53 protein-coding genes, 1 tRNA gene and 6 pseudogenes (2 of these 60 only partly in view) are annotated in these 57,147 nt (G+C 48.6%); 34 read left to right on the forward strand and 26 right to left on the reverse strand.

Annotated elements, in window-relative coordinates; genetic code table 11:
- Together HFD95_RS04005 and copA are read right to left on the reverse strand one after the other, a co-directional pair.
- A protein-coding gene (locus HFD95_RS04005) for a TraB/GumN family protein (protein WP_064704609.1) crosses the window boundary here: on the reverse strand, positions 1-681 show its 5' portion. It extends 123 nt beyond the left edge of the window; only the first 681 of its 804 coding nucleotides appear in the window; its start codon is at positions 679-681; its stop codon lies beyond the left edge, outside the window.
- A gap of 71 nt (positions 682-752) precedes the next feature.
- Positions 753-3,266 carry a copper-exporting P-type ATPase CopA gene (gene copA, locus HFD95_RS04010; RefSeq protein ID WP_167429850.1) on the reverse strand — a complete coding sequence of 838 codons (2,514 nt, stop codon included), beginning with the start codon at positions 3,264-3,266 and terminating at the stop codon, positions 753-755.
- 97 nt (positions 3,267-3,363) lie between these two features.
- Between copA and cueR the strand changes: the two genes are divergently transcribed.
- A complete protein-coding gene (gene cueR, locus HFD95_RS04015; RefSeq protein ID WP_167429851.1) occupies positions 3,364-3,768 on the forward strand; it encodes a Cu(I)-responsive transcriptional regulator in 405 nt (134 codons plus the stop codon).
- Here the strand turns inward: cueR and HFD95_RS04020 are convergent.
- From HFD95_RS04020 to HFD95_RS04035, 4 genes are all read right to left on the reverse strand, one after another.
- Complete coding sequence (locus tag HFD95_RS04020; RefSeq protein WP_010671234.1) at positions 3,756-4,202, reverse strand: NfeD family protein; 447 nt, start codon at positions 4,200-4,202, stop codon at positions 3,756-3,758. The two genes, cueR and HFD95_RS04020, sit on opposite strands and share 13 nt — an antisense overlap.
- The gene (locus HFD95_RS04025) at positions 4,202-5,116 is read right to left on the reverse strand and encodes an SPFH domain-containing protein (protein ID WP_010259065.1); all 915 of its coding nucleotides are present in this window, start codon (positions 5,114-5,116) and stop codon (positions 4,202-4,204) included. Before HFD95_RS04025 ends, HFD95_RS04020 begins: the two co-directional genes overlap by 1 nt.
- Before the next feature lie 58 nt (positions 5,117-5,174).
- A complete protein-coding gene (locus HFD95_RS04030; RefSeq protein WP_010259064.1) occupies positions 5,175-6,032 on the reverse strand; it encodes a co-chaperone YbbN in 858 nt (285 codons plus the stop codon).
- 79 nt (positions 6,033-6,111) lie between these two features.
- Complete coding sequence (locus HFD95_RS04035; RefSeq protein ID WP_167429852.1) at positions 6,112-6,885, reverse strand: SDR family oxidoreductase; 774 nt, start codon at positions 6,883-6,885, stop codon at positions 6,112-6,114.
- A gap of 362 nt (positions 6,886-7,247) precedes the next feature.
- Between HFD95_RS04035 and HFD95_RS04040 the strand changes: the two genes are divergently transcribed.
- Together HFD95_RS04040 and HFD95_RS04045 are read left to right on the forward strand one after the other, a co-directional pair.
- Positions 7,248-7,892: a hypothetical protein gene (locus HFD95_RS04040; protein ID WP_137241171.1), complete on the forward strand. Its 645-nt coding sequence runs from the start codon at positions 7,248-7,250 to the stop codon at positions 7,890-7,892.
- Entirely contained in the window at positions 7,855-8,040 is a 186-nt protein-coding gene (locus HFD95_RS04045) for a hypothetical protein (protein ID WP_124889756.1), read from the forward strand. Before HFD95_RS04040 ends, HFD95_RS04045 begins: the two co-directional genes overlap by 38 nt.
- Before the next feature lie 325 nt (positions 8,041-8,365).
- Here the strand turns inward: HFD95_RS04045 and tesA are convergent, their stop codons facing one another.
- Positions 8,366-8,992 carry a multifunctional acyl-CoA thioesterase I/protease I/lysophospholipase L1 gene (tesA, locus tag HFD95_RS04050; RefSeq protein ID WP_181955251.1) on the reverse strand — a complete coding sequence of 209 codons (627 nt, stop codon included), beginning with the start codon at positions 8,990-8,992 and terminating at the stop codon, positions 8,366-8,368.
- Between tesA and ybbA the strand changes: the two genes are divergently transcribed.
- Both ybbA and ybbP read left to right on the forward strand, forming a co-directional pair.
- Complete coding sequence (gene ybbA / locus HFD95_RS04055; protein ID WP_010259059.1) at positions 8,960-9,646, forward strand: putative ABC transporter ATP-binding protein YbbA; 687 nt, start codon at positions 8,960-8,962, stop codon at positions 9,644-9,646. The genes tesA and ybbA overlap by 33 nt on opposite strands.
- A complete protein-coding gene (ybbP, locus tag HFD95_RS04060) occupies positions 9,643-12,060 on the forward strand; it encodes a putative ABC transporter permease subunit YbbP (protein WP_167429853.1) in 2,418 nt (805 codons plus the stop codon). The genes ybbA and ybbP overlap by 4 nt, the downstream gene beginning before the upstream one ends.
- 268 nt (positions 12,061-12,328) lie before the next feature.
- On the opposite strand, the gene purK is transcribed toward ybbP, so the two are convergent.
- The 4 genes from purK to ppiB all read right to left on the reverse strand — a co-directional run bounded on the left by purK (position 12,329) and on the right by ppiB (position 15,238).
- Positions 12,329-13,393: a 5-(carboxyamino)imidazole ribonucleotide synthase gene (gene purK, locus HFD95_RS04065; protein WP_167429854.1), complete on the reverse strand. Its 1,065-nt coding sequence runs from the start codon at positions 13,391-13,393 to the stop codon at positions 12,329-12,331.
- The gene (gene purE / locus HFD95_RS04070; RefSeq protein WP_010259054.1) at positions 13,390-13,896 is read right to left on the reverse strand and encodes a 5-(carboxyamino)imidazole ribonucleotide mutase; all 507 of its coding nucleotides are present in this window, start codon (positions 13,894-13,896) and stop codon (positions 13,390-13,392) included. The genes purK and purE overlap by 4 nt, the downstream gene beginning before the upstream one ends.
- Before the next feature lie 131 nt (positions 13,897-14,027).
- Positions 14,028-14,744, reverse strand: coding sequence for a UDP-2,3-diacylglucosamine diphosphatase (gene lpxH / locus HFD95_RS04075; RefSeq protein ID WP_045140700.1), 717 nt, complete (start codon positions 14,742-14,744; stop codon positions 14,028-14,030).
- Complete coding sequence (gene ppiB / locus HFD95_RS04080) at positions 14,744-15,238, reverse strand: peptidylprolyl isomerase B (RefSeq protein WP_010259052.1); 495 nt, start codon at positions 15,236-15,238, stop codon at positions 14,744-14,746. The genes lpxH and ppiB overlap by 1 nt, the downstream gene beginning before the upstream one ends.
- A 212-nt stretch (positions 15,239-15,450) precedes the next feature.
- On the opposite strand from ppiB, the gene cysS reads away from it, so the two are divergent.
- Together cysS and HFD95_RS04090 are read left to right on the forward strand one after the other, a co-directional pair.
- A complete protein-coding gene (gene cysS, locus HFD95_RS04085; protein ID WP_010259051.1) occupies positions 15,451-16,836 on the forward strand; it encodes a cysteine--tRNA ligase in 1,386 nt (461 codons plus the stop codon).
- A 33-nt stretch (positions 16,837-16,869) separates the two neighbouring features.
- A complete protein-coding gene (locus tag HFD95_RS04090) occupies positions 16,870-17,976 on the forward strand; it encodes an AAA family ATPase (RefSeq protein WP_167429855.1) in 1,107 nt (368 codons plus the stop codon).
- Between the two features lie 27 nt (positions 17,977-18,003).
- On the opposite strand, the gene ybcJ is transcribed toward HFD95_RS04090, so the two are convergent.
- Together ybcJ and folD are read right to left on the reverse strand one after the other, a co-directional pair.
- Entirely contained in the window at positions 18,004-18,216 is a 213-nt protein-coding gene (gene ybcJ / locus HFD95_RS04095; RefSeq protein ID WP_003849455.1) for a ribosome-associated protein YbcJ, read from the reverse strand.
- A complete protein-coding gene (gene folD / locus HFD95_RS04100; RefSeq protein ID WP_010671240.1) occupies positions 18,217-19,083 on the reverse strand; it encodes a bifunctional methylenetetrahydrofolate dehydrogenase/methenyltetrahydrofolate cyclohydrolase FolD in 867 nt (288 codons plus the stop codon).
- A 173-nt stretch (positions 19,084-19,256) separates the two neighbouring features.
- Here folD and HFD95_RS04105 point away from each other — a divergent pair, with 173 nt between their 5' ends.
- The 6 genes and pseudogenes from HFD95_RS04105 to HFD95_RS04130 all read left to right on the forward strand — a co-directional run bounded on the left by HFD95_RS04105 (position 19,257) and on the right by HFD95_RS04130 (position 25,527).
- Positions 19,257-19,760, forward strand: a complete 504-nt coding sequence (locus HFD95_RS04105; protein WP_010259047.1) for a DUF1198 family protein — start codon at positions 19,257-19,259, stop codon at positions 19,758-19,760.
- Positions 19,761-19,854: 94 nt separating this feature from the next.
- Positions 19,855-19,931, forward strand: a tRNA-Arg gene (locus HFD95_RS04110).
- A gap of 195 nt (positions 19,932-20,126) precedes the next feature.
- The gene (locus HFD95_RS04115) at positions 20,127-21,332 is read left to right on the forward strand and encodes an integrase arm-type DNA-binding domain-containing protein (RefSeq protein ID WP_167429856.1); all 1,206 of its coding nucleotides are present in this window, start codon (positions 20,127-20,129) and stop codon (positions 21,330-21,332) included.
- A 28-nt stretch (positions 21,333-21,360) separates the two neighbouring features.
- Positions 21,361-21,698 (forward strand): annotated as a pseudogene (locus HFD95_RS22030) (integrase); the annotation flags it as partial.
- A 498-nt stretch (positions 21,699-22,196) separates the two neighbouring features.
- On the forward strand, positions 22,197-24,254 hold the full coding sequence (locus tag HFD95_RS04125; protein WP_167429857.1) for a hypothetical protein: 2,058 nt from the start codon (positions 22,197-22,199) through the stop codon (positions 24,252-24,254).
- On the forward strand, positions 24,241-25,527 hold the full coding sequence (locus HFD95_RS04130; RefSeq protein ID WP_167429858.1) for a hypothetical protein: 1,287 nt from the start codon (positions 24,241-24,243) through the stop codon (positions 25,525-25,527). The genes HFD95_RS04125 and HFD95_RS04130 overlap by 14 nt, the downstream gene beginning before the upstream one ends.
- 71 nt (positions 25,528-25,598) lie before the next feature.
- Here the strand turns inward: HFD95_RS04130 and dndE (HFD95_RS04135) are convergent.
- Positions 25,599-25,930: pseudogene (gene dndE / locus HFD95_RS04135) on the reverse strand (DNA sulfur modification protein DndE).
- Positions 25,930-26,439, reverse strand: a pseudogene (locus HFD95_RS04140) (DNA sulfur modification protein DndD); the annotation flags it as partial. The pseudogenes dndE (HFD95_RS04135) and HFD95_RS04140, both read right to left, overlap by 1 nt.
- A 292-nt stretch (positions 26,440-26,731) precedes the next feature.
- Here HFD95_RS04140 and dptF point away from each other — a divergent pair.
- From dptF to HFD95_RS04160, 4 genes are read left to right on the forward strand one after another with little or no spacing between them, the layout of a single operon-like run.
- Positions 26,732-28,381 (forward strand): DNA phosphorothioation-dependent restriction protein DptF, encoded by a 1,650-nt coding sequence (gene dptF / locus HFD95_RS04145; protein WP_167429859.1) that lies wholly within the window; start codon positions 26,732-26,734, stop codon positions 28,379-28,381.
- A 4-nt stretch (positions 28,382-28,385) separates the two neighbouring features.
- Complete coding sequence (gene dptG, locus HFD95_RS04150; protein WP_167429860.1) at positions 28,386-29,711, forward strand: DNA phosphorothioation-dependent restriction protein DptG; 1,326 nt, start codon at positions 28,386-28,388, stop codon at positions 29,709-29,711.
- The gene (gene dptH, locus HFD95_RS04155) at positions 29,692-34,782 is read left to right on the forward strand and encodes a DNA phosphorothioation-dependent restriction protein DptH (protein ID WP_167429861.1); all 5,091 of its coding nucleotides are present in this window, start codon (positions 29,692-29,694) and stop codon (positions 34,780-34,782) included. The genes dptG and dptH overlap by 20 nt, the downstream gene beginning before the upstream one ends.
- Complete coding sequence (locus tag HFD95_RS04160; RefSeq protein ID WP_167429862.1) at positions 34,779-35,600, forward strand: restriction endonuclease; 822 nt, start codon at positions 34,779-34,781, stop codon at positions 35,598-35,600. Before dptH ends, HFD95_RS04160 begins: the two co-directional genes overlap by 4 nt.
- Before the next feature lie 32 nt (positions 35,601-35,632).
- Here HFD95_RS04160 and HFD95_RS04165 read toward each other — a convergent pair whose 3' ends face one another.
- The 6 genes from HFD95_RS04165 to HFD95_RS04190 form a co-directional block, all read right to left on the reverse strand.
- A complete protein-coding gene (locus HFD95_RS04165; protein ID WP_167429863.1) occupies positions 35,633-36,253 on the reverse strand; it encodes a hypothetical protein in 621 nt (206 codons plus the stop codon).
- 49 nt (positions 36,254-36,302) lie between these two features.
- Complete coding sequence (gene dndE / locus HFD95_RS04170) at positions 36,303-36,656, reverse strand: DNA sulfur modification protein DndE (protein ID WP_167429864.1); 354 nt, start codon at positions 36,654-36,656, stop codon at positions 36,303-36,305.
- Positions 36,656-38,656 (reverse strand): DNA sulfur modification protein DndD, encoded by a 2,001-nt coding sequence (gene dndD, locus HFD95_RS04175; RefSeq protein WP_167429865.1) that lies wholly within the window; start codon positions 38,654-38,656, stop codon positions 36,656-36,658. The genes dndE (HFD95_RS04170) and dndD overlap by 1 nt, the downstream gene beginning before the upstream one ends.
- Positions 38,646-40,280 carry a DNA phosphorothioation system sulfurtransferase DndC gene (gene dndC / locus HFD95_RS04180; protein ID WP_167429866.1) on the reverse strand — a complete coding sequence of 545 codons (1,635 nt, stop codon included), beginning with the start codon at positions 40,278-40,280 and terminating at the stop codon, positions 38,646-38,648. The genes dndD and dndC overlap by 11 nt, the downstream gene beginning before the upstream one ends.
- Positions 40,277-41,362, reverse strand: coding sequence for a DNA sulfur modification protein DndB (gene dndB / locus HFD95_RS04185; RefSeq protein ID WP_167429867.1), 1,086 nt, complete (start codon positions 41,360-41,362; stop codon positions 40,277-40,279). The genes dndC and dndB overlap by 4 nt, the downstream gene beginning before the upstream one ends.
- A gap of 674 nt (positions 41,363-42,036) precedes the next feature.
- Positions 42,037-42,240: a hypothetical protein gene (locus HFD95_RS04190; protein ID WP_167429868.1), complete on the reverse strand. Its 204-nt coding sequence runs from the start codon at positions 42,238-42,240 to the stop codon at positions 42,037-42,039.
- 301 nt (positions 42,241-42,541) lie between these two features.
- Here HFD95_RS04190 and HFD95_RS04195 point away from each other — a divergent pair.
- Positions 42,542-43,690: pseudogene (locus HFD95_RS04195) on the forward strand (IS3 family transposase).
- Positions 43,691-43,755: 65 nt separating this feature from the next.
- On the opposite strand, the gene HFD95_RS04200 reads toward HFD95_RS04195, so the two are convergent.
- From HFD95_RS04200 to HFD95_RS04210, 3 genes are all read right to left on the reverse strand, one after another.
- Positions 43,756-44,346, reverse strand: coding sequence for a hypothetical protein (locus HFD95_RS04200; RefSeq protein ID WP_167429869.1), 591 nt, complete (start codon positions 44,344-44,346; stop codon positions 43,756-43,758).
- Positions 44,347-44,433: 87 nt separating this feature from the next.
- Positions 44,434-44,640 (reverse strand): AlpA family transcriptional regulator, encoded by a 207-nt coding sequence (locus tag HFD95_RS04205; protein WP_167429870.1) that lies wholly within the window; start codon positions 44,638-44,640, stop codon positions 44,434-44,436.
- A gap of 99 nt (positions 44,641-44,739) precedes the next feature.
- Complete coding sequence (locus tag HFD95_RS04210; protein WP_167429871.1) at positions 44,740-45,369, reverse strand: inovirus Gp2 family protein; 630 nt, start codon at positions 45,367-45,369, stop codon at positions 44,740-44,742.
- Positions 45,370-45,791: 422 nt separating this feature from the next.
- Between HFD95_RS04210 and HFD95_RS04215 the strand changes: the two genes are divergently transcribed.
- From HFD95_RS04215 to HFD95_RS04285, 15 genes and pseudogenes are all read left to right on the forward strand, one after another.
- Complete coding sequence (locus HFD95_RS04215) at positions 45,792-46,709, forward strand: hypothetical protein (RefSeq protein WP_167429872.1); 918 nt, start codon at positions 45,792-45,794, stop codon at positions 46,707-46,709.
- A 73-nt stretch (positions 46,710-46,782) separates the two neighbouring features.
- A complete protein-coding gene (locus tag HFD95_RS04220; protein WP_167429873.1) occupies positions 46,783-47,658 on the forward strand; it encodes a GTPase family protein in 876 nt (291 codons plus the stop codon).
- A gap of 85 nt (positions 47,659-47,743) precedes the next feature.
- Entirely contained in the window at positions 47,744-48,580 is an 837-nt protein-coding gene (locus HFD95_RS04225) for a DUF932 domain-containing protein (RefSeq protein ID WP_167429874.1), read from the forward strand.
- A gap of 206 nt (positions 48,581-48,786) precedes the next feature.
- Entirely contained in the window at positions 48,787-49,503 is a 717-nt protein-coding gene (locus tag HFD95_RS04230; protein ID WP_167429875.1) for a YafY family protein, read from the forward strand.
- The gene (locus HFD95_RS04235; protein ID WP_167429876.1) at positions 49,500-50,129 is read left to right on the forward strand and encodes a hypothetical protein; all 630 of its coding nucleotides are present in this window, start codon (positions 49,500-49,502) and stop codon (positions 50,127-50,129) included. Before HFD95_RS04230 ends, HFD95_RS04235 begins: the two co-directional genes overlap by 4 nt.
- A gap of 15 nt (positions 50,130-50,144) precedes the next feature.
- Positions 50,145-50,594, forward strand: a complete 450-nt coding sequence (locus HFD95_RS04240; RefSeq protein ID WP_167429877.1) for a YfjS/YafY family lipoprotein — start codon at positions 50,145-50,147, stop codon at positions 50,592-50,594.
- A complete protein-coding gene (locus HFD95_RS04245) occupies positions 50,594-51,031 on the forward strand; it encodes an IrmA family protein (RefSeq protein ID WP_371815225.1) in 438 nt (145 codons plus the stop codon). Before HFD95_RS04240 ends, HFD95_RS04245 begins: the two co-directional genes overlap by 1 nt.
- A gap of 131 nt (positions 51,032-51,162) precedes the next feature.
- Positions 51,163-51,576: an antirestriction protein gene (locus HFD95_RS04250; protein ID WP_167429879.1), complete on the forward strand. Its 414-nt coding sequence runs from the start codon at positions 51,163-51,165 to the stop codon at positions 51,574-51,576.
- A 14-nt stretch (positions 51,577-51,590) separates the two neighbouring features.
- Positions 51,591-52,058: a DNA repair protein RadC gene (gene radC, locus HFD95_RS04255; protein WP_167429880.1), complete on the forward strand. Its 468-nt coding sequence runs from the start codon at positions 51,591-51,593 to the stop codon at positions 52,056-52,058.
- A 10-nt stretch (positions 52,059-52,068) separates the two neighbouring features.
- Positions 52,069-52,395: a type IV toxin-antitoxin system YeeU family antitoxin gene (locus HFD95_RS04260; RefSeq protein ID WP_167429881.1), complete on the forward strand. Its 327-nt coding sequence runs from the start codon at positions 52,069-52,071 to the stop codon at positions 52,393-52,395.
- A gap of 31 nt (positions 52,396-52,426) precedes the next feature.
- A complete protein-coding gene (locus HFD95_RS04265) occupies positions 52,427-52,807 on the forward strand; it encodes a TA system toxin CbtA family protein (RefSeq protein ID WP_167429882.1) in 381 nt (126 codons plus the stop codon).
- Positions 52,804-53,295, forward strand: a complete 492-nt coding sequence (locus HFD95_RS04270; protein ID WP_167429883.1) for a DUF5983 family protein — start codon at positions 52,804-52,806, stop codon at positions 53,293-53,295. The genes HFD95_RS04265 and HFD95_RS04270 overlap by 4 nt, the downstream gene beginning before the upstream one ends.
- Positions 53,296-53,387: 92 nt before the next feature.
- Entirely contained in the window at positions 53,388-54,221 is an 834-nt protein-coding gene (locus tag HFD95_RS04275; protein ID WP_167429884.1) for a DUF4942 domain-containing protein, read from the forward strand.
- A 109-nt stretch (positions 54,222-54,330) separates the two neighbouring features.
- Positions 54,331-55,578 carry a PD-(D/E)XK nuclease family protein gene (locus HFD95_RS04280; RefSeq protein ID WP_167429885.1) on the forward strand — a complete coding sequence of 416 codons (1,248 nt, stop codon included), beginning with the start codon at positions 54,331-54,333 and terminating at the stop codon, positions 55,576-55,578.
- Between the two features lie 449 nt (positions 55,579-56,027).
- Positions 56,028-56,180 (forward strand): annotated as a pseudogene (locus HFD95_RS04285) (Arm DNA-binding domain-containing protein); the annotation flags it as partial.
- Between the two features lie 11 nt (positions 56,181-56,191).
- On the opposite strand, the pseudogene HFD95_RS22035 reads toward HFD95_RS04285, so the two are convergent.
- Positions 56,192-56,389, reverse strand: a pseudogene (locus HFD95_RS22035) (hypothetical protein); the annotation flags it as partial.
- Between the two features lie 110 nt (positions 56,390-56,499).
- Between HFD95_RS22035 and HFD95_RS04295 the strand changes: the two are divergent.
- On the forward strand, positions 56,500-56,772 hold the full coding sequence (locus tag HFD95_RS04295) for a hypothetical protein (protein ID WP_158131933.1): 273 nt from the start codon (positions 56,500-56,502) through the stop codon (positions 56,770-56,772).
- Positions 56,773-56,974: 202 nt separating this feature from the next.
- Here HFD95_RS04295 and HFD95_RS04300 read toward each other — a convergent pair whose 3' ends face one another.
- Positions 56,975-57,147, reverse strand: the final stretch of a protein-coding gene (locus HFD95_RS04300; protein ID WP_010259042.1) for a DUF943 family protein. Its footprint extends 274 nt past the window's final position; only the last 173 of its 447 coding nucleotides appear in the window; the start codon falls outside the window, past its right edge; the stop codon is at positions 56,975-56,977.

Here is a 57,147-nt window from a genome sequence, read left to right on the forward strand (position 1 = left end):
ACCGATCAACGTATCATTCAGCGCCTGGCTGAAGGTGGCGGGCAGGGTGATTTCCGGCTGGCGTGGCGGCGTATCGAGCCACCAGCTCACCATCATCTGCAGCAGGCGCGCATTGGTGTGCCAGTGCAGCAGCGTATCCTGCAACAACGCCATGCCGTCATCCGGCAGCGCAGTCAGCAGGGCGATCTGCGCCTCTGCGCCTTCCAGTTCAATCACCGGTTTGTTCAGACCTTTCGCGGCCTGCAACAGCTGATAATCGATGCCGTAGTCAGGTCGCAATCCCAGTCTTTGTGCCTGCTGCGCCTGTAACATCAGCGCCACCTGCCAGGCGGGCAGATTATCAAACAGGCTCAGATTGAGGCTCATCTCCTGACAGAGTGCGGTGAGCGTTTGCATCGCGTGGCTATCCAGCCGGGTGGAGAGCGCGGGACGATCGCCGTGGTGATCAAAGGGTGAACCACCCTGAGTAATATCCGCTTCCACAATCAGTGCATCCGCCTGCTGCAACTGACGCAGCAGACGGGCGGGCAACGGCTGCATGTCGCGCGTCCCCATGTGGATGCTGCCGACCAGATGCAGCTGACGATCGCCAAGCCGTACATCCATCGCAGGCCAGCGGTAACTGGCGGGAAAAAGTTGGCTGATAAAGCCGCGCAGTGAGCGCCAGATGTTGCCTGTCATTCCCGGTCCTTTGCGATTCAAAACCCCATGCTAGCGACTTCAGCGCGTGAAAAACAGCGCTGAAACGGCGATTACTCGCGCGGTGGCCGGTAACGCAGCAGGCGGTTAGCATTGCTGACCACGGTAATGGAGGAGAGCGCCATCGCTGCACCCGCCACAATCGGGCTGAGCAGGGTACCGGTCAGTGGATAGAGCACACCCGCTGCCACCGGAATGCCGATGCTGTTATAGATAAATGCCCCAAACAGGTTCTGCCGGATATTGCGCAGCGTCGCGGAAGAGAGCGCTAACGCGTCTGCCACGCTGTTCAGGTCGGCACGCATCAACGTGATGCCCGCGGTTTCCACCGCCACATCGCTGCCGCCACCCATGGCAATGCCCACATCGGCCTGCGCCAGTGCGGGCGCGTCATTGATGCCATCACCCACCATCGCGACGCGACGGCCCTGCTGCTGTAAGTGTTCAATTGCAGCCGCTTTGCCTTCCGGCATCACGCCCGCAATTACTTCATCAATACCGACCTCGGCAGCAATGGCGCGCGCGGTATTTTCATGGTCGCCAGTCAGCATAATCAGGCGATAACCCTGCTGATGCAGTCGCTTCAGAGCTGCGCCGCTTTCCGGTCGAAGCTGATCGCGCAGCGCGATAAGCCCGGTTAGCTGGCCCTGCTCAGCCAGTAACACCGGCGTTGCACCCTGTTGCGTCAGCCGCGCAATCTCTGCTTCCGCCGCCTGGTAATCGACGCCGTTATCCTGCATCAGCGCGGCATTACCCAGTAGCAGCGTTCTGCCATCCAGACTACCGCTGACCCCTTTGCCGCGTATTGTACGAAATTGCGCTAACAGAGGCGGCTGGGTCAGTTTCGCTTCGGCGACAATCGCTTTCGCCAGCGGATGACCCGAGGCGAACTCCAGCGCAGCCGCGGTCGTTAATACTGATTCACGGGTGGCATCGCCCCAGACCTGCACGTCACTGACCTGCGGCTTGCCGGCAGTGAGTGTGCCGGTTTTATCAAACACCAGGGTGTCGACTTGGCTGGCGCGCTGCAAGGCATCGGCGTCGCGCACCAGCACCCCCAGCTCGGCGGCGCGGCCAACACCGGCAATAATCGACATCGGCGTCGCCAGGCCCAGCGCACAAGGACAGGCGATAATCAGCACGGTTGTCGCGATCACCAGCATGTAGGCAATTTGTGGCTGCGGTCCGAACAGATACCACACTGCGCCGCTGAGCAGTGCGATCAACACCACCACCGGGACAAAAACGGCGGAGATGCGATCCGCCAGGCGGCCCACATCCGGTTTGCTGCTCTGCGCCTGACGCACCAGCCGGATAATGCGCGACAGGGTGGTGTGATTACCCGTCGCCCGGGCGATAAATTCTACCGAGCCATCCTGCACCAGGGTGCCGGCAAAGATGGCTGCGCCCGGGGTCTTGCTTTGCGGCACCGCCTCGCCGGTCAGCATCGCTTCATCAAACCAGGCTTCACCGGTAGCGATTTCGCCATCGACCGGCACCCGATCGCCGGTGACCAGGCGCAGCGTCATGCCGGGCTGCACTTCGCTGACCGGAATCAGCCTGTCGCCCTGTTGATCAACCTGCCGCGCCTGGGCTGGCGTCAGATCCAGCAATCTTTCCAGCGCTTTAGAAGATCGCTGGCGCGCCCGCTGCTCCAGGGCATGCCCCAGATTGATCAGGCCCAGGATCATGACGCTGGCTTCGAAATAGAGATGGCGCGCCTGTGGCGGGAAAAAGTCGGGCCACAGCACCACGCTAAAGGAGTAAATCCAGGCGGCGCCTGTGCCGAGTGCCACCAGCGTATCCATGGTGGCGCTGCCATTGCGTAAACTGCGCCAGGCACTGCGATAAAAATGGCTGCCGGTGACGATCATGATCAGCAGAGTCACGATGCCCAGCGTCAGCCAGACGCCGTGGTTGTGGTCGGTGAGCATCATGTTGTCGCCCACCATGCCCCAGATCATCAGCGGCAGGCCAAACGCCAGGGCGACAGCAGCCTGCCAGCTGAAACGCCGCATCGCGCTGCGGGCGCTGAGCTGCTGTTTCTCACGTCGCTCCTGCTCGTCATCCACCACCTGTGCGCCGTAACCCGCGGCATCGACGGCCGCTACCAGCTGCTGCGGATCAGCGTCGCCCAGCACCAGCGCACTGCGTTCGCCGAGATTGACGCGCGCCTGGCTGACGCCTGCGACCTGCTGCAGCGCTTTTTCCACCCGACTCACGCAGCTGGCGCAGGTCATGCCCTCAATCAGCAGCATATGGGTGGGGAGGGTTGTTTCTGCCGGACGGGAAGCAGTCTCCGTTGTCAGCGCCTCCGGCGGCGGCTCTGATGCTGTCAACGGTTCAGACTTTGGGGAAGCGTCCGCGGTTTTCAGCGTCGCGTGATAACCCGCCTGCTCCACGGTGGCGATCAGCGCGGCCGCATCTGCGTGACCGGAAACCTGCGCTTCCTGTTGGGTCACGTTGGCCTGGTCAACATCATCACGTTGTTCCAGTGCCTCTTTGACACGTTTGACACAGTGGCCGCAGGACAAGCCGTCCAGTGCCAGAGAAATAGTGTGTGACATAATCAACTCCTTCTGTAATCCCATTTGACCGATTGGTCATTTTCGATTCATGCTTAAGCATAAACCTTCCATCAAGGGGAAGGTCAAGGGGACGAAAATGAACATCAGCGATGTGGCAAAAAAGACCGGACTGACCAGCAAGGCGATACGTTTTTACGAAGAGAAGAGGGTGGTGACGCCGCCGTTGCGCAGTGAAAATGGCTACCGCAGCTACAACGGACACCATCTTGAGGAGCTGAACCTGTTACGTCAGGCACGACAGGTTGGCTTCACGCTGGATGAGTGTCGTGAGCTGGTGGCGCTGTTTAACAATCCGTCGCGCCACAGTGCCGATGTAAAAGCCCGTACTCTGCAGAAAGCGGATGAAATTGCGGCGCATATTGAAGAGCTGCACGTCATGCGCGCTCGCCTGCTGGCGCTGGCAGAGGCCTGTCCCGGCGATGACGGCGCCGAATGTCCGATTATCAACAATCTGGCTGGATGCTGCGGTCAGCGTGGCTGAATACGCAGCGTAATCCCCTCAATGCCGGTTACGACCACTGCTGTGCCCGCAGGCAGATCCTGCTCCGCCTCGACCCGCCAGCTGCTATCCCCGATCCGCACATGGCCGGTGCGGTTATGCAGCGCGGTATCCAGCGTCAGCTGCAACCCGATCATCTGACTGCCGCGCTGGTTCAGGGCATTGGGTTTCTGACGCGCTTCACGGTGGCGCATCCAGCGATACCATAAAAAGACGCAGATCAGCGTCAGCACGGCAAACAGAGAGCCCTGCGCCGTCCAGCTTACCGGCACAAACCACTCAATGAGGCCGACGATGACCGCCGCCAGCCCGCTCCAGAGCAGGTAACCGCTGGTGCCCAGCATCTCAGCCGCCAGCAGTAACCCACCCAGCGTCAGCCAGAACCAGTGCGGATGCGCGATAATATCGACCAGCATCAGCGTTTCGACTCAGTGCGTGATTCCTTCAGCAGTTCACCGATGCCCGCAATCGAACCCAGCAGACTGCTCGCCTCCAGCGGCATCATCACCACTTTGCTGTTATTAGCTTCACCGATTTTTTGCAGCGCATCGGTATATTTCTGTGCCACAAAGTAGTTAATGGCCTGAATATCACCTGATGCGATCGCTTCCGAGACCATCTTAGTGGCGTTAGCTTCCGCTTCCGCCTGACGTTCGCGCGCTTCTGCCTGCAGGAACGCCGAGGTCCGTTCACCTTCTGCTTTGAGGATTTGCGACTGCTTATCCCCTTCAGCGCGCAGGATCGCCGCCTGTCGCACCCCTTCGGCTGTCAGAATATCGGCGCGTTTAGTTCGCTCCGCTTTCATCTGCGCATTCATCGCGCCAATCAGCTCCTGCGGCGGACGCACATCGCGGATCTCGATGCGGGTGATCTTGACGCCCCACGGATTGGTCGCTTCATCCACGATATGCAGCAGGCGGGTGTTGATGCTGTCGCGCTGTGACAGCATTTCGTCCAGCTCCATGCTGCCAAGCACGGTACGCATATTGGTCATGGTGAGGTTAAGAATCGCCTGCTCAAGATTGCTGACTTCATACGCGGCACGCGCCGGGTCAACGACCTGAATAAAGCAGACTGCATCGATGGTGACGTTGGCATTGTCTTTGGAGATGATCTCCTGCGAGGGAATATCGAGTACCTGTTCCATCATGTTGATCTTACGACCCACACGATCCATGAACGGCACCACCAGGCTTAATCCTGGCTGCAGGGTGCGGGTATAACGGCCAAAGCGCTCAACCGTCCATTGAAAACCTTGTGGCACGATCTTGACGGTGGCCCAGACCGCCACCAGCGCCAGAATAATCAGGGCAGGAATTACAGTTATCATACAACCTCCGCGTTGTCAGATTAACGGGCCGAGTCGCTTCGGCCCGGGGTGCTGCCGCTTAGTAGAGCAGGGAATAGAGCTGACGACGATAACGCGCGGCAAGTGCATCGCCGGTACCCAGCGCCGCCAGAATCTCCTGCAGCATTTTACGCGCCTGGCCATCAGCGGCATTAAGGTCGGATTTCAGGAAGCTGAACAGCAGTTCCAGCGCTTCTTCATTACGACCCACCTGATGGAGCTGTAACGAGAGTTTAGCAGCCAGCCCGGCGTTAGTCGGGTCAGCCTCCAGCTGGGATTGCAATTGCTGAATTTCCGGCGTATCCGCTGCCTGTTTCAGCAGATCGATCTGTGCCATCAGGCTCTGATAGCGGGTATCCTGATCCTGCAATGGCACCACTTTCAGCACCGCTTCCGCTTCATCGCTGCGGTTCAGGGTAATCAGTACGTCAGCCAGCAGGAAACCGATCTCGCTGGACTGGTTGCTCAGCTGCCACGCATCTTTTAATAACGGCAGCGCCTCCAGCGGTTTACCTTCCTGCATCAGCGCCATCGCCTGCTGCGCTTTCAGCTCTTCTTCGCGCGGCAGGACTTTTTCCAGCAGGGCGCGGATCGCTTCTTCCGGCTGTGGACCTTGGAAGCCATCAACCGGCTGACCATCCTGAAACAGATAGACGGTCGGGATTGAACGCAGACCAAACTGCGACGCCACCCTTTGCTCTTTGTCGCAATCCAGTTTTGCGAGAATAAACTGACCCGCGTACTCCTGCGCAAGGCGCTCCAGCACAGGCGTCAGATCCTGACAGTGCTGGCTGCGCTCAGACCAGAAGTAGAACAGCACCGGCAGCTGCATCGACTGCTCAAGGGTCTGCTGCAGGTTAGATTCGTTGATGTCGATGATCGAAGCTTGTGGTGACATGGATAAGTCTCTTTGCAAAAAGTGTTCTAAGAATATGGGGCCAACTGGCCCGGCTTCAAGCGCTATTGCGCATGGCTGATTAATGGCTGCGCAAAATGCGATCCAGCATCCAGCCGGGGAGTAACCGTTTCAGCAGGCTCATTATGTGTGCGACCAGTGTCACCGGATAGCGTAAACCCGGATGTTTACTCTCGAGTGCATGACGAAGTTTAGGCAGAATGGCTTCCGGTGGCAGGGTAAAACGTGCCGCGATGCCAGGGTTGCGCACCGGGTTATGCTGTTCGCCCTGCGTCACATTGTCGGTAAAACGGGTCTGAATCGGACCCGGTTCAATCAGGCTGACCCGGATTCCGCGGCTGCGCACTTCAAGCCGCAATGCATCGCTCCAGGCTTCCAGCGCATATTTACTGGCGGCATAGGCACCCCGGCCTGGCGTAGAGATCAGCCCCAGCACCGAGCTGGTATTAATAATGCGGCCATCGCCGCTGGCCTGCAACGCGGGCAACAGACGCAGTGTCAGCTGATGGACGCCGAAAAAGTTGCTGGAAAACTGCTGTTCCAGCTGCTGGCGAGAGAGGGTGTGCAGCGGGCCATAGAGGCCAAATCCGGCATTGTTAAACAGCGCCGTCAGACGGTTATCGCAGAGCCCGATCACGGTATCGGCGGCCTGATCCACACTTTGAGGATCGTCGAGATCCAGTTGCAGCCCGGTAAAGCCCAGTGTTTCCATGCGGGCGACATCCTCTGCTTTACGGCAGGCGGCGATCACCCGGTAGCCCCGCGCCAGTAAATCGTGGGCGGCAACCAGGCCAATACCGCTCGAACAACCTGTAATCAGAATGGTTTTTTGCACAAATTAATCCCCCTTCGAATCTCATGTTTTTTTAAATTAAGCTGTTATTTCTTCTGCATGTATACCTGATTGCAATGAGTCAGCATTTCACGTTTCTCTTTTATCTTCCTCCTGATTTACCAGGAGTCTGCCGTGAAAAATGAGTGATTACGATAACATCTTAATAATGATCAGACCCAGACCGGGCATAAAGTCTCTGCCATTTTGATGTTACTGGTTTTGCTTGCATCATCTGGCGAAATGACAGATCTGGCGTGGCACAGGAGGAAATTCTGGCTGGCGGGTAAACTGAAGAAATCGTCTGGAAGCACTCATGAACTTTAGTTATTATTCGTACAGATTCAGGACCGCAGGGATGATATATGGACATTAAACAGGCTGCACTGGGAATTCTCGATGGGATATCTTCCATACCAAATACAGCTTACATGGGTATGGTCAGAAGTTGGGAGGGGAGCGGACTCGCAGGGCAAAGTGCTAAACAAAGAAATCAGGCTGAGACGGAGCGTTTTTTCTATATGCTCAAAAGCCTGGGTAATGCTGAGTCACCTTTACGCAGACTAATTACTCTTGTTTTCACCTGGTTTTATCAAAAGCTTGATGATGAAGGAAAGGAGGCTGTTAACAATAAATTGGGGTACGGCGCTGGAAGCATTGCAGGACGAACAGCCGGGCAAATTACATTGGCACAGACAACAGCAAGTATGATGTTGCGTCGGTTGGCTATTGACGAGGCATACAGGCATTTCATCCGATTCAGTGCTTCAGCCTCTCTAAACGTGGTGATGTTACAGGGGATAATTGAAGAGTCAGCAAGAGCGTCAAGAAGGATGAAAAACAAATATCCGGCTACGTACGCCAGGCTATCAAAAGAGAATTTAGATATGGTTTATTTCCTCGTTGAACGACAATTAGAGCCTTACCTTGTGTTCATCGAAGGACATCCTATTAATTGTAAAGGAATACAAGATGAAATTTGTAAAAGCGTTAATGTCCCACGCAATTGAAGGAACCATTACCTTTTTGTCTGTGATTTTTGCTATGGGTTCTTTTTTCTGGTTTGAAAGCACATGGCTGAAACTTACCGGGTGTATCGGAGCATTAATAGTTGGCTATGTGATTTCATACGGAGCGGCGAAAATCAGAGGTGGCTGAACCTGAATTGCTGCTGCGATTTTGCAGCTATTAATAATTTTGCAGCTACTAATAATTGAGTTGAGTAGTTCTGGCTCAATGTTTTATTTAATGGTGAGATCGTTTTGAACTAACCTGCCACCAGAACGCCACAGACGCCCGCTGCGCCTCACAAAAGCGCGGTCATCACACTTTATAATCCTCACAGCGCGGCACATGTAAAGCCGCTGTCACCACTTTGCCGCCAATAACAAAAAAACCAATATTAAATTATTGATTTAAATGATTTATTATATGCGGCAAAGTGCTTTTGCATTTCTTTACCCTTTTTGCGCATCCCGGCGCGCTACGGCTGCTTAACTAAGGGGGCCAGGTCTTTTGCCATTAACTGGGCGATAAAAGGCTGGGCATCAGGATTAGGATGAATGCCATCCTGCTGCATCCACTCGGGTTTCAGATAAACCTGCTCCATGAAAAAGGGCACCAGAGGAATGTTATGCTGCTGTGCTAATCCGGGATAGATGCCGCTGAACGCTTCGGTGTAGCGGCGGCCATAGTTGGCAGGCAGACGAATCTGCATCAGCAGCGGCTTCGCATTGGCGGCTTTAACATCGTCGATAACTTTACTCAGATTCTGCGCGATAGCGTCGGGCGGGAAACCGCGCAAACCATCGTTACCGCCCAATTCGATTAACACCCATTGCGGCTGATGCTGTTTTAATAGTGCGGGCAGGCGCGCCAGCCCCTGTGCAGCCGTATCACCGCTGATACTGGCGTTGATCACTTTAGGTTTTTGCTGCCACTGCTTATCGAGCAGGCTGGGCCAGGCCGCAGTGGCAGACATGCGATAGCCCGCACTCAGGCTGTCGCCCAGTACCATCAGCGTATCTGAAGCAGCAAGACGCGACACCAGCAGAAGAATCAATAACAGGAAGGGATAATGCCAGCGGAAAACATTGTTGAAGTTCATCATCTTACTAAGTCCGTCGGTCAGGGAGAGCATCAGTTAACCATCCTTACCGGAGTTGAGTTGGTTGTCAAACCAGCTGAGACCATTGCGCTGATTGGCGAGTCCGGTTCCGGCAAGTCAACCCTGCTCGGAATTCTGGCCGGGCTGGACGATGGCAGCAGCGGCGAAGTCCATCTGCTGGGGCAGCCGCTGCACCAGATGAACGAAGAGCAGCGTGCGGCCCTGCGTGCCCGGCAGGTCGGCTTTGTATTCCAGTCATTTATGCTGGTGCCAACCCTGAATGCCCAGGAGAACGTGCAGCTGCCTTCGCTGCTGCGCGGCGACAGCGACCGTCAGAGCCGTGAACAGGCGAGAGAGCTTCTGACGCTGCTCGGACTGGGTGAACGTCTGCATCATCTGCCCGCCCAGCTTTCAGGCGGCGAGCAGCAGCGCGTGGCGCTGGCCCGCGCCTTCAGTGGCCGTCCTGGTCTGCTGTTTGCCGATGAACCGACCGGCAATCTCGATCGTAAAACCGGTGACCGCATTGCCGATCTGCTGTTTTCCCTTAACCGCGACTTCGCCACCACGCTGATTCTGGTGACGCATGACGAGCAACTGGCGGCGCGCTGCGATCGTCGCCTGCGGCTGCGCGACGGTAAATTGTGGGAGGAGCAATGATCTGGCGCTGGTTCTGGCGCGAGTGGCGTTCGCCCTCGCTGCTGATTGTCTGGCTTGCGCTGACGCTGGCGGTGGCCTGCGTGCTGGCGCTGGGGTCGATCAGCGATCGCATGGAAAAAGGGCTGAATCAGCAGAGCCGTGATTTTATGGCCGGCGACCGTACGCTGCGCAGCAGTGATGCAGCGCCAGAAGCCTGGCTGGCAAAAGCGGCTGAAAGCGGTCTGACGGTGAGCCGTCAGCTGACCTTTATGACCATGACATTTGCCGATCAGTCCCCGCAGCTTGCCTCAGTAAAAGCGGTGGATGATCGCTACCCGATGTTTGGCACGCTGCAGACGCAGCCGCCAGGGCTGAGGCCGCAGGCGGGTACCGCGCTGGCGGCACCGCGCCTGATGGCGCTGCTGAACCTGAAAGTGGGCGACACGCTGGAAGTGGGTGACACCCAGCTGCGCATCAGCGGGGAGGTGATCCAGGAGCCGGATGGCGGCTTTAACCCGTTTGAGATGGCGCCGCGTCTGCTGATCAATCTGGCGGATGCCGCCAAAACCGGTGCGATTCAGCCAGGCAGCCGCATCACCTGGCGCTATAAGTTCTCCGGTAATCCCGATCAGCTGGCCAGCTATGACCGCTGGATTGAACCGCAGCTGAAGGCGGACCAGCGCTGGATCAGCGTGGAGAACTCGGAAGATGCATTAGGCCGTTCGATGCAGCGCGCGCAGCAGTTCCTGCTGCTCTCGGCCTTGCTGACGCTGATGCTGGCGATTGCGGCCGTGGCGGTTGCCATGAGCCACTATTGCCGCAGCCGCTACGATCTGGTGGCGGTGCTGAAAACCCTGGGTGCGACGCACGGCGCGTTGCAGCGGCTGATCATCGGTCAGTGGCTGGCGGTACTGCTGCTGGCGGCGATTGCCGGTGGCCTGGTGGGGCAGGGCGTTGAAGCGATCCTGATGGCGATGCTGAAACCCGTGCTGCCTGCCAGCTTACCGGCGGCCAGCGTCTGGCCATGGATCTGGGCGGTGGGATCGCTGTTTGTGATTTCGCTGCTGGTGGGTCTGCGTCCCTATCGTCTGCTGCTGGCGACGCAGCCGCTGCGGGTGTTGCGGCGCGATGCGGTGGCGAACCTCTGGCCGCTGAAGATCTATATTCCGGTGATGATTGCTGTTGTGGTGACGCTGTTAGCGCTGCTGGTTGGCGGCAGTAAAATGCTCTGGGCGCTGCTGGCGGGTGTGGTGGTGCTGGCGGGATTGCTGGCACTACTCGGCTGGGGAACCCTGCTGCTGCTGCGTCGGCTGGTAGTGCGCAACCTGGCGTTACGACTGGCGATCAACCGGCTGCTGCGCCAGCCCGGCATGACGCTGAGCCAGCTTGCGGCCTTTTCGCTGTCGTTCATGCTGCTGGCGCTGCTGCTGGTAATGCGTGGCGATCTGCTGGATCGCTGGCAGCAGCAGTTACCGGCGGATAGCCCGAACTTCTTCCTGCTGAACATGACGGCAGATCAGGTGCCGCAGGTGCGTGATTTCCTGCAGTCGCATCAGATCACGCCCGGGACCTTTTACCCGATTGCGCGGGTGCGGCTCAGTGAACTCAACGGCAAACCGGCCGATCCGAAGCTGGATAATGCCCTGAACCGTGAGCTCAACCTGACGGAACTGGCCGATCGCCCGGATCATAATCCGCTGGTGGCAGGCAACTGGCCACCCAAAGCGGGTGAAGTGTCGATGGAAGTGGAGCTGGCCGATCGGCTGGGGCTGAAGCTCGGCGATACCCTGACGTTCGACGGCGATACGCAGACCTTCAGCGCGCGCATTACCAGTTTGCGTAAAGTGGACTGGGAAAGCCTGAAGCCGAACTTCTTCTTTATCTTCCCGCCGGGCGCGCTCGACAGCCAGCCGCAGACCTGGCTCACCAGCTTCCGCATGGAGGCGAATCCTGTTCTGCTGGCGCAGCTTAACCGTGCTTTTCCGGCGCTAAGTCTGCTGGATATCGGCAGCATAATGCGGCAGATCGGTCAGGTGCTGGCGCAGGTCAGCCAGGCGCTGGAGATCATGGTGGTGCTGGTGACCGCCTGCGGCGTGTTGCTGCTGCTGGCGCAGATTCAGGTCGGTATGCGCCAGCGGCGTCAGGAGCTGGTGGTCTATCGCACGCTGGGTGCCGGTAAACGCCTGCTGCGCACGACGCTGTGGTGTGAGTTTGCCCTGCTCGGCGTGGTCTCCGGCGTGGCGGCGGCGATGGGGGCAGAAGCGGCATTGTGGGGATTACAGACTAAGATTTTCGACTTCCCGTGGCAGCCTGACTGGACCCTGTGGCTGGCGCTGCCGTTGTGTGGCGCGCTGCTGTTATCGCTGTGCGGTGGCTGGCTGGGGATCCGATTACTCAAAGGGAAAGCGTTGTTCAGGAAGTTTGATGCGGCGTGAGTTAGCACCCGTAGCGCTCGACGGTAAGGTGCTGGCTCAGGGAGCATACGCCCTCCGCAAAAACGCCATCCATGGCAGGCTCAGCGCGGGCGATTACGCTGCTCATCCCTGAGGTGCGCCCGTAGCCGGGCCAACGCTTTGCGTTGTTCAAAAACGCTCCCGGCGTTTTTAGCCGGGCGGCGCGATGCTTTGCTCCAGGCGTATGCTCCCATCGCATTAAGCTTCTGAGCTGCCTGGTAAAGCCATTTCCAGACTCAGGTGCGGAGGATTACAGTTTTTCAACCGCCCAGGCGATGCCGCTGGCGTACGCTTCCGGTAGCTGCGGCACCAGCGCATTAAGGGCAGCCCTGAGCCGTTCTGTATCGCTGTCGGTCAGATTCAGATGGCCCACTTTACGACCCGGACGCACCTCTTTGTCATACCAGTGCAGATGCACCAGCGGCTGCTGCAGCCAGCTCAGATTCACGTCGGTGCCAATCAGATTGACCATCGCCGACGGCGCAAACACCACCGGCTGCGGTAATGCCAGGCCAAGAATGGCGCGCAGATGCAGCTCAAACTGGCTGATCGACGCACCGTTCTGCGTCCAGTGCCCACTGTTATGGACGCGCGGCGCCAGCTCATTGATCAGCAATCCCTCTGGCGTAATGAAACACTCCATCGCCATTACGCCGACGTAATTCAGTTCCTGCATGATCGCACTCAGCATCGCTTCGGCCTGCTGCTGCTGTGCCTGATCCGCCTGCGGCAGCGCAACGCTGGTGCGCAGAATGCCATCCTGATGCAGGTTATGCGTCAGCGGATAGAACACCACCTGGCCATCGTGACCGCGCGCCCCCACCAGTGAGACTTCACCGGAAAAGTTGATGCCCTGCTCAACGATGCATTCGCCGTAGCACGCCTCCGGCAGGGTGTGAGTCTCATCAGCACGCAGACGCCACTGACCCCGGCCGTCGTAACCGCCGGTGCGGCTTTTCACAATCGCTAACTCGCCCAGCGAGTCGAACACCGCTGGCCATTCGCTTTTATCTGCCAGCAACTGCCACGGCGCGGTGGCCAGTCCCAGCTGATCCAGCAGCTGTTTCTGCGTCAGACGATCCGCCAGACGCGGAAAGATATCGCGGTTAACAAAGGCCGGATGGCTGGCCAGCTCACGCGTCAGCGCCGTCTCCGGCCAGCGTTCGATTTCGGCGGTGATCGCGCTGTCGGCGATAGGGAGCGCGGTAGGATCGGCGTCTAAGCCCACCGGATAAACCGCGATGCCCAGGGGTTCACCCGCCTGACGCAGCATACGACCTAACTGGCCGTTGCCCAGTACGCAAACCGGCTTCATGCATCCACCCGCGGATCGGGATGGTTCAGCACCTCATCGGTCTGGCTCTGACGCCAGGTGGTCAGGCGTAACGCCAGCGCACTGTCATGCAGCGCCAGAATCTGCGCCGCCAGCAGCGCGGCATTGGCTGCGCCCGCCTTGCCAATCGCCAGCGTACCGACCGGAATACCGCGCGGCATCTGCACAATCGAATAGAGGCTATCGACGCCGCTCAGTGCTGCGCTCTGCACCGGCACACCCAGCACTGGCACCAGCGTTTTTGCCGCCAGCATACCCGGCAGATGTGCCGCGCCACCTGCGCCAGCAATAATCACCTGAAGACCCTTGTCGGCTGCCGTTTCGGCGAAGCTGAACAGTTTATCCGGGGTGCGGTGCGCAGAGACCACTTCAACATCAAAAGGGACGTCCAGGCTGGAGAGGATTTCAGCGGCGAACTGCATGGTGGCCCAGTCACTTCTGGAACCCATAACAATGGCGATGCGGGCCGGGGCGTTGGATGACATGGGGTCAACTCCTGTGAATGAACAAACAGACCTGGCCGGGCGGACAGGTTTTGAAGGGCACCGAGAATAGCATGAGAAGCACGCAAGGAAAACGGTTGCGTCGGGCTTAAGGTCGTGGATTTAACCGCAGATTAAAAGTCGAAATGGATAAGCTGAATGCCACTGGCGTCGAGCTGGATCATGGAACCCCGGCTGTGCCAGGCACCCAGCACCGCGCGTTGCGCCGTTTCACCCTGCAGGCTCAGCGTATGAATCGCCGGGCGATGAGTGTGACCGTGGATTAACAGCGGCACCTGCTGGCGCAGCATAGTGGCGACGACCGCTTCCTGATTCACATCCATGATGGTCTGGGATTTATGCTGGTTGGCCTGTTTACTGTCGGCGCGCATCCGGGCGGCAATACGTTTACGTATCCACAACGGCAACGCGAGAAACAGCCGCTGGATCCAGGGATTATGCACTTTGGCCCGAAAACGCAGGTAACCCGCATCGTCGGTACAGAGCGTATCGCCGTGCATGATCAGCAACCGATGGCCGTAGAGCGTCAGCACCTGCTCTTCCGGCAGCAGCGTCATGCCGCAGGCCTGCGCGAAGCGTCGGCCAATCAGGAAGTCGCGATTGCCATGGATAAAGTAAACCGGAACCGGCAGGGCGCGCAGGGCGCGGGCAACCTGCTGATGCAGCGGATTGGGATCGTCGTCGCCAATCCAGGCTTCAAACAGATCGCCGAGAATATAGAGCGCGTCGCAGTGGGGCGCTTCGCTCTGTAAAAAATGCAGAAAACCGGCGGTAATCGCCGGTTCTTCCTGACACAGATGGAGATCTGCGATAAACAGCGTGCGCGACATTACTCGCTGACGGTCACTTTCTGGATAACGACGTCGTCTTTTGGCACATCCTGGTGCATGCCGCTGCGGCCGGTAGAGACCGCTTTGATCTTCTCGACCACATCCATACCTTCAACCACTTCAGCGAACACGCAGTAGCCCCAGCCCTGAACGCTTTCGTCACGGAAGTTCAGGAAGTCGTTGTCAGCTACGTTGATGAAAAACTGTGCGGTCGCAGAGTGCGGCGCAGAGGTACGTGCCATTGCCAGCGTACCTTTGGTGTTTTTCAGGCCATTACTGGCTTCGTTCTGAATTTCGGCTTTAGTTTCTTTCTGCTTCATGCCCGGCTCGAAGCCGCCGCCCTGAATCATAAAGCCGTTGATTACGCGGTGAAAAATGGTGTTGTCGTAAAAACCTTCACGGCAGTAATCCAGGAAGTTCTGTACGGTTGCCGGCGCTTTATCATCGAAAGTTTTGATTACGATATCGCCATGGTTCGTCTGGAAAGTTACCATTTTTGTCGTCCTGTAAAGGTTGTCATCAGTTGCTGAGGTCGCTCTGTCGATGGGCGTCCCCCTTTTTGTCGACCGTTCTTATATCATAATTTCCAATGACGCGTCAGCAGCGCGGCGCAGTTGGCTTGCTTTGCGTCGCGCGAGCGATAAAAATACGGCACAATGTCTGGATACTTAAAAGTGCCAACCACACGCGAAAACGGAACCGTTCAATGCTTAAGATTTATAACACCCTGAGTCGACAGAAAGAGGAATTCAAACCCATTCATGCCGGTAAAATCGGGATGTATGTTTGCGGCATCACGGTGTATGACCTCTGTCACATTGGTCATGGGCGGACGTTCGTGGCGTTTGACGTGGTGGCGCGCTACCTGCGTTACCTCGGTTATCAGCTTAATTATGTACGTAACATCACCGACATTGATGACAAAATCATCAGGCGCGCCAACGAAAACGGCGAGAGCATCGAAACCCTGACTAACCGCATGATTGGCGAGATGCACAACGACTTCGCCGCGCTGGGGATTCTGCCGCCCGATGAGGAGCCGCGCGCTACCCGTCACATCGCTGAGATTATCGAACTGGTGGAGACGCTGATCGCTCGCGGTCACGCTTATGTGGCGGACAATGGCGACGTGATGTTCGATGTGCTTAGCGACACCGATTACGGCGCGCTGTCGCGTCAGGATCTGGAGCAGTTGCAGGCGGGCGCGCGTGTTGAAGTCGCCGACGTGAAGCGCAACCCGATGGACTTCGTGCTGTGGAAAATGTCCAAAGCGGATGAGCCAGCCTGGTCATCGCCGTGGGGCAACGGTCGTCCCGGCTGGCACATCGAGTGCTCGGCAATGAACTGCAAACAGCTGGGCACCCATTTCGATATCCACGGGGGCGGCTCCGATCTGATGTTCCCGCACCATGAAAACGAAATCGCCCAGTCGAGCTGCGCTCATGACGGTCCTTACGTCAACTACTGGATGCACTCCGGCATGGTGATGGTTGATCGCGAGAAGATGTCCAAATCGCTCGGTAACTTCTTCACCGTGCGTGACGTGCTGCAACATTATGATGCGGAGACGGTGCGTTACTTCCTGATGTCCGGTCACTATCGCAGCCAGCTTAACTACGGCGAAGATAACCTGAATCAGGCGCGTGCGGCGCTGGAGCGTCTCTATACGGCACTGCGTCACACCGACAGCAGCGTGCCTGCCCACGGCGGCGAAGCGTTTGAAGCGCGGTTCCGCAGCGCGATGGATGATGATTTCAACACCCCGGAAGCCTATTCGGTGCTGTTCGACATGGCGCGTGAAGTGAACCGCCTGAAAAGTGAAGATGGCGCTTCAGCGCACGGGCTGGCGTCGAAGCTGCGCGAGATGGCCAACGTGCTGGGCATTCTGCAGCAGGACCCTGAGCTGTTCCTGCAAAGCGGCGCGCAGGTCAATGACGAAGAGGTTGCCGAGATTGAGCACTGGGTGAAAGCCCGTGCCGATGCGCGTGCCGCCAAAGCCTGGGCGGAAGCGGACATCGCGCGCGACAAGCTTAACGCGCTGGGTGTCATCGTCGAGGATGGGCCGCAGGGCTCCAGCTGGCGTCGAAAATAAACCGGAGAGGGCGAGCAATCGCCCTTTTTTATTATGGCGATTGAACAGATTCAGATCCGCGGCTTCCGCTCGATACGTAACCTGACGCTGTCGCTGCAGCAGCTGAATGTGGTGAGCGGTCCCAACGGCTGCGGTAAATCCAACCTCTACAAAGCGGTGCGGCTGCTGCATGAGGCGGCCAGCGGTCGCCTGGCACTGGCGCTGGCTGAAGAAGGCGGCATTCAGAAAGCGATGTGGGCGGGCGGCTTACGCCGGGGCGATCGCCGACACGATCCAAAGCGGCTGGAGCTGGCCGTGGTGATGGATGACATGGATTACCAGCTGGAGATTGGCTTTCCCGAGCCGCTGGTGACCAGCCTGTTTAATCTCGATCCGCTGGTGAAGCAGGAGCGACTCTGGCTGAGCGGTCAGCAGCGCCGTCCTTCCGCCTGTATTATGCAGCGCGAAAATCAGACCGCCTTTCTGCACAACGTTGAGGGCGAGCGCGTCGCCTATCCGGCGGTGCTGCATCCCGAAGAGTCGCTGTTTGGTCAGCTTGGCGAACCCCATCGCTATCCGGAGCTTTCGCAGTTGCGCGAACGTCTGCAGCAGTGGCGCTTCTACCATGAGTTCGCCGTCTGGCCTGGCTCACCGATACGGGCACCGCAGATTGGCGTGCGTGCGCCGGTGCTGAGCCATGATGGCAGTAATCTGGCGGCGGCCTGGGCGACCATTGTTGAGCGCGGTCATTCCGAACTCCTGTCTGAGGTGATGGAACAGGCTTTTCCCGACAGCCAGTTTGATGTCGATGTGCAGAATGGCCGTTTCCAGATGCTGATGTCGCGCCAGGGCATTCTGCGTTCGCTGGAGAGCGCCGAGTTTTCTGATGGCACGCTGCGGTTTCTCTGTCTGGTTGTCGCACTGCTCAGCCCGCGTCCGCCGGCCTTTATGGCACTGAATGAGCCGGAAAACAGCCTGCATGAAGATCTGTTGCCTGCGCTGGCGCGCTTAATCGCCGAAGCCAGCGAGTTCAGTCAGCTCTGGATCACCAGCCATTCACCCCGGCTCGCGACGTTGATAGCGCAGCATACGGCGGTGAATCATATTGCACTGGAACAGCGGGAAGGGGAGACGTGCGTGAAGGGAGATGAGCGGGTGTAACAGCGTCCCCGCAGGGACGCCCGGAAATCACTCGACCACAGTAATGCGGAAACCCGCGAATTCTACGGTCTGACCGGCTACGATTTTGCAGCGCTTGCGGGTTTCTACCGCACCGTTGACCTTCACTTCACCCTCGGCAATCACGACTTTCGCCTGTGCGCCGCTCTGAACCCAGCCTTCCAGTTTCAGCAGGTCACACAGATCGACGTGCGGGAATTTACCCAGTGAAAAACTTGTCATTTAAACCACCTCTTTATCATGAAACTCTTCGCACGCCTGCAGCGTGTTTTGAATCAGTGTAGCTACTGTCATCGGGCCAACACCGCCCGGCACCGGAGTGATGTAGGAAGCGCGCTCGGATGCACTATCAAAATCAACATCGCCCACCACTTTGCCGCTCTCCAGCCGGTTAATGCCCACGTCGATGACGATGGCGCCCGGTTTGATCCAGTCACCCGGAATAAACCCTGGCTTACCCACTGCAACGACCAGCAGATCGGCATGCTCAACGTGATGGCGCAGATCTTTGGTAAAGCGATGAGTGACGGTCGTGGTGCAGCCCGCCAGCAGCAGTTCCATACTCATCGGACGACCAACAATGTTGGATGCGCCAACCACCACGGCATTCAGGCCGTAGGTGTCAATGTTGTAGCGCTCCAGCAGCGTCACGATACCGCGTGGCGTGCAGGGACGCAGGGTTGGCGCACGCTGACAGAGGCGACCGACGTTATAAGGGTGGAATCCATCGACATCTTTATCAGGCGTGATGCGCTCCAGCACTTTGACGTTATCAATGCCGGCTGGCAGTGGCAGCTGCACCAGGATGCCATCGATTTCGTCGTCCTGATTGAGCGCATCAATCAGCTCCAGCAGCTCAGCTTCGCGGGTTGTGGCAGGCAGATCGTAAGAGCGGGAGTGGAAACCGACCTCTTCACAGGCGCGGCGTTTGCTGGCCACGTAGATCTGCGATGCCGGGTTTTCACCCACCAGAACCACTGCCAGACCTGGCGCGCGTTTTCCGGCGGCCAGGCGCTGCTTCACTTTTTCCGCAACCTCAACGCGCACCTGCTGCGCAATCGTTTTACCGTCAATAATTTTTGCTGCCATCAGAGAGGAAATCCACTGTGTTGTGTTGAATCGGGGAAGGGGGGTATTTTGTCAGAAGCGCGGCGCGCTGTCAGTTACAGTTTCAGCCGCGTATGTGCTTTCCGGCTTTTTCGTCGCGACGAGTGCCAGCCTGCATGCGTATGATATCTGCAGGACAATCCGGGGACGATGTAATGATTTGGATAATACTTGCTACTCTGGCGGTGGTGTTTGTCGCTGGATTTCAGCTGCTCACCGCTGGCTCACGCCATGCCGCTCAGCGGCTCAGCAAACGGCTGCAGCTGCCACCGGTACAGGTGGAATCAATGATCTCAATGATGGGGAAAGAGGCGGCGAAAGAGTTTACCGACTATCTCAGCAAGGATAATGAAACGCATCTGCATAATGGCGCAGCGGTACTGCTGATCTGGCAGGTGTTCATTGTTGACGGCAGCGAGGAGAACAGCCAGCGCTGGCATGCGATTCTCAGTCGTGCCGGTTTTCCACCGCTTATTAGCCGCCAGCAGCTGCTGCTCGCGCTGGGCTTTCTGCGCCAGCTGGAACCGGACATCCAGGCGCTGCATGCACTTCGTGAGCAATACAATGCGCGTTTTACAACACAAGGGATTGAGCTGGAAGGAGAATTTACCGACAATAGTAAACTCGTGTCGCTCAGCGAATGGCGCAGGCGTCACTGACGCCAATTGGTCATTACCGCAGCACTTCGCTGCGGAGAAACGGCAAAAACGTTGACGTACCCGCTTCCCGACGTATAATCCGTGCCATCTCCATGCGCCCTTAGCTCAGTTGGATAGAGCACCGGCCTTCTAAGCCGTAGGTCACAGGTTCGAATCCTGTAGGGCGTACCAAATTCAAATCAAGAGACGTCAACCGACGTCTTTTTTTATGCCTGAAATTCAGTAAATTAGCGCTATATCAGGTATTCAGATTCAACCCAAGTCTATCGACATAAACCCACATCAAGTAATCTTTGTTGGTATATGTGTTGGTACAGCCCCGTTCAATGACTTTTTGTACCAACATCCAGTGATGGAGAGTAGCTAATGGCGCTAACAGATGTAAAAGTCAGAAGTGCGAAGCCTACCGATAAGGCTTTCAAACTTACAGATGGAGAAGGGATGCATTTGATGGTGCATCCGAACGGTTCGAAATACTGGCGCTTGCAGTATCGCTTTGATGGCAAACAGAAAACATTGGCGCTAGGTGTTTATCCTGAGATCTCACTTTCCGAAGCCAGACAACGTCGTGATGAAGCTAAGAGGAAGATTGCTAACGGCATCGATCCGAGCGAGCAGAAAAAGGTTGATAAGCAAACTCGTAAGATTGCGATTGAGAATAACTTCAAAGCGCTTGCTCTTGAATGGCATGAGTACAAACGTCCAGGATGGTCAAAGGGTTATGCCGATGACCTAATGGAAGCGTTGGAGAATGACATCTTTCCAGATCTTGGCAAACGTCCCATCGCTGAAATCAAACCGCTGGAGATGCTGACGACGCTGCGTAAGTTAGAGAAGCGAGGCGTGTTGGATAAACTGCGTAAGATCCGGCAAGCCTGCAAGCAGGTGTTTACCTATGCCATCGTGACGGGCAGGGCGGAGATAAATCCAGTCGCCGATCTAGCTAGTGCGTTAGCTACCCCAAAACCTCAACATTTCCCACATTTACTCGCTGATGAGTTGCCTGAGTTCTTGCAGGCGTTAGAAGGCTATTCGGGCAGCCCAATTACTCGTCTTGCAACGCGTATTCTGATGCTAACCGGTGTGCGCACCATTGAGTTACGCCTAGCTGAGTGGAAGGAGTTCGACCTTGATAAAGCGATTTGGGAATTGCCAAAAGAACGCATGAAGATGCGGCGGCCACATATGGTGCCGTTATCAACTCAGGTAGTTGAGGCATTGCGCGAGATCCAAGCGGTTACAGGGCGTTATTCGTTGGTATTTCCGGGGCGCAATGACATCACCAAGCCAATGAGTGAAGCGAGTATTAACCAAGTATTGAAGCGAATTGGATATCACGGGAAGGCAACTGGGCATGGATTCCGACACACGATGAGTACCATTTTGCATGAGCAGGGATATAACACGGCATGGATTGAGTTGCAGTTGGCGCACGTGGACAAGAACACCATCCGCGGGACTTATAACCATGCGCAGTATCTTGAGCAGAGAAGGGAGATGCTGCAGTGGTATGGGGGTTTTGTGGATGGTTTAGGAAAGATAAATGGTATTGAGCTTCGTAAGATCGTTTGAATAAAAAGTGTCAATTCGCGTCTGGTCTTATGAGCCGATTTTTATTGGCAATCCCGGTCCGCGTAAGCCCATGAGTGGAAATACGGTAAACAGTGCGTTAAGAATGATGGGTTGTAACATGAAAACTGAAGTCAGAGGGCAAGATTCAGGACGATGGATTGTAATTCACTGATTGAGCAAGGATTGTGGTCGGGGGATAATGTGGCGCGGTAGATGAGCCATCAGGAACGTAGCTCTGTGCGGACAGCCTACATCCACAAGGCGGAGCATCTAGGGGAGCGCAGGTTAATGCTGCTGTGGTGGGCAGATTACCTGGGTGCTAATCGGGGAGGGACTATTAATCCATATGGGTTTTCCAATATCTGATACTTGAGTAGTTAATTTTAACATTAGAGTTATTAATTCCATTTTGTAGATTGAAATGAGAATAGATAATAATTGAAAGCAAATGTACTTGTGTTAATTGTCATCTGGCTTATTGGTTATAGAATTGGATGTTTTTTAAATGTAAGATAAATGCAGCCTTCACTTATACCCATCATTAATTAGGGGGTGATATAAAAGCATCAAGAGATTTTTTACTTATTGAGTTTTATGGGCATTACGATATTGTTAATTTAATGCTCCGCACTAATTTATAATTATATACAACAGAAGTATCATGATGGAAACGCACAATGCCTATGGGTGTATTTTTTTTATTCATGAGAGTATGCTTTTATGTTGACATTTTTATTTTTTTTGGTTAAATACTCTGTAATCTAGTTTGAATTCAGTAGCGCGCTTGCATATGGTTTTCAGATGTTATTGCTTTATGCCACTTAGCACTGGAAGCTATTATGACAATGATTAAGGAGGCATGTAATGACCAGAGACTATCGACAGGTAAATAAAGCAAACTACAATTTCAGTAGTTCAGGTGCTATAGGGTATTTTGCACCTAATAGTTCACAACCTCTTGAATTCATAATGACTTCAATAAAAATAGATGACATAATCAATTTGTCATTTGCCAGAGATATACAGGAAAATAAAAAAGATTTTGATGCGTTGATTCAAAGGGATATTGATGAAGACAGGGCTAGAAAAGAAATTTGTAATTATCTCGCCCCTGAGAATGATGAAATTAAAGGTGTTGTATTTCTACCACCTTTAATTGTTTCTATTATTGAAGTTGATGATGATAATAAGATACAAAGTTATTATCCTGACATGGTTATACAGAAAGAAAATGACCCATTTGGTGGTACAATCACTCGGGAGTGGGAAGGGCTGTTTAAGGTAAAGAATTATATTGATGCAGTAAATGGTGCTGAGTTTAATATTGATGGTCCTGAAAAGATAGATTTAAAAAATGCCACGCTGGATGTATTTAGACCATCTTCTGGAAAGGGAGGACGATTGGTCGTTATTGATGGTCAGCATAGATTATTTGCGCTTGAACATTTAAGGAGGTTTGAGAAAAAACGTGTCAGTAACGTATCAATTCCAGTTTGCATTATTTACTCTCCTCTATCGACATTGGAAAATAAAATAGAAAATCAAGATATTTTAGATGTACCAAGCGTCTTGAGGAAACTTTTTGTTGATATAAATTCAACGGTTGAAAAGGTTAGTGGGCATTACCTGACCTTATTATCAGATGATAACTTAGGCTCTATAATTTGTAGAGAGTTTTGCGCATCGATACTTCATGATGATAAGTACGAGGAAATTGGTTTAGCAGTAATCGAGTGGAATACAAAAAACCATAAAGAATCGAAGACAATATCAAGAAAACATTCGATAACTAGTATTGGTGTTATTTACTCAGTTTTAGAAGAATATTTTTCAAGAAATAAAAATGCTTTATCCAATTTGTTCAAATTTCTATCCATCAAAGACGCTCCGGTATTTAATAGTGAGAGTGATTCAAATGACCATGGTGTATCAAGTGAATTTCCATGGAGAGATTTTCAATCGATACCTAAAAGCTGGTTGAAAGGAAAAATCAATGAATCTCTTGTCGATGGTTTGAAACGTATCTTTTTTGAACCTAAAGCTTACCAGGTTTCTTATGAGCTATTCAAAACTTTAGTTCAGGATAAAACAAGAGAAATAAAAGAGAGGAGAGATATTTATTCTGAGTGCTCCTCGCATTTAGAAAACTATTTTGTAAAAAACATACCTATCCCAAAAGGCGTAGAAATAGAAAGTAAATGTAAATTGCATTTGTCTGGGTTAATTGAATGGTTCACTCTTGAAAGAGAGTTAAAAACTAATAGAATTTATTTTTTATCCGTTTTTCAAAAGGCATATATAACAGCATACTTGGAATTGAGCCAATTATTTATTGATTCAGGTATAGTCGAGAAAAAAAGGACTGATATGTATATTTATTTAGCAGACAAATGCATGGATAAAGAACGTGACATGTTCAACTCTTCACTATTCTATATGCAAAGTACCATTTTTGATGGTGCTCGCATTAAAACAAATAAGTCAGCAGTCAACCAGCTTAAAAGATTAATACTAAGTTTGCTTGGTGACTCAAACATAATTGGAGAGATGAAGGATATGTTCGCTATCTCAACCGAGCTTTGTTCGGAGTTAAATAAAATTGGTAAAGAACATGGAAGTGCATTCTTTTCTCAAATGAAAAGCGACAAAGAAAAATCCTTTGCTAAAGGATATAAGCATAGCTTTAATATAACTGCCGATAACAAGAGAAAGTTAAATGATGCAGAAAATGCAAGGTTTTCTGAAATTCTTTCAACTACTGATGCAGAGACTAAGTTAGAAGCCAATGTCCGATTTGAGGAGTTAGTTAGAAGCCTTGTTAAAGATGAAATTTTGCTAAGTGCAAAAGCTTTAATTGCAAAACTAGGATTTGATGACTTTTTCTACTTGAATTATGAAGATGAGTCCGATGAACAAGAATGACAGAGTTGATTATCTAATTGACCTTAGAGTCAATCCTGTAGATGTAGAATCAGCAGCAATAATTGCTGCTGACTCATCTGTTATTTTTCTTGTGGGTAATAAAAGTGATGCGCAAAAATATTTAGAAGTATGTCCTGGTGGTTTTGATATCAATTTTTTTGTTTCAAGAAAAATTTCTGTAGAAGATATATTTGGTATTTTGAGTTTTCATTTTGACATGACAAAATGTCAAATAGGAATAATTGATGAAAATTTAAACTTGTTATCTAAAATAGCAGTTAGAAAATATCACATAGATAGTTTTGTGTTAGAGGAAAAAAATGGATCAAATGATTTGTTCTATCAATGTTCATTATCTAAGCATGCTACTCTCATTAGAGATTCATTTGATGATTTAGTTTTAAAAAAATTTGCTTTTGATGTTATTGTAGCTATCGAGAATATCAGTATAAGAGAATTGGATGTATTTTGTGGTAGTTCTGGTTTAACCGATGCGGATATAGACAATTTTAGGTTAGATAGTTATAAAGACTCACTGAAACTTAGAGAGCTATCGGAACTCATAAGTTTTTATAATAGTGTCATTTACGATATGAATGTTCCAAAGTATGTGAGGAATTTATCGGTAAATCGTAAAGATAAAATAAAAACAATGTTAGATTCATTTTATGACAGCAATGGTAACCTAAGTACTTATGCCGGTTTCCCTGTTATCTATAAATATTTATCAGCATACTTGATTGTATGCGCTAAATATAAAGCTTATTTTAATATGTTTTCTTCATCTTTTTTATTTCTATTTCGTTCATTAGATTGGGCTTGTGACGGATTGCTTATTATGGAAGGGGTCGGTAATATAGAACCATATTCTGGTCGGAACGATGAGTTTGTTATTATTGATAAGGCAAGCGCAAATAATAACAAGGTGAAGCCATTGGGTTTTAAAAAGAAATGGGATGCCTTAAAACTTGAATCAACAATAATCAGTGTGCCTCAATCCTATAAAAATAAAATTGATGAATATATCAAAGTTAGAAACAAGCATTTGATGACTCATGGATTGCTGAAAATGAATAGGACGTATTTCAATGATTTCAAAAATACTCTCATGACACTTTATTCTGAGGTCGACATTAAAACCAATGCTTTAGTTAATGGTTTTTCTTTTTTAAATGTTAGTAATGCAGTTGAGGAAATATTTTCTCTAAATTACTCTGATTTTTTATTTGATACTATCCAAAAAGAGTTTGGCCTTGAGTTAATAAAACCTTGAGTGCTAAGGCACTAAAGATTTATTAATTGACTAAAAAATTGTTTTGTGGGGATATTACTTATAGTGCCAAGTTAAAGTCTGTTATAATTTCTTAGCGCAGCTATCCCATCCTCAACATGTGATGCCCATGCTTTCATGAGCATCTTTTGTTCTAGCTAAGGATACAGCATTTTAGTATTAGTTCAGTAACTTGCCAAGCATCGCCCAACCAAGTGATCTTATCCAAAATTAATTTTCCGTTTATTTTTTTTGTATTTTGTTCATGTGAATAGCGGAATCCACTTTCAACAGAACGAAAAAATGCAAGGCGAGCAGAAATATTTAGTGTAAGGCCAGTGTAGGTCTTCAATTTTTTAATCTGATCTTCAGCTTGACGACTTAGCAACATTCTATTTGGGAGAATCAAATTATCTCCTTATTTGGCTCCCGGAAATAACTAGGCTTGAGTGAGGATGATTTGGTATTTGCATCAAAAACGATCTCATAAGAATGTGATATTTCGTTCTTTAACTGATTTGCAAAATAACGTTGTTCAACCTCACTATCAGTTGACAGCAATACAACTTGATGGCTAGCAAATGGAAAGTAATTATTGATTAATTTATCCCTGTGTTGTGAATCCAAACTCCCCAGAGGTGTATCAATAATGACTGGAAAATCACGGCCAGATTTTTTTGCTAGAGCTTAAAGAATGGCGATCGCATAAATTTTTTTTTTCACCCTCAGAAAGTAGTTTACGGTTAATCACAGAACCATTTTCATCAATTAGCTCAACAGCAAACATTTGTATATTAATGTGAGAATTAAGTTGTAAACGATCTTTACGAGCCAGCTTGTGATAGGCTATTTCAGTTTCTTCACTCGAGCTTGTGTTAATACATCGCTGTGACAATCGAGAAAATTAATGGTTTTGACCTGCCCCCAGGATTAGATACAACCTTCAGTTAGTAATGTCGGTTGGTTGACCCTGACCCCGAATAGGATCCATGTATAATCAGGAATAACCGGCTTTAACGTATATCTACCAACACATGTTGGTGCTGATGATTGTATTTTCGGTTAGATAATGCATGTACCAACAGGGAGGGGATAGGAAAATATACAATGTTGAAATTGCACGTAATGAATACGTTAAAGAACTTATAGATATCAGTAGGTAGCTTTTATAGAATAGGTGTATTCCTACTTTAGAGAACATGAAGTTATGAGCGCAATCACATTACGTAAAGCGTTGGGTGTACTTGCGAAGTCATCTTCGTTTTCCGTCACCACCGTGACACACCGCCAGAAGGATGAGTTCGATCAGTTGAAGGAACAACTCTTTGTTAAACAAGAGATTGAAACCGAATTGCAACGCTATCTTGATGTTGCTAAACCCGGCGAAATCATTTTTTTGTGCGGTAGTAGCGGGGACGGAAAGTCCGAAATTTTAACCCGCTGTCAGTCAGATCCGCGTTATCAGCGGCGATTTAGTTTCCATCTGGATGCCACTCATAGCTTTGCCCCTCGACAATCAGCCATTGACGCTTTGAATGAGCTATTTGCTTATCATCATCAGCAGTCATCTCCATTGCTCATTGGCATCAACACCGGAATGCTCGCTAACTTTGCTCGAGAAGGCGCTGAATGCCACAAGATGATCCGGTCTGCAATTGACTCATTTTTATCCGGGCAGCAGGATGCAAGCCGTCCTTACCGTAACGAGAATTGTTCTTTTTTTGATTTTGAACATTACCCTAAATTCCAGTTTGACGAAAAAAAACAATATTCATCATTTATTAAGTCCTTATTAGATAATTTAACTCGTGATGATGATAATAATTTCTTTCAGTTTATTTTTCGGCGCGAGGAATCAATTAACCCAGATCTACAAGAGGTTGCAAACTTTAAATTGCTTTGCATGTCTGGCGTGCAGAATGTATTAATTACACAGCTCTTTAAAGCGCGGTTGATTAAAGACCAGTTTGTAACGACCCGAACGCTGCTGGACTTTCTGCATCATCTGTTGATGGGGCCTGGCTACTTATTTGATAACCTGTTCATCGGTGCAGAAAATGATTTGATTAAAAAAGTTTCTGATTTTGATCCCGCCAGATTGCACACCTATGAACTTGATCAATTTGTTTTGCGCTATGAACTGGGACTGGTTGACTCCGAACTCGATGATTTTTTAGCCGCACTTGAGCCGTTGCACATTAAGTTTGATCGCCAGAGCGTTAAGCCCGGTGACGCAACCTCCTTGATCCGTCTTTTCTGGCTATTGCAGCACGAGTCGTTGGGTAATGATTATCATCGGAGATTTTCCGCGTTCTTTAACGAATCATTGTTTGAGCGTTACTCAGAAATCTGGCATTTGCATAGAAATTACACAGCAGATCCGGAGCAAAAAAGATCACTGAATCGTTTCTATGCTTTTGAGCTTATCGCGGGTATCCAGCACTATGCCAACCGCAAAGCACCTGAATTAAGTATGCAAAAAGAAGAGTTCTTTTTGGGTGAGTTTGGTGGAATAAAAATAACCGCACCGGTAGAGGTGAAGCCTGATTGGGATGCTATCCGTAATAAACATACGGCACATCAAACTGGCTTCGATGTCTATTTAAAGGTGGGGCAAAATCCACTGCCGCATATCCATATCGGGCTTAATTTGTTCGAATTATTGGACAAGTTGAATAATGGCTATCGTCCGAATAAATACGATAAAAATGCCATCGTGTTACTGGATGAAATTGTAGAGTTGATCGCGGAGCAGGCTAAATCCAGCAGCGAAATCAAATTTTATGATGGCAGACAACGGGTTTATCGTGCAAAGGCGGATGACGATATGATCACTATTAGCAGTATGGAGGTTTAGTAGAATGTACCCTATCGCAAACGAGTTAAAAGTGGGTAACAATCTACTGGATAGTTACCTGCCTGTGCGCAATAAGAACAACGATATTAGCTGGCAGTTCGTCACCGGGTTGGCCCTTAGCTACGCTCTGAAACGCAAAATCGAAGCCTACGATCCTAGCCAATTCCGTGAAGATTGTAAAACACATATGCAGGAGATGCTTGATGAGCCTGCATTCTGGTCGGTGCTAGAACGGATGTATTTTTCTAGCCAGGATATTTTCCGTGTATCGCCTCTTTTTTTACTTTTTCACGCTCAGTTTGCGGGTGAAAAAATAAGTGCTGGTTCAACGGCAGATAAACGACTTGGCACGTTGTTTGCCAATTTGATAGGAGATTTCAGTCTTCGTTATCCCATACAGGACAGACTGAACTTCATCGAGCAGCAAATGCTGAATAAGCTCAATGGAAAAATAAAGCTGTTGGGTAAAGGACCGTTTGCCGAAGAGCAACCGTATCTTCCGTATATGGTCACGTGTTTTCAGTCCGATCTGGCGTTTTTGGCGGAGCACCCACAATACCTTTTACAAGAATTGACCAACACCCTACGTTTGTACGCCTTTAGCTGGTGCGCTCAACTGGCGCTCAATCTGGACAACTGGCAGGACGGCGAACCACAAAGCAAATCACTGTTTTTTATTCTTGATAGCGAAAAAGCCAGCTCCGAACGGGAAAAGGTGAAACGTTATGGCTATAAGCTGTTCGCCAGCCAGAGCGAAAAACTGTTCCCGATACTTTCCGCGCTGGAAGTGTTGCAGGTAAAAGGGGAGAAAAAACGCCCTCTCTGGCAGGTATATAAGGATTGTTTGAATTATTCGGATGCCCCAAATCAAGTTTTAGATGAAATTAATGATTACATACAGAAATTTATTAGTAAGGAAGAACGAGATCTTCCTGTTCGTGACCGCGCAACAAACCTGGAAAGTGCTTTCAAACAGCTATTATCCGTTGCCGTAGAGCAATTCCAGGATAAAAAAACTAACCGTGCGGATATAAATAAGAATTACATTAAGGAGCTGGAAAGCCAGATTTGCACTGACTTCATTCAGGTCCGTGGTCGGGCAGGGAAAGTGCTGGTGCTGAATCAGGATCGTCTTCTGTTACTGACTAATCTCACTGTGGGTAAAAATGACAAACTCCGCCTGCATGAATTGCTGCGTGGTTTTGAACAGCGCGGTTTTTATTTGGACAACCAGTCGGCGCAAACGCTGGTGGCGTTTTATGAACGCATGGGAAATGTAGAGCGAATGAGTGATAGTGGAGACGCCGTGTATGTCCGTAAAACAGTATGAAACCTATCTGGCAAAAACCTTTATCGAATGGGTAGTTGGCATTATTCAGCCCGGCGAGCGCTACCAGTTCAAATCTCCCGATCCCGATAATGCTCTAAAACTTTGGGAAGCATTCGTCTCTCTGGCGGACGGCAATCAATTGGAAATTTCGCCAGGGCAATATATTGATTGCCTCCCCTGCAATAGTGTTCAGCTTATTCCTGTACTGCACGGAGCCGAGGCTCCAGCATTCACAGAAAACTACATTTCTCATTTGCGCGATGAAGTTGCAGGGCGCAGCGGCGTTTTTTCCCAAACAGCGCTGTTGATTATTCACAACAGTATGCTCGATACCCTGATTAACAGCACGAAAGACGTGGCTGCACCGGATGCTATCTGGTATCCACAAACTTTCAGTCATCAACTGGAAAAGCTCATTACCACAGATAGTAAACGTTCGGAATTATCCCACTGTTTGCTGGAGGATCAACTGGCGACGGTACTGGATGAAGGTGCGACCGTGTTTGGTTTCTCGTCGCTTTATCGCTTGCTGGATGATGGCAATCTGGATTTCTCCGAGCTTCATCTGTTTAAAGATGATGAACTACTGAACTATAGCCAGAAGCAGCTACGCACCCGACTGAATGAAAACCGAAAATTATATCGCCAGATAGAAGATAGTATTGAACGCTACAGTGGGCAGCTAGAGAATGTGCTTCCTGAGTTTAGTTCAAAATTCATTCAGGAGCATTTTTATGATAAAGATGACTGGCGTGAGCTCGATTTCTCCGACTACAGGAAAGAGAAAGAACAGAATAGTGAACAAAAACTTGTGCTGGAGAACGTCTTCGTCGAAAACGGCGAGATTTGGCAACGCGCGAAAAGCGCCAGCAAGGCAGGCAAACGTGACATCAGCCTGCTGGTGCAGGTGCAGCCAGGGCAATCAAAGGCTGAGCTGGAGTTCAGTTTTCAGGGTAATGATCTTCAGGGTAACCAGATAAAGATTGCCCATAATCGTCAGTTAAAGAATGCACCTTTCTGGCGCACCAGCCGGGCGGGGGGCAAAACTTCCCGCATTATGGCGTCGGTGCCTTTTGATGGGCATCCCTGCTTCTTTAGTCTCGAACTGACCAACCGCAATAATTCAGCCGAAGAGTATAAATTTCGCCTGTTGTTGGTCGAGCAGGGACAATTCTGGCTAAATGATATTCAGCACTGCTACCGCATTGAGCCCGGTAAAGAACAAATAACTCTGCAACTGGAAGATAACACGCTGCGTATTACCGAGTCTGGCAACCTGACCTGTACGTTGAATGACGAGAGCGAAGACATAGACTGCCAGCATTATGCTCAGGTTAATTTTGATACGCTGGCAAATCAAAGTGACCTGGTTCAGTTTGCGATCGTTTCTGTCGATTCCCGTCTGTTGTTTAACATAGAGGGACCGGGAGCAGAAGAAGGGCTAGTGCTGCCACTGCTTTTTGACCAAAGTCGTTTCAACAAATTGTTTAAGGAAGAGGGCAATGCAACCTGGAACCGACTTAAAGGGCGCATCATACTCGATAATACTGAACACAAGGTCGTCGGCGTACGCCAGCAGTTGTTGATGATAGAAGCCTCATTAATTGAGCAACGTCTGCTGGGTACGGGAAGTGACGATAGCGAGTTTATGCTGGATGAACTTCTTGCTAGCTACCCCGATCTCCATAACGCTTATGAGCAGTTATTTGCCTACTATCATCGTCGTAACACCCTGCCGAGTCTGGTGTCGTGGTCAGCGGAATATCGCTCACTAGTTAGCAACATTGTTATTACATTTGAACAGTCACTCCAGCAAATAGGTCTGAGCAGAGCGCTGACAGCGCATGAGAAACGTCTTCTGCATCTTGGGCTCTGCCGCAATAATAGCCATGAGCGCCTCTCTCCGCTGCATCCTCTGGTGCTGGCCTACCATCTACAACTGGCAGAAACTATCGTTGCGGAGTCGGAACAGCACGATTCGGCATCATTTGCCACACTACCGCCGATCACTCTTGATCGCTTGATGGTTTCCGGGTTAGTGCCGTTTGTTTATCACAGTGAGCATGAATACGCGCAACTACAGCCGGTGGATGAAAACCGCTTCTGGATTGATGTGGTTCCCCAGCGGCAGGTCAGCCATGACTACGTTAAACGTCTGGTAAAAGACAAACTTAATGAGTTCACGGACGCTTACGCCCGGTTGTTCCAGAGCGCTGAAAACAGTGCGTTGATTATCAATGCCATTAATCAAGGGAACGCCAAAGAACTGTTTCTGGGATTAGTAGAATATTTTAAGCAAGAAAAAGAGAAGGCTATTTCGGTTCATGTGAACTGCTACGATGAACGTTTGCAATCCAATATGTTCGATCACTTTGCAGAAAGTGGTAGCTACGAGCAGCTTAAAAACGATCTCGATCTGAACAGCGGCTTATGGCGGGCGGAAGCCGATATGCTGATTGACCTGCTGCGTAGCCGGTTAACGTTCAGCAAGTTTGTCCTGCCGTTAGAAAGCGACAAGCTGGCCTATGCACATCTGGCATTTTTCAGCAATACAGCACCAGTGGATTGCCGCCAGATCCGCATTGAAGATGCGTCGAGTGGGGTATTGTGCCATGGGTTGATTGCTGGGGAAGGTGCCGAAACGCAGGGGGATGCTTACTTTACAGCGTTTGGACTGCGTGATGTGGATACTGAGTCTTACAGCGCCCTGCGTCTTGCCAGACTAATCGGCTGCCTGTGGCAACCTGCACGTCAAAGCAACAGCCAGTATCATGGACAAGGGATCGGCCTGGCTGTGAGCGGTAATTTTAAACAGCTGCTCAATTACTCCTACAATAGCGCGCTCTGGACAACCATTATTGATCCAAAAGTCACTCTCGACTTTTTCACCAGTCAGAAAGATGTGGTGCTTATCCACTATTCTGACCAGTACACCAGTTGCGCAGGCTACGATGCCGTCACCGTCACGAAGCAGGTTGATTTGTTCCTGCGGTTGCTCCAGACCGGAAGCCAGTCAGGGCAACCTGCTGTTGATAGCCAGCATTTGCTGGCTGAATTTAATGCCTTTAACGGCGAATGGCTGCTGAAAATGCTGCGCTCCAATGAAAGAGAGCGTAAAGAGAAGCACGGCATTATAGGTGCGTACAAATTTGTGCAATCTATGTTGCACCAGTCCGACATTTGCTGGATTCCGTTATCGGTGGCCGAAATGATCCGTGTGTCCGGCAATGTCGGGCTTAAAATGAAAGAGAGCGATTTATCTAGAAATTTACAGGGTTATCGTAACGGCGCTATCTCTGATGATGTGCTCTTTGTGGGTTTCAAAGAAAACCGCCTCTATCTGTTACCGCTGGAAGTTAAAACCGGGGCGCGGCCTGACTACAGCTATGCAGGCCAACAGGCTCGTGAGCTGAAACGTTATTTACAGCAGGACATTCTGGAACCACAAACGCTGGCATCACAATTGTACCGGGCGCTCTTTATTCGTCAGGTGTTGATGCAGGTGGAGAAATTGCGTCTGTACGGTGTGCTGGACAGCAACAAACTGGCTCCCTTACTGGATCGACGCGAATGGTGGTTAACGGGTGACTATCAGTTAGGTGAGTTGGCCGACTATGCGGACGGCTTCGTCGTGGCGCATGTAGACAGCGCAACCTGCTTCGATCTCTCTTATAAAGAGACAGCGGAGAATATCTTACAGATCGAAATCCCTTATTCACTGCTGTCTTCGTTGATTGCTGCGCAGGCGGATTCACCGTTGGTGGAACGTTACCGGGTGCCGGAAAAATACCGGCTTAAGCCAGAGTGTGATGCCAGTCCGTCACAATCCGAAGTCGTGGTAGAAGTCACAACGCCGACTGCTGAACAGTTCATTTTGGAACCTGAGTCGGAGTCGTTAAAGCCTGCTGTACCGGTGGTGGCTCCTGATTTTAGCGATAGCGATACTCCATTACAGATCCTGATTGGTCATGATGCTGCGCGTCAGAACCCATTACATTGGGAGCCAACTAACACCGCGAAGTTCATGAATACCAATACCGGCATTATTGGAACGATGGGCACCGGTAAAACCCAGTTTACTAAATCGCTGGTGACACAATTGATGCGTAATCAATCCTGCAACGTTGATGGTAAACCTATTGGTTTGCTGATCTTCGACTACAAATCAGACTATGTGGACGAGGCTTTTATTGACGCTACGGGGGCCAAAAAGTACAAATTATTTAAGCTGCCTTACAATCCCTTATCTCTGTTTGGCGATACGCCAATGCTACCAATCCATACCGCTGGTGGACTATCGGAAACAATGGCGAAAGCTTATGGGCTGGGCCATAAGCAGCAGCTCAAACTAGAAAATTTAATTTTAGAATGTTACGAAGCGGCAGGTATCTCGCCGGAAGATCCGACAACATGGTCAAGCACTGCTCCGACGATTGAAGATGTATGGCAGCGCTTCCTCGGTCAGGAGAAGGTTGAAGAAGATTCACTTTACGCAGCACTTTCTAAACTGGCGCGTTACAAGATATTCGAGACCCTCCCGGAGAAGATGACCAGCTTGTACGAATTGATTGGCGGCGTCACCGTAATCGAACTGGCTGGTTACCCGCCAGAAGTGCAAAACCTAGTGGTCGCACTCACGCTGGATCTGTTTTACGCGCAGATGCAAAAGCGCGGTAAACCCGTGGTACGAGGAGATTACCGTCAGCTCACGAAAATGATTCTGGTGGATGAAGCCGATAACTTTATGCGCCAGGATTTTGCCAGCCTGCGGAAGATTCTTAAAGAAGGTCGTGAGTATGGTGTTGGTGTGATTCTGTCAACGCAAGAGATTACTCACTTCAAGACAGGGGAAAATAATTATGCTTCCTATATTTTGACTTGGGTGATCCATCGCGTGTCAGAGATTAGGAATGCAGATATCAAGGCGGTGTTTAACGTTGACGATAAAGGTGAGCAGGAGTCTTTGATGGGGCAGATTCGGCAGCTTGAGAAGCATTATAGCTTGTATGTGGATGGGGATAAGCGGGTTAAGAAGATGCGGGATCGTGCATTTTGGGAGTTAGTTAAATGACGATTATTGAAGCTATCGTAAAAGTATTAAAGGAACATGGAAAACCTTTGTCACACAAGGATATTTATGATTGCATCATAAATAAGGAATATTATCCATTTGGTGCAAAAGATCCTGTGGCAGTAGTTCGGGGGGAAATTAGAAAACATTGCTATGGCATTGATTTTCCTAGTGCATCACCACGAAAAATATTTATTGAGGTTAAACCTGTAGGGCAATCAAAGCCATTATACGACTTATGGCAGGGGCAAGTATCAAATGCTAACCTTCTTAAAATTGAAAAGGTAACAAAAGATCAGCTACCAGAAGAGATAATTCATGGGAAGTATATTGAGCACATAAAAACTATAAAAGAGCAATTGCTTGATGCTATTAATTCTTCGGACCCAGCTTTCTTTGAGAGACTTGTAGTAACACTTTTATTAAAAATGGGTTATGGGTGGCACGAGTCTGAGGCAGGCAAGGTTGTTGGTGGCGCTGGAGATGAGGGCATAGATGGAATTATTAATGAAGATAAATTAGGTTTGGAAAAAATATATATCCAAGCTAAAAGATATAATAGTAAAAAGGTACCACCTAGCGAAATTAGAGAGTTTATTGGCTCGATGAACCAAAAAGGAGCTCATAAAGGAGTGTTTTTTTCATCTTCATGTTTTACCGAACAGGCAATTAATAGTGCGGAAAAAGCACAAGGCATGAACATCACTCTTGTTGATGGTGAACAATTATGTGAATATTTAGTCCAAAATGGTATGGGGGTTGCAAAGGTAAGTACATATGAAATTTATGAAATAGATAAAAATTTCTTTGACTTATAGCTTTAATATAAATGGGGTGCCCCCCCATTTTATTAAATTTGTTTTTTTATCTCGTCCTTAAAATCTCTTATCTTATTGAAGAAACAGTCTTTTATCGTATCTAATTCGTTTCTTATCACTCCAATTTTATCTGAAATTCCCTTGCATTTTTCAGTGTTGGTTTTTTCATTGCTTCTTTCAAAATCAATTATAAGTTTTCTCAGTTCTACGGTTTTCTCCTTATAACTATCTACACATTTTTTAGGTTCTAACGCGCCTATTGAATGTAAGAGGCTGGAAGCCATGTTTTGTTCTTTAAAAGCAGGGTAAACATTTTCAGAGGACTGTTTTTCTTTATCACTAAAGCTTTCCTCTAATGGTTTATTATCAGGATCGCTCAATGTTTTATACTTTCTGTGTTTGTTTGAGGCATATAACCCTACAGCATCGGAAAATAAGCAAAAGCAATCGAAGGCTTTATATAATAGATCTACTTCTTTTTCATAAACTTTGCTACGAGCAGTTTGATTAGGAGTTTTAAAAAAAATGTAACAGGTTAAAATTATTATTGCCAGGGAGCTAATTAAACTCCCGATGGAGGTTACATAATCTACCCAATCTTTGCTGTTAACTATTTCTGTTAGTTCTTTAATCTGATCGAAAGTAATTTCCATTTTATATCCTTAATTGCCAGTGCATTATGCACTGGCATAATAGTTATCATTACAATGAAATTAAAAAGTCTCTTAAATTTCGATGGTTTCTAACTGAAGCGATTCCATCCTCAACATGTGCTGCCCATGCTTTAATTATCAATTTTTGGTCGAGCTTAGGATAAAGCATCTTCAATATCAATTCTGTAGTCTGCAATGTTTCCCCCAGCCAAGTAATTTTATCCAGCGCCAACGCACCATCCAATTTCCTATCATCATTCTCCGGCGAATAACGAAACTTACTCTCCACCGAGCGGAAAAAAGCCAGTCGGGCGGCAATATTCGGCGTAATCCCGGTATACCCTTTCAATTTTTTAAGCTGCTCTTCAGTTTGACGACTAAGCACCATTCGATTCGGGAGCATCAGATAGCCTCCTTAATTAATTCCCAGAAATAGCCAGGTTTTAGCGCCGATGATTTTGTATGCGCATTAAACACAATCTCATAAGCATGAGAGATATCATCACGCAATTGATCGACAAAGTAACGCTCATCCACTTCCGTATCTGTAGACAGCAACACTACCTGATGGCTGGCAAACGGGAAGTAATGGTTAATCAGTTTATCTCTATGTTGAGAGTCTAAACGGCCTAACGGAGTATCAATGATTACCGGCAAATCACGACCAGAAGTTTTTGCCAAGGCCTCAAGAATCGCAATCGCATAGATCTGTTTCTCTCCGGCAGATAGTAGCTTGCGATTGATCACTGAGCCGTTTTCATCCACTAATTCCACATCAAACGTTTCAGGATTGATGTGTGCATTGAGCTGCAAATCTTCTTTACGAGCTAATTTACGGTAAGCACCTTCAAAATTCGCTGAGAGCGTTTTCACCCTTGCTTGAGTTAAAAGCTCGCTATAGCGGCCAAGCAGGTTGATTGTTTCTTGGGCATTATTAAATGCACTATCGGAGTTATGTTGATTACGTGCCAGATCGTGTGTTTTTTGTACCTGACGAGCACAGTCCAGTTGCAGCTGTTTAGTTTGTTTTGCTTCTTCCAACAGCGAGCGATACTCCTGCCGTTTACTCTCACGTTTACGGTCAAGTTCCCGAAGTTTTTCAAATATATCGATAAGTTGATCATCTTCCGGTGCACGAGCAATGTTTGCCGCGGCTTGCTCAAGCTGCTCTTCAACTTCAGCCAATTGGTTACGATAAAGATCAAAACGCTGCCACGCTTTCTTGCTGTCCTTTTCGATCGATTGTTGGATCATCCCAGCTTCGCGTTCGGAGATGTCAAATAACAGCTCACCTTTAGGTTTTCCAGCTAGGTAATCTTTCAGATTATCTTCAATTGATTCGGCAGCAATTTTGCCAGTAGTTCCTGAACGGAATGAAATATCATTTTTCAGCTGCGTAAGAAATTGAGTTAATTCCTTTTCAAAGCTGTTTGCCTGCTTAATTTGTATCTCTGCACTAATTTGCTCAAGCAATAGCCCTAGAGTCTTAGGTGCCAGCGCATAAGGTAGCGAGCTATCACATTCATGGCGCAATGCTTTTTCAAGGCGATCTTTTTCTTTTAACAGAGTGTCAACTTTCTGTTTTTCTTGTGCTTTTGTCTGAGCAAAAGCACCACCTTGTGCATTCAGAAGTGCTTCATATCGGTTGATTTCTTTTGATAGAAAATCAATTCGTATTTTGGCAAAATCAGCTTTTTCTAAAATATGCTCTGTCTGAAAAGCAAACTGCTTAACCTGTTCTTCAAGTTCAGCAAGTTTTTGTTGTTGGGAGTCTGCTAGCTGGCTGGATTGCTGACGCTTAACAAAGATCATCAAATCATTACGAAGTTTCGCGATGAGATCTAAACCTAACAAGCGACGTACGGCTGTACGCAGAACATTACCAGAGTCATCTTCAGCGAGCTCTGCAATTTTTTCACCATCAAAGAAGAACAAATCGGCAATTCCATGCGGAATTAATTCATTCAAGAAACCTTGGCATTGATCATAATCCAACTCTTCAAGAAGTTGGTCATCTTGCTGGAGAGATAGTTGATCCTTTTTCCCTTTTTTCCATGTGCGCGTGACGGTAAACTCAGCTTCATGCCCGCCTTTGTTATAGGTGAAAACAAGTTTAATCGAAGCTTCACTTGGCCGTTCATCAGTGGTTGATCCGTTGTGAATTAATGCGCTGAGTTCTTCAACATACTCTTGTTGTTGAGTTGCTTGGCCGAACGCTAACCGACCATACAATGCCAGGCGGATTGCAGACAGAATCGATGTTTTTCCTGCTCCGTTAAGCCCACCGAAAAGAACTATTGGACGCGGGTTATCATTGTTCTGGCGCTTTCTCGGGGCCAAATCAATGACATGAGTACCATTAAATACACGGAAATTACGCAATACCAGCTGTTTAATTAACACGTTCTTTTTCCTCACTGGTAAGAAGAGTCGGCTCGCTCACTTCGGCAATTCTGCGCTGCAAGATCTGTAGTTCGGCTTCCAATTTTGCTACTTCATCCTGGTGAATATCTCGGTCGTTCCGTTTCTGTAAGGCTTGTTGCTGCTGTTTAATTTCTTCAAGACTGCCCCAGTCTTGTTTCAAGATGGTGCCAAGTTTGTCGAAGATACCCTGACGGCGGCTGAGTCCTTCCATAGAAACCTCAAGCTCAATCAGTTTCATAATCATCTCAGGTACCACCTCAAACCCTTGGGCGATCTGCTCAAGCAGTTCCGCATCGCTAGCATTGAAACGTGACTGGTCGTCAATAACCCAGTCCAGGTCTTTCCCGTAAACGTCGCGATAAATACCTGGCAAAGTATCGTACCAGTCCGGCTCATTAGGATCTTTCAGCCATTCCTGTCGAATAGCGTGTAGCTCCGGCTGCGTAATTAACGTGATGGTATGGCCCTGATTGTTCAAATCGCGCTCAATTTCCAGCAAATCTTTAAGCCACTTCTGACGATATTTGAGCCAGTAAGGGCCGGGAACATGCTTGCGTTCCGCACCGATTTCTTCGCCGTCCTTGGCATATTGATAACTCACTTTACCGGTACGGCGCTTATAGTTGCGGAACATATCTTTATTCACGGGGTCGGTGGTAAATGCCAGCAGATCGCGATATTTCAGCAAAGGGGACATCCACTCTTCGCCATTCTTGATCAGACTTTCCATCGCTTTATCTTTGGTGACTACGGTACAGGTCCAGCAGCCAAAGCGGGAGTTACCACAGGAAGGGGTACTTTCGTCGATCACCAGTGGACACTCGCCCTGTGCGGAAGAGTCCATATACAACGTCCATAGCGGGCGGTTGTTTCCGCCCCACGGACTTTCCCATTCTTCGATATCTCCAGGAGCATAGCGGAAAGCACCGCGCAGCAGCTTCCAGACATCTTCTACATCCCAAGTATCAATAGGGGTATAGATAAACGCATTTGCCAGTGTGGTATGCCGGGCCAAGCGTGAGCCATCAATTCTGTGCTTTGCTATTACCTGTGCACGGGAAGAACTTTCGCTACTACGCGAGCCGAGGACAACAATCACTTCATCAAACTGGCTGACCTTATCTTTAATAAAGTCGCTGACCGGATTGATCTTCATCCGCTCAGTGCACCAGCGAAAACTCCGGGTTGGGGCCGGATAACCTTTCCCCAGCAGATTAACCCAGAAGGTCTCATGGGTTTTTGGCATCACAGCATGTTGGGTTATTGGCAGGCCATAGCGCTTTGCTCCTGCCTCAATCTGCAACATCGTTTTCTTTATGAGATCTACAACGACAGGTGTTTCCACCAGCGTATCGGATGACACTAAAAAAACATCTTTACTGCGCATTTCCGGAGGCAGGCCAAGCAATGCCAGGTACACCAAGGTGATCACGGCGGAAGAATCTTTCCCACCGCTGTAGCCAATCACCCACGGACGCTTATCAGCACAATAAATTCTTTGTACTTCGGAAACATATTCGGCCAGAGGACGTTCGGCGAACTGCTCCTGATTAATAAAATCTTCGTATTCGGCCAGATCGAAGGCCTGAACTAATTTACTCATGAGGCAACCATTTGAGCTTCAAGCTCCTGTTCTTCAGGAGTGAGGGGAATTGAGATCGCAGTTTTAAGCGCATTGCAGGTGAGTTGAATCGCCGTACTGGTCTTGCTTAACTTACCGTGCTGCATCGCGCGTTTAATCAGTTCTGGATTATTTCTACGCCAGTTAAAGGTTTTTAGTGCAGCAATTTTATCCTGCCATTGCTCCGGGTATTCTATCAGCAGGGCGTGACCCAGTTGTCCGAGAGCTTGCAAACCAATGCCGTGAGCGTGAACATAGTCCTGCCGTAGCTGAACCGGTGAAACCTCTTTTTTTGCTGCTAATTGCCAGTCCGGCATTACATGAAAGATAGCCTGCCAGTAGCGGGTGGCTATCTGCGTACACTCTTCAAAATTACTCTCTTTAGGATCTTTGCCTAACAGTGCACGAGTGGCTTGTTTGATGCTGCTTAACGTAAATAATTTATTTGACCGCTGACTAATACCGGATTTTTCCAGCTCGGTCATCCCTACGAACGGCTCTATAGACATTGCCAGATAACGTGCCAGATTTGAACTGGCATCACGATGGTCGTAAAGCGATGCCAGCGACGGGCTTGGACGAATGGCGTATTTATTGAGATCGGCGAACATCTGCTGGCTGCGTTTCAAACCTTCATCGACAAAAAACAGCACCGGAATATTGTCCTGCCCCAACTCAGGGCGAGCATCTAAGGCGTCTTCAATCGCTTTACGGCGATGCTGACCGTCGTTGATCAAAATTTGCGCATCCATCGGTACGCATAACGTCCCAAGATTGTTCGTGCCGGGGAACTCATCAAACTGTACATCAACGGCAATGGAGGCCGTCAGCGCCGAAAACACATAATCCTTCGGATTTTCTAGAAGATAACGCACCATTTCGGGGATACGCGATTTATTTAGTGTACGTTGTGCGCGTAGCTCCGGGGGAACATCATTTTCATCAAAGCTGAAAATTTTTGGGATGATACGCATTGGACATGTGGCGATATAGAAGGGACGACCAGCCTGGATGCCACGTATAGCGGGAAAAGAGTAACAGTAATTTGCATCAACACTAGCCATACTTGAATTCCGTAAAAACGAGAAAAGTCTGTTACGTGATATTTTACGTAATGCACAGCAGATTTTACAGTCTTTTTACGTGATATTTTACGTACGAAAATTAGTTTTGATATCCACTTTTTGTATGACGAGAACGAGTGCAGATTTTGCCAGCTTAACTTACTGCCGACGCTGAGTTGACATCCGGGCAGGATGCGTTGCGGTGATAGGAGAGTTTAGAGGCGTTAGTCATTTTCAGTGATGAGGCAGAATTATTTACCGATACTGGGTAATAACGCACGTACGTATTTGAACAGCTTACGCTCAGTTTGATAAAGGAAAAACATCACTGAAGTTACTGATACCTAGGAATAAACATGGAATGAGGGTTTTCACTTTGAAGCGGGTTCCATGCCAGATTTATCCTGAACGCGATTTCGGTAGACCCCAAAAAAGTAGCGAGCATCTAATAGCGCATGTCTGTACAAAAAATACCTTTATTTTTTTGGTTTTGTTCTTGTTCCGTTAGCCGGATGATATCAGCGATCACTACAACTTAGCGTTATGACACGCTACCTCCCTTCGCTGTTACCCGGAACAGGAAACCCATAACGTTACTACAGTGGGGCAGATAGCCAGACATGATTTTCCTGCTGTGACGCAATGCTAAGCACGATTTGATCGAGCCAGCCGCACTAGGCATAGAGCAGATGGTGAGTAAACTCATCACCCGACTGCTGGGATTCCAACAGCTCTTTCAGCGTTTCAACGAGTTTGCAGCCGCGACGATAGAACGTTTCATCACGCTTTAATGATGGATTGTGAAGGACATCCATCTCGAACAGGATGGTGTCCTGCAGCAGGGTATCAATGTAAATGATGGGACCTAGAGTTTGCATCGCGAGTGTTGGAAGGCAATGTTCTTATCCCTGAAGATGAAACCCATGCTCCGTGAATGGAATTAATGTGTCGATGCTGCTTAAATATTGAGCGCTATCATCTGAAGAGCAAGCCTTCACGGCGGAATTAAGTAGTGGGCACCATTAGATTTTTTGAGCACGTCAGTTGGCAAAAGCTGAATCGTCAAACAGGAACGAGTTTAAGGGGCTATCCTCAGGCATTAAACAGCAAGTGAATTGATCTTACCCACCAATAGTGGACACGCAACTAAGTGAGTAAACTCTCAACCAGAGGTGACTCATGACAAAACCAACATCGACCAGCCAAAAGCCCCGTAAGCAGCACTCGCTTGAATTTCGCAACGAAGCGCTGAAGCTTGCTGAGAAAATTGGTGTTGCTGCCGCGGCCCGCGAACTCAGCCTGTATGAATCAAAGCTTTATACCTGGCGCAGCAAGCAACAGCAGATAGTGACCGCGTCAGAGCTTGAAAGTGAACTGGCCGCTGAAATGCCCGCCTTAAGCGGCAACTGGCTGAGCGGGATGAAGAGCTGGCCATTCTCCAAAAGGCCGCGACATACTTCGCGAAGCGCCTGAAATGAAGTATGTCTTTGTCGAAAAGTATCAGGCTGAGTTCAGCATTAAAGCCATGTGCCGGGTGCTGCGGGTTGCCCGCAGCGGCTGGTATGCCTGGCGTCTGCGCCGCCATCAGCCAGGCCCGCGCCAGCAATGCCGTCTTATCTGCGTTGCCGCCGTCCGTAAGGCATTCACTGAGGCAAAAAAGCGTTATGGCGCGCCTCGTCTGGCCAGAGAACTGCCGGAGTACAATATCAAAACCATTGCCGCCAGCCTGCGTCGTCAGGGGCTGCGGGCGAAAGCCTCCCGGAAGTTCAGCCCGGTCAGCTACCGTGAGCACGGCCTGCCGGTATCGGAGAATTTACTGAAGCAGGACTTCAGCGCCAGCGGCCCGAACCAGAAGTGGGCGGGAGACATAACGTACCTTCGCACAGATGAGGGCTGGCTGTATCTGGCGGTGGTTATTGACCTGTGTCCCGTGCCGTTATCGGCTGGTCAATGTCATCACGGATGACGGCACAGATGGTGTGCGATGCACTGCAAATGGCACTCTGGCAGCGAAAACGTCCGGAAAATATCATCGTTCACACCGACCGTGGTGGACAGTATTGCTCTGCGGATTACCAGGCGTTACTGAAGCGACACAATCTGCATGGCAGCATGAGTGCAAAGGGTTGCTGCTATGACAATGCCTGTGCGGAAAGCTTCTTCCACTCGCTAAAGGTGGAATGCATCCATGGGGAACACTTTACCAGCCGGGAAATAATGCGAACGATGGTATTTAATTATATCGAGTGTGATTACAATCGGTGGCGACGTCACAGTTCCTGTGGCGGTCTCAGCCCGGTCCAGTTTGAAAACCAGACCCTCTCTTAGGGCCGTGTCCACATTACGTGGGTAAGATCAAATAGCGAATGAGAAAGACAAGCCTAAGAGTGCGTTTAAGGAGCGACCACCGTGCGATATGCGAATAAGGCATACTCATCCATCGCGTTGGTCAGTGCGACATTCTCTGCCTGCCGGTCGCACACCCATTGAGTTACCTCCGCATCTGATTTGTATTTTAGGTTCTCAATCCAGTCGGTTAGATCATTACCTAACATCAAATCGTACCAGCAAAGCCAAACAAATTTGATGCGTATTTCGGTGCCACTAAATTGTTGAAACAGGCTGATTAACTTGTTGGCTAATGAACGTTGTTTCAAGCGAACACATTCAGAGAGTAAGACACCTTCAAGCATAGGATGATGAACCAACAGATGTTCCTGCGTGCTCAAGCTAACATTTTGATCATCCAGTGGAGGTTGAGATTTTTCCACCTGAGGGCCAAAAATTATCTTGTGCAAACACTGAGGAACAACCGCATGAGCAGGTTCTTTGTTGGGAAAGTTTAAGCAACCTATCATCAGGTGATGAGAGTAATAAATGTTCTGATGACACATCCCTTGTCGAACAGCGAGCTTTGAAAATTCCATCAGCCAGGTTTGGTAATATTTAAGAATCTCTTCGTAGCGCGTTTTATATTCTTTCATGTTTTTTTCTCATTAGTATCTAGGTGACAAATGCTTTCGATGTCACCTAAATACATTTCCAACGGGTAAGTCGATGGGCCGGATACGTTACTGCCGTGAATGACTGATGCGCTCATTTAGCCAGCCTTCCACTTCGCTTTTTAACCATCGAGAGCTTCGACCAAATTTGATTGGTTTAGGGAAGTGATTCTCCTGGATCAGCTTGTAGAACCATTTGTCTGTCAGGCCAGTTAAATGGGTAATGAATTCCATAGTTACGAATTGATCGTCAATTATGTTTGGATTTGTGGTCATGGTGAGTGGCTCCAGTTGATAGTGAGCCGGAAAGCGATTTATGCATACTCTCCGTCATATCACTGGCTTTTCCTGTAAAAATTTTGAGTTCACTAATCGTTAGTTCTGGCTAGTTCCGAAATTTCTATATCCATCCTCGTTATGTTTACTGCGCACTTTTGCCAGATAAAGCGATCTGTGGCGTAGTTTCTGATAGGACTCATTAAAATCAGGTTTATTAATGTCCAACCACACTAGTGGATCCTTTGGGAAATGAGCCAAAGTATGAGCTCGCAGTACGTTGGTTTCTCCCAACCCTAAGGAACGGCACCATGCTTCTTTAATCATGAAGGCTAAATTATGAATTTCGGAGTCATATTTACCTAGGGCACAGTAAGTGTCCTTATTTAGAAGGAGTAGGATATGGTAGTGAGGTTTGATTCCGCTTTGTTCAAATTCCCGTGCCCATACATAGCGAACGCTAGTTGGATGACTACGCTTGTTATTTTTTTTCTTTCTTAATAAGTCGGCGTGAATCTGCTCCTTCAAAGATTGAAAGAAGCGAGTGATAGCTTTGCTGTCCGTACCTCCAAAATTTTCATGATCTATATCGGATAGTCTTAAATCGAACCTCAACGCTAATGTCCTGGAGTGGGATTCCAATGCTTTACCGATTGTCTCTTCGATTCTTATAACGTAATGCTCCCACAGTTCACCATAAACCGGGTCATTGATAATTCTGTTATTCATTTTCAACCACTCATATTGTTTACACATAGTGGATGAGTGTCATGTGATTTTGTAGACCACAGTGGTAATACAAAGACCTCAGTACATTACTAACGTTCTAAGCCACCATGAATATTACCAATCCGACACTTTTCACTTTGGGAATGACCGTGACTTTTTTAGCAAAACCCAGAGGCATAGGGGGGGTGCACAAGTACAGACATCATCGATACAGCACATTTTCTACTCTTAAGTTAGGGTGAGCACGTTCATTTTGAGAACTAGAGGCCATTTAGCAGGGTAAGACAATCCTTTTCGAAAAAAATTACTACGTAGAGTTTTATGTAGAGTGCTACGATGATTTCTACGAAAAAATTTACACACGAAGCTACACTTAAAGCTACGTATAATTATGGTTGTTTAATATAAATTAAGGTACGAGCATGGTTAAAGAATTAGTGACAACTCAAGAATCAAGAATAAATTTTCAACTGCTCATTAATCTTTTTGAAAAGAGCTTCATTTCAAAAGAAAAAGTAAAAGATCTCTTTTCTTTAGTTAGGTTTAGCCATTTTAAAAAATCTGCATCTGATGAAATAATATCTTCTTTTGATGATTTAAGTATTTCAGGTGATGATCTTTTTGAAAGTGAAAAGAGACAACTCCAGAACAGTTTGGTTGATCTAGAATGTCTGGATTGGTTGAAAAGTGAAAGATCTAGAAACTATATGCTTATTAGTCTCTGGAAAGAATATGCTGTCATATTTCAATCAAATTTTTTCTACAACTTCGCATTTATGAAAATCGTTGAAAACAGATGTTGGGGTAATGTTGATACTAACCTTATTGTGAACTTTATAGATTATTGTGCGTTAAGGCATGGTAGAGAAAGTATAACCAACTTTATAAACTTGAAATGTTCACAATGGCATCAAAGCGTTTGTCGAACATTGCATTCTCTTTGGATAGATAGTGATAAAATCATTAAAACTAAAAATGGTGAGTATGATTGGATTTTAAAAAGACTACATGATGAAAGAATGTTTTTAACTATGCCGTCGTTTGAAAATAATGAGTTAAAAAGTGCATTTATATTTTGCCATTTGGATTTATGGATATCAAATCGTGGAAATGCTGAAGTGGATTTGTTTTTTATAAAACTAAAAAAATCGTGGTCACAGAAGAAATTTAGAGATGGTGTTAAAGATAAGAAGGTATTGAATACCTACATCAGTGGTGAATCCAAGTCGAAAGTTGAGGAAATGGCGAAGTTTAAAGGGATGAAGTTGAATGAAGTTTTAGAGGAGATTATTGATTATTCATACAGGAATTGGAGCTCATCAAAGAACGGATTGAAATAAATAATAAATATATATTATCCCTTTGAAGTAATGATTTTATTAATAAGCTAACCATGGTTACCAAGAGAGATAAATGACAAAATCAAACGGATATAAAGCCATAGAGAATAGATTACAATATTTACCACTGCCTACTACCCATGCCATATTGGGAAAAATCAGTGAAATAGTAAACTCAGAACCTGTCATTGGCATTATGGGTAAAACTGGGGCGGGCAAGAGCAGCCTCTGCAATGCTCTGTTTCAGGGCGAAGTATCGCCAGTAAGTGATGTTAGCTCATGTACCCGTGATGCTTTGCATTTTCGCTTACAAACTGGAGACCGTTATTTAACGCTAATTGATCTTCCGGGTGTGGGTGAAAGTCAGCAACGTGACCGTAAATATACATCGCTTTATCGGCGTTTGCTGCCGGAAGTTGATTTGATAATCTGGGTGATAAAAGCCGATGACCGGGCGCTAGCGGGAGATGAGCATTTTTACAGACATGTATTAGACGTTCCTTCTCAAAGCAAAGTGTTATTTGTCATTAACCAGGCTGACAAAATTGAACCGTGTCACCAATGGGACTTCAGAAGCAACCAACCTTCACCCCTTCAAATCGCTAATCTCGATCTCAAAGCTCGGGACATCACACGGCAATTGCAGCCAGTCAATCCGGTCTGCGCCATTTCAGTTAAAACCAACTGGAATCTGAAAGAGATGGTCGAAGTCATGGTCGAATGTCTGCCGAAAAAATCCAGTAGCCCTGTAACAGCGCAACTATATAGTCATCTTCGAACTGAGCGCGTCAAAGAGACGGCAAGAAACGATTTTGGTAGCGCCGTCGGAGGAATTCTTGATCTAGTGGCTTCGCTTCCTGTGGTTCCCAGGCCAGTAAAATCGATGATTCATCAAATTCGTGATGCAGTCGTTTCAATCGCTCGTTCCTTATGGGATTTTTTCTTCTAAACAGTCATATCCACGAATACATACTGTAAGGCCCCGACGCGTGCGCGTCGGGGCCTTTTGTTTATTATGCAATCAGGAGTTAATTATGGTACGACTTGCTTCACGTTTTGGTTCTGCCAACGTCATTCGCAAAGATCGCCCTCTAACGCACGATGAACTATTTTTCACTGTGCCCAGTATTTTCAGTGAAACTAAATACGATTCCCGTAGCGAGCGCTATACCTATATTCCCACTATCACTCTGCTGGACAATCTGAAACGGGAAGGTTTCCAGCCTTTCTTCGCCTGCCAGACGCGTGTCAGAGATCTCAGTAAGCGGGACCATACCAAGCACATGCTGCGACTGCGCAGGGAAGGACAGATAACGGGCAATCAGGTGCCAGAGATCATTTTGCTTAACTCACACGATGGTTCTAGTTCCTACCAGATGCTGCCGGGGATATTCCGCGCAGTGTGCCAGAACGGACTCATTTGCGGTGAAACCTTTGGAGAGGTTCGCGTACCTCACAAAGGTGATGTGGTCGAGCGGGTAATTGAAGGCGCTTATGAAGTGCTGGGCATCTTTGGGCGCGTTGAAGAAAAGCGGGAGGAGATGCAGCAACTGATGCTTCCTCCACCGGCTCAGCAGGCGCTGGCAAAAGCAGCGCTCATCTATCGCTTTGGTGATGAGCATCAGCCCGTCACTGAGTTGCAAATTTTATCGCCACGACGCTGGCAGGACGAGAGCCCGGATCTCTGGACGACATACCAGCGCATCCAGGAAAACCTGATGAAAGGCGGGATCAGAGGCAGAAATGCGCAGGGCAGAAACCAACAGACCCGCGCGGTGCGGGGCATTGATGGTGATGTGAAACTTAATCGCGCACTCTGGGTGATGGCTGAAACCATGCTTGAACATGTTCAGGGACGCACGCCTGTATAGCTTGGCAGAACAGTTAACAAATTACGGACACACCCTGTCCGCATTGTACCTGGCCTGATTTGGTCAACTGCGGCAAGTTCCACTGTATCCCGCCTGCAACCCCGCTTCAGCAAATATCAAAATATTTTCTCGTGCGGTCATAACCTGTCCGACCCCTCCCTTAAAATAACCCCAATATTTCAGCATGTTAATTACGGAGATGACCTATGTGTCAGGCCGAACGTCGCTATGACAAACTTGCCATAAGGTTGTCGTTGATCATCAGCCGCCTGGTCGCTGGAGAGACGCTGAACCTGAGCAAACTGGCGGTTGAGTTCGGCGTTTCAGTACGAACTCTGCGGCGTGATTTCCGGGAGCGGCTTATCTATCTGGATCTGGAATATCACAACGGAAACTGCCGGTTGCTTACCGGGGGCAACGTGGTCCGGCGTGAGCACATCGCACTGGCTTTTGCCCGGCAGAGTGGTGTGGCTGGATTATTTCCGGGACTCGATCACCGCCTGGTCAATACCCTGCTTGAAAGCGGCATCGAAGCGCCGTGTATTGTCTGGCAGCCCGCATCATCAATGGGTGAGGCTCATCAGGGTATTTTTCAGCGAATTACCTCCGCTATCACCGGGCGGCGTCGCATCACGCTGCTGGCTGAAGGACACCGTTGTGAGCAACTTGCGCCATATCGTCTGATCTCGCTCGAAGGTCGCTGGTATCTCACGGGCGAGCTCAGGGACCATATATCGGTATTTACCCTGACCGATATTCAGACCATCGCCGTCACTAATGAAAATTTCACCATGAACGAGCCTCTGCTGGCGCTGATTTCAGATTCTGAATTCATCAGAGCGCTTCCCCATTTTCGTTTCTTTCAGTCGCTACTCGCCGGACCTGATATTCGGCTAATACCTCAAAAGGACAACCAACAATGAAATACTCCCCTGTTAAGGCATTGATTGCCTCATTGATGCTCGCCGCGACATTTCAGAGTAGCGCGACAATAACCGGAACGGTCAAGGCGTGGCCTTATATGCAATCCGCTGGCTGGAAGTCAGCAGATGGATATGATTTCGATAAGATGCACAACGCACTGTATCAGGCCGAAATCATCGATAACTATCCGTGGACGAAACAATTCCTGCTGCGCGTCCGCGGCGGTGGTTCTTTCTATCTGGCGGATAAAACGTCCAAGACGGTGCGCCATCTGAAGATCAAGTCGGAGAGTGGTTACAGCTCAGATTTGTCTTCAGTGTATCAGGGTGATGATAACGGGAAGGGATGTTTTCTTGCTGTCATCGATGGAAAAGCGCTGGCGCTGAACCAGGCTGAGGATGACATCACCGCCAGTTTTCCTCCCCGACCAAATGCGGCTCAGGAACTGGCGCAGGTCAGAGAGCGGTTTAAGCCAGAAGTTGTTGCTGTTTTCCCGGATAACTGTGTGAACAAGCAGCAGCAAGCGGCTATTAATGCTAAACGCTCGTCTGATGAACGTGCATTGCAGCAGTGGGTCGCTAAAGAGAGCCTAAAAGAATTGTGCCGCAGGACGGGCAATTGTTAATCAGGGAGAGAGCCAATGATTCTGTTTCCAAAACTGCTGGTTGCAGTTGCCTTCACGACTTCAGTGTTGCTGACAGGATGCGACAGCACTGATGATGGTGGTATTAAAACGATTTCTAAATATCACGATTTAACACCGCCTCCTTTCAGCGACATCGTGTCGTCGAAAAAGGATATCGCCTACCAGTGGATCAAAAAAGATGCATTTGGTCAGGAGCAGTACCGGGTAATCAAAACGGTGAAATCACCGGATGGATGTAAATCAGGTCATTATTATTACATCGCCGACATGCGGGAAAAGACCGTCCAGCCACTCATGTCTGCGCTTTGCCTGTCCGATAACATTACGCTGAGCTTTAAAGAAGAAACCGATAACTATACCGGTGAAAAATCGGTCATTTATTCCCATGACGGAAAAGAGATGGGTAAAATCTACATGCCTAAAAATCAGGAAGATAATCAATGATAAAAGGAAATCGAGCCATTCTGGCTATAATAGCTCTGGCTGTATCAGGCATTTCGTCAGCTTCTGCAGAAGAGCAGCGCTACATCAGCATTCGCAATACTGACAGCGTCTGGGTATCTGGCGGGATATGTTCTCTTCAGTTCCGTCTGGACAATGGCGGCAGCGGCCAGGGTTTTAACAAGCTTGCTGTCACTATGCGGGTTAAAGATAACAAGGGAGGCACCCTCGAAGAGGGTGTTATGGATGTCGAGCCCTTTGGCGACAGCGACGCCACACGATCGCAAAATGCTTATCTTGAAACCACTTGCAACGATGACGCTACCTCGGTTGAAGTTGTTAAGGCAACCGAAATTGAAAATGGCAAAGAGGTCAGCTTGCCATTATCAGTATTCGACACACAGTATTATAAACCCCTAACAGTCTCTATGAATAAATAGACTACGCACATAGTTTAAAACATAAAGCTAACAGCCCCCTCTGCTTATGCAGTGGGGGCTTTTTTATTTATCTGTTACCCGTTAGCAAACCGATTTTTATTAAAACCAACGATAGATAAGGCAATATTTCAATGAAAGAGTCTTTAATTACCGCCGATTTAGTTTCAGACGAAATGCGGCTGCAATTCTGGCCTGAACACTTCGGAAAAATCCCTCAATGGATGCTGCTGGAGCCTCGCGCATTCGCCTGGATGGATCGCCTGTGCGGCGCCTACAACGGCGGATACTGGAATTACTACACACTCAGCAACGGCGGAGCCTTCATCGCACCTGACAGCGAAGATAACTGGGCCATGTTCAACAAGCTGAATGGCAACAGCACGGAGATGAGCAGTGAAGCCGCTGGCATTACCGTTTGCCTGCTGAACTGGAGCCACCATGCCTGCAGAACCGGAAGCCGCGCCATGAGTGAGCACTACTATCGCCTTCGTGAATTTGCGCTGAGCTATCCTGAGAGCAGCGCCATCATGCACATCATCGACTGATTGCGGAGAGCACTATGGAAAATACCTTATTGCAGCATCCGCTCACTTCACACCGCACTGTAAAACGCGCCCTGACGCTGCTGGAAAATCACCTGCGCGAACCGGGCGTGGCGTTTACCTCAGCAACCGCCACCCGCGACTGGCTGCGACTGAACCTTGCCGGGCTGGAGCGGGAAGTGTTTATCGTGGTGTTTCTGGATAATCAGAACCGGTTGCTGGCACACGAAACGCTGTTTTGCGGCTCTATCGCCAGCATGGAAATTCATCCCCGCGAGGTGGTGAAAGCCGCATTACGCCATAACGCCGCCGCAGCCATCTTTGCCCACAATCATCCCTCCGGTCATGCCGAACCCAGCGATGCCGACCGGCGCATTACCGAACGCCTGAAAAAAGCACTGGCACTGGTTGAGGTGCGCATGCTGGACCATCTGATTGTCGGCAGCAAAGAGATTGTTTCATTCGCCGAACGCGGCTGGTCATAAAGGAGGCCATATGCATTCTGAACAATGGGGACTGACGTGCGGTAAAACGCCGTGCTTTGGTGCCAGACTGGTGCAGGAAGGCAACCGACTGCATTTCCTGGCTGACAGGGCAGGTTTTACCGGCGACTTCAGCGATGATGAGGCACTGCGCCTTGACCAGGCTTTCCCGCTGATAATGAAGCAGCTGGAACAGAGGCTTTCAGCCGGTGAGCTGAATCCCCGCCATCAGCAACACATCACTCTGTATCACAACGGGCTGACCTGCAAAGCCGACACCCTCGGTTCACACGGTTACGTTTACATCGCGATTTATCCCACTCAGGCAGTCACCGGCTGACCAGCCGCCTCTGACAACAGGATCACACCACATGCAAAATTTACCGTTACCGGAACCCCGGGCGGCTGAGTCATGCCCGTCGCCCGTGCAGGTCTGGCAGTTGCTGCTTACACATCTGCTGGATAAACACTATGGCCTCACGCTCAACGATACGCCGCTTGGAGACGACAGCGTGATTCAGGCACACATTAACGCCGGTATTTCTCTGTGCGACGCCGTCAATTTCATTGTGGAAAGGTATGAGCTGGTGCGCACCGACAACAGCCAGTCCAGTCTCACCGGGCGCTCATCGCTGATTGCTGCCATCGACATCCTGCGTGCACGACGTGCAACCGGGCTGATAGTGAGCAGCGGTTACAGCACCATCACCCGCATCACAACGGGCCGGTATCGGGAGGATAAAACAAAGTGAAAATCGGTCTGAACCTCAGCGCTGACAGCATCAGCGTGCTGGCGCTGAACATGGGCAAAATCGCAGTGGAGGTTGACGGTATCGACATCGCTAAGCTGATGGATGCCGTTAATACGCAGGGACTGTCGCTGCGTATTGCGGAAAAGCCCGGGAAGGTGGTGGTTGAAAACCCGCTGCCTTCTGGCTCTCACCTTACAGGCGTCTGCTGCAGCACCGATCATATCACCAGCGGAGATAATGCACTGCTTTATACGCTTTCTCACGAGGTGCAGAAATACGGCGATGCTGAGTGGATACACTTCACCGGCTCGGGTTATCTCATCCGGCTGGATGCCCGGTCATTTCCGCTGCTGCGCCTGAAGCGGCTGGGGCTGTCGAAGACCTGCCGACGCTTGGTTGCCACACTGATAAGCCGTTACGGCATCGGCTTAATTCATCTCTATGCGTTTGGCGAACTGCTGGCGGGGTTTGACACCTTTGAGTGGTAGCGGTGCTGACTCAATCTTCTTACCTTCATTTCTCATTTCAAATCATGCACCCGCCCTTCAAACAGGCGGGTGTTTTCATTTATGGAGACAACATGCAACCGGAATCTGACGTTCTTACCGACCATACTGATATCATCTGCTCCACCAGCATCGAACGCATCGTCACCGGACGTGATTCAGCGCTGGTGCAGATTGAACAGTTGAATCAGCAGCTTAACGTCATTTCTCAGCTCATTGCCGGAATCGGTGGTGGCAATGCTGCCGACTGGGCGATGAAACAAGGGCATCGATATGACTGCTGGCTGATGGAAAAGCCGGAGAAAGCGATGCCACTAATTACCCGCAATATTGACCGCAGCCTTTGGCGCGACCTGATGCGGAAGTCAGGCATGCTCTCGCTGATGGACGCGCAGGCGCGTGACCAGTGGCATCAGAACTTAGAAGATGGCGATCTACCGGCCATCAGTGAAGCCAATATTCTCAGCACGTTTGAACAATTGCACCAGAGCAAAGCGGAGGTGTTTGAGCGCGGCATCATCAACGTGTTTAAAGGGCTGTCATGGAATTACAAAACCAACAGCCCGTGTTTCTTCGGTAAGAAGATCATCATTAACAATCTGGTGACGCACAACCGCTGGGGATTTAGCCTGACGTGGGGATATAAGCGGGACCAACTGGCAGATCTTGAACGAATGCTGTATTTGCTCGATTACATGGCAATACCGGATAATCGTGCTGACATCGCTATCAACCTGATGAACCACATTCGCGATAATCCTGGCAAGGATGTTTATGACGATTCATACTTCTCAATCCGCTACTTTCAGAAGGGCACAGCGCATATCACATTCAAAAAGCCTGAGTTAGTCGAGAAGATGAACGACATCATCGCTAAGCACTATCCCGGAATGTTGGCGGAAAGATAGCGAAGGATTAGAATACGTTGGCCTCAAACATAGGTGATCTTTGTCAGCAATTGCCTGAAAAATAGCCGAAGTGATTAAAGAGGCCAATTTATCTACAAGGGACTGAATAATGGAAAAGAACGATGAGTGGCAAGATATACGAGAGTTGCTGCGTAGCACTGTGTTAATGCAGGAAGGCTATCATCAAGCAAAGAAACGTTATGCCAGTAAGATAGCTCCTGATTTTCGTTTGTTACGTTTTTTCAATATTAATGAAAATACCCTTTCTAAATGTTTGGCATTCCTTCTCAGGCCTGATGAAAGCCATGCTCAGGGGGATCTGTTTCTCAGTAGTTTTTATCATTTAATAGAGAAATCAGAAACGCTCAAAACTGATATGAAGGCTCAGATTTCAACTGAATACACTATTTCTAATAGCCGTAGAATTGACATATTGATCTCGGATAAAAACGAGTTAACAGGTATTGAAAACAAACCTTGGGCAGCCGACCAAAAAGATCAACTTTATGATTATGCTCACTGGTTAGCAGCGGAAGCAAAACGGCGAGGCGGCGGATGGTCCTTAGTATACCTCTGTAATAACGAGATAAGTGAGTTTGCTTTTCGCTCAAAGTCATCTGACGATATAAACAAGCATGTTAAACCCATCACTTTCTTCCAATTGGAAAACTGGCTTTCACAGTGTGCATTGCATATTGAGGCACCAGCAGTACGATGTTTTGTAGACGCTCTAATAAAATTCATTCGCGAAGATATTAATGGAGAAACAGCTATGGAATTGCAAAATGAACTCACAGAAAAACTGGTAGCTTCACCGCAAAATCTCAGCGCAGCATTTTTAATTGCTCAGAATATGCGCCAAGTTAAAGAACGCCTGTGGAAAGATTTTATCGTATATCTGCGTCAGCAAATATCACCATTGGGATTCAAGGTTGATATGAATGATGAGTTGCGGACGGGCAGCAAATACGCAACGTTCTCGGTGTTATTTAAAGAAGGTGATGATTTCAAATTATGCTGGGAGTTTGAAACCAGCGATTACCGCAATCTGGCTTACGGGATCTGCTCAACTGTCGAGCCAGAGGATAAGTTGCATAATGATTATTTTCCCGCAATCGCTCAAGCGATGAGGCATGTTTTTCCTGAAATCGATGCAAAAATCGAAAGCGAAGGATGGTGGCCTTGGTGGTGCTATGTTGATGCGGGTATGAATGTCCCACGCAATTGGAATATGGAATCAGATGCCTGGGCATTGCTGCTTGAACGTGGCGAAGGTAGTTTTGCGCAATCAATAACCAGCATTGCAAAACGTATCCATGACGAAATGGACTTATCGTTGTTGAGGACGTCTTCCTAAAACCTGAGTGAAGAATAGATCGCTCAGCGTTTGTAGCGACCGTTAACCCTCTGAACTCTTCAGTTTCTGACCGAACTGAAGAGTTAGCTACTCCGGCTTGTTGGTTGCGTTGAAGTTAACAGTTAAAAATCATCTGCCCTGTGCTAAAGGTTACTATGCAGAACCAACCAGCAAACCACGCAAAACAATGTGTTGGTATAATTGTTGGTATAAATTTTTTCGAACGCGATTTTGTGGTTTTTAGTCAATAGGTTACAGTGTTAATTTGAATCCTGTAGGGTACCATATTTTCTTCTGTTAACATCCTTTCTGGTCTACCTTTTCCTTTAAAATCAGAATCTAACAGTTCTCTGTGGTCCAGTTTGGTCCAGGGTCACCTATTGCGTTCTTGTTTCGATTGGGGGCAGGGTAGGGGGCATTGCCAGGTTCAATCAACTGGATGCCCCCAAATGAAGCTGACAGTCCGACAAATTGACTCTGCTAAGCCAAAAGAAAAGTCATACAAACTTGCCGATGGTGGTGGTATGTATCTTGAAATCTTTCCAAACGGAGCCAAAAGCTGGAGACTCAAATACCGTATAGCGGGTAAAGAGAAGCGGGTGTAGTGGCATAGTAAGCTCCGGCTCGTTCTTAGCAGATCATGAACAGTAAAATATTCAATATCACCCATAACATTGGGCGGTTGCTTCTTCAACATGGGCGGTTGCTTCTTCCTGCCAGGCTCAATACCGCAAAGCTTCGCTATGGCCCTGTTAAGAGTGTCTTTTCCCATGTGCTGGGACTTGCTTACACGGCGATTAGTGAAGACATAATTCACTCTGACAATTAGTTCTTCCAAAAATCTCCATTAGGTTTTATGTGAATTATATTGATAAAAATAAATCTGCGTTAAAGGAATTATAAATAAGAATGGAGGGTTTTATGAGTAAAGATAAAATGAAAGATGAACAAATATCATTTACTGAGGCAAAAGAGTTTGTTAACAAAGTGCATGATGATTTGGTAGATTTATTAGAAAAAAATAAAATTACTGAAAGCTATAGAATGTATCCTGCTGAATATATTGTTTATATTATGTTTAGAAAGTATTACGCCTCTCAGGATTGCTTAAAAATCGTGAGCATAGTTGAATATTTTGAATTAACCGAAATTGTTGAATGCAATAGTGTTGACTGGTGGTTTTTTCAGTCTTAGCATCTGATGTTGATACTAATAAGATTGCAAGCATAATTCAAACAAAAATGGTTGAAGAAGAGAAAAGCAAAGTAAATTCTGTTCTTGTTAAAGAAGATGATGTGGTTATTAAAAAGAAGTTAGTCAAAAATATTTTGAAATAGCCTGATTTACCTGGTCAGACTATTTAAATTTTGAAGCGATTTAGTAAAAAATATCTTTTTTATTTTAATGTTACCCTACCATCAGAACTCTGTATATATGTTTTATCGCCTATATTTATAAATGCTTTTCTATCAAGGCTCCCTCTTATAACTAATGCTATGCTGTTGTATACACATTTCTTATGCCCGCCATTAGTATCATCAAAGCAGGTATAGTCATCAATTGAACCAT

This window comes from Pantoea sp. EKM10T (genome assembly GCF_011800685.1).
GTDB classification, from domain to species: Bacteria; Pseudomonadota; Gammaproteobacteria; order Enterobacterales; family Enterobacteriaceae; genus Pantoea; species Pantoea agglomerans.

Bases quoted from the DNA above. Each gene is read 5' to 3' on its own strand.
- HFD95_RS04190 (WP_167429868.1), bottom strand. From the start codon at position 42,240: ATGCAAACTCTAGGTCCCATCATTTACATTGATACCCTGCTGCAGGAC.
- HFD95_RS04090 (WP_167429855.1), top strand. From the start codon at position 16,870: ATGGCGATTGAACAGATTCAGATCCGCGGCTTCCGCTCGATACGTAAC.
- ybbA (WP_010259059.1), top strand. From the start codon at position 8,960: ATGCCAGCGGAAAACATTGTTGAAGTTCATCATCTTACTAAGTCCGTC.
- ppiB (WP_010259052.1), bottom strand. From the start codon at position 15,238: ATGGTAACTTTCCAGACGAACCATGGCGATATCGTAATCAAAACTTTC.
- HFD95_RS04115 (WP_167429856.1), top strand. From the start codon at position 20,127: ATGGCGCTAACAGATGTAAAAGTCAGAAGTGCGAAGCCTACCGATAAG.
- HFD95_RS04165 (WP_167429863.1), bottom strand. From the start codon at position 36,253: ATGGAAATTACTTTCGATCAGATTAAAGAACTAACAGAAATAGTTAAC.
- HFD95_RS04030 (WP_010259064.1), bottom strand. From the start codon at position 6,032: ATGTCACCACAAGCTTCGATCATCGACATCAACGAATCTAACCTGCAG.
- ybcJ (WP_003849455.1), bottom strand. From the start codon at position 18,216: ATGACAAGTTTTTCACTGGGTAAATTCCCGCACGTCGATCTGTGTGAC.
- HFD95_RS04230 (WP_167429875.1), top strand. From the start codon at position 48,787: ATGTGTCAGGCCGAACGTCGCTATGACAAACTTGCCATAAGGTTGTCG.
- lpxH (WP_045140700.1), bottom strand. From the start codon at position 14,744: ATGTCGCGCACGCTGTTTATCGCAGATCTCCATCTGTGTCAGGAAGAA.
- dndC (WP_167429866.1), bottom strand. From the start codon at position 40,280: ATGAGTAAATTAGTTCAGGCCTTCGATCTGGCCGAATACGAAGATTTT.
- HFD95_RS04205 (WP_167429870.1), bottom strand. From the start codon at position 44,640: ATGACCACAAATCCAAACATAATTGACGATCAATTCGTAACTATGGAA.
- HFD95_RS04200 (WP_167429869.1), bottom strand. From the start codon at position 44,346: ATGAAAGAATATAAAACGCGCTACGAAGAGATTCTTAAATATTACCAA.
- dptG (WP_167429860.1), top strand. From the start codon at position 28,386: ATGTACCCTATCGCAAACGAGTTAAAAGTGGGTAACAATCTACTGGAT.
- tesA (WP_181955251.1), bottom strand. From the start codon at position 8,992: ATGATGAACTTCAACAATGTTTTCCGCTGGCATTATCCCTTCCTGTTA.
- HFD95_RS04275 (WP_167429884.1), top strand. From the start codon at position 53,388: ATGCAACCGGAATCTGACGTTCTTACCGACCATACTGATATCATCTGC.
- cueR (WP_167429851.1), top strand. From the start codon at position 3,364: ATGAACATCAGCGATGTGGCAAAAAAGACCGGACTGACCAGCAAGGCG.
- HFD95_RS04280 (WP_167429885.1), top strand. From the start codon at position 54,331: ATGGAAAAGAACGATGAGTGGCAAGATATACGAGAGTTGCTGCGTAGC.
- radC (WP_167429880.1), top strand. From the start codon at position 51,591: ATGGAAAATACCTTATTGCAGCATCCGCTCACTTCACACCGCACTGTA.
- copA (WP_167429850.1), bottom strand. From the start codon at position 3,266: ATGTCACACACTATTTCTCTGGCACTGGACGGCTTGTCCTGCGGCCAC.
- HFD95_RS04220 (WP_167429873.1), top strand. From the start codon at position 46,783: ATGACAAAATCAAACGGATATAAAGCCATAGAGAATAGATTACAATAT.
- HFD95_RS04125 (WP_167429857.1), top strand. From the start codon at position 22,197: ATGACCAGAGACTATCGACAGGTAAATAAAGCAAACTACAATTTCAGT.
- HFD95_RS04265 (WP_167429882.1), top strand. From the start codon at position 52,427: ATGCAAAATTTACCGTTACCGGAACCCCGGGCGGCTGAGTCATGCCCG.
- HFD95_RS04295 (WP_158131933.1), top strand. From the start codon at position 56,500: ATGAGTAAAGATAAAATGAAAGATGAACAAATATCATTTACTGAGGCA.
- dndE (WP_167429864.1), bottom strand. From the start codon at position 36,656: ATGCTCCCGAATCGAATGGTGCTTAGTCGTCAAACTGAAGAGCAGCTT.
- HFD95_RS04025 (WP_010259065.1), bottom strand. From the start codon at position 5,116: ATGATAACTGTAATTCCTGCCCTGATTATTCTGGCGCTGGTGGCGGTC.
- HFD95_RS04260 (WP_167429881.1), top strand. From the start codon at position 52,069: ATGCATTCTGAACAATGGGGACTGACGTGCGGTAAAACGCCGTGCTTT.
- HFD95_RS04160 (WP_167429862.1), top strand. From the start codon at position 34,779: ATGACGATTATTGAAGCTATCGTAAAAGTATTAAAGGAACATGGAAAA.
- HFD95_RS04105 (WP_010259047.1), top strand. From the start codon at position 19,257: ATGATTTGGATAATACTTGCTACTCTGGCGGTGGTGTTTGTCGCTGGA.
- purK (WP_167429854.1), bottom strand. From the start codon at position 13,393: ATGAAGCCGGTTTGCGTACTGGGCAACGGCCAGTTAGGTCGTATGCTG.
- ybbP (WP_167429853.1), top strand. From the start codon at position 9,643: ATGATCTGGCGCTGGTTCTGGCGCGAGTGGCGTTCGCCCTCGCTGCTG.
- HFD95_RS04250 (WP_167429879.1), top strand. From the start codon at position 51,163: ATGAAAGAGTCTTTAATTACCGCCGATTTAGTTTCAGACGAAATGCGG.
- HFD95_RS04225 (WP_167429874.1), top strand. From the start codon at position 47,744: ATGGTACGACTTGCTTCACGTTTTGGTTCTGCCAACGTCATTCGCAAA.
- HFD95_RS04040 (WP_137241171.1), top strand. From the start codon at position 7,248: ATGGACATTAAACAGGCTGCACTGGGAATTCTCGATGGGATATCTTCC.
- dndB (WP_167429867.1), bottom strand. From the start codon at position 41,362: ATGGCTAGTGTTGATGCAAATTACTGTTACTCTTTTCCCGCTATACGT.
- HFD95_RS04045 (WP_124889756.1), top strand. From the start codon at position 7,855: ATGAAATTTGTAAAAGCGTTAATGTCCCACGCAATTGAAGGAACCATT.
- HFD95_RS04215 (WP_167429872.1), top strand. From the start codon at position 45,792: ATGGTTAAAGAATTAGTGACAACTCAAGAATCAAGAATAAATTTTCAA.
- folD (WP_010671240.1), bottom strand. From the start codon at position 19,083: ATGGCAGCAAAAATTATTGACGGTAAAACGATTGCGCAGCAGGTGCGC.
- cysS (WP_010259051.1), top strand. From the start codon at position 15,451: ATGCTTAAGATTTATAACACCCTGAGTCGACAGAAAGAGGAATTCAAA.
- HFD95_RS04210 (WP_167429871.1), bottom strand. From the start codon at position 45,369: ATGAATAACAGAATTATCAATGACCCGGTTTATGGTGAACTGTGGGAG.
- purE (WP_010259054.1), bottom strand. From the start codon at position 13,896: ATGTCATCCAACGCCCCGGCCCGCATCGCCATTGTTATGGGTTCCAGA.
- HFD95_RS04235 (WP_167429876.1), top strand. From the start codon at position 49,500: ATGAAATACTCCCCTGTTAAGGCATTGATTGCCTCATTGATGCTCGCC.
- HFD95_RS04020 (WP_010671234.1), bottom strand. From the start codon at position 4,202: ATGCTGGTCGATATTATCGCGCATCCGCACTGGTTCTGGCTGACGCTG.
- HFD95_RS04240 (WP_167429877.1), top strand. From the start codon at position 50,145: ATGATTCTGTTTCCAAAACTGCTGGTTGCAGTTGCCTTCACGACTTCA.
- HFD95_RS04130 (WP_167429858.1), top strand. From the start codon at position 24,241: ATGAACAAGAATGACAGAGTTGATTATCTAATTGACCTTAGAGTCAAT.
- dptF (WP_167429859.1), top strand. From the start codon at position 26,732: ATGAGCGCAATCACATTACGTAAAGCGTTGGGTGTACTTGCGAAGTCA.
- dptH (WP_167429861.1), top strand. From the start codon at position 29,692: ATGTCCGTAAAACAGTATGAAACCTATCTGGCAAAAACCTTTATCGAA.